This window comes from Nakamurella sp. UYEF19, from assembly GCF_040546275.1.
Lineage (GTDB): Bacteria > Actinomycetota > Actinomycetes > Mycobacteriales > Nakamurellaceae > Nakamurella.
In genome coordinates this window covers 1-57,671 of the sequence record NZ_JBEPNO010000004.1, presented here as the reverse complement: position 1 = coordinate 57,671, position 57,671 = coordinate 1, and the positions used below count along the sequence as shown (strand labels likewise).

Sequence of the window (57,671 nt, the reverse complement as noted above, 5' to 3'; positions counted from 1 at the left end):
TCTACTTCCGGATCAGTTCACCAATTCGTCCACCGAGGCCGACTCGTTGCGGGACAGGTTGATTCCGAGGTTGGCCGCAGCCCGCTCGAGATCGTCGTCGTCGGTGTCGCGCATCTCGATGGTCGCGCCGTCGCTGGACAGCACCTCCACGTTCAGGCACAGGGCCTGCAGTTCCTTGAGCAGCACCTTGAACGACTCGGGGATACCCGGCTCCGGGATGTTCTCGCCCTTGACGATGGCCTCGTAGACCTTGACGCGGCCCACGATGTCGTCCGACTTGATCGTCAGGAGCTCCTGCAGCGTGTACGCCGCGCCGTAGGCCTGCATGGCCCAGCACTCCATCTCACCGAAGCGCTGGCCACCGAACTGGGCCTTACCGCCGAGCGGCTGCTGGGTGATCATCGAGTACGGACCCGTCGACCGGGCGTGGATCTTGTCGTCCACCAGGTGGAGCAACTTGATGATGTACATGTAGCCGACGGCCACCGGGTACGGGAAGGGCTCGCCGGTCCGGCCGTCCATCAGGAGGGCCTTCCCGTCGGTCTTCACGAGACGCTCGCCATCGCGGGTGGGGGTCGTCGAGCCGAGCAGCCCGATGATCTCCTCCTCGGTGGCGCCGTCGAACACCGGCGTCGCGGTGCGGGTGAACGCACCGGCGGAGCGGGCGGAGTCCTCGAGGTACTGAGCCCACTGCGGGGTCCCCTCGATGTCCCAGCCCTGAGAAGCCACCCAGCCCAGATGTGTCTCCAGGATCTGGCCGACGTTCATGCGTCGCGGCACACCGTGCGGGTTGAGCACGATGTCGACGGGGGTGCCGTCGGCGAGGAACGGCATGTCCTCCTGCGGAAGGATCTTGCCGATGACGCCCTTGTTGCCGTGACGGCCGGCGAGCTTGTCGCCGTCCTGGATCTTGCGCTTCTGGGCCACGTAGACGCGGACCAGCTCGTTGACGCCCGGGGGCAGCTCGGCGCCGTCCTCTTCACGGTTGAAGACACGGATGCCGATGACCTTGCCGGTCTCGCCGTGGGGCACCTTGAGCGAGGTGTCGCGCACTTCGCGCGCCTTCTCGCCGAAGATGGCCCGCAGCAGACGCTCTTCCGGGGTCAGCTCGGTCTCGCCCTTGGGCGTGACCTTCCCGACCAGGACGTCGCCGTCCTGGACCTCGGCACCGATCCGGATGATGCCGCGCTCGTCGAGGTCGGCCAGCACGTCTTCGGAGACGTTCGGGATGTCCCGGGTGATCTCCTCCGGCCCGAGCTTCGTGTCGCGGGCGTCGATCTCGTGCTCCTCGATGTGGATCGAGGTGAGCACGTCGTCCTGGACGATGCGCTGGCTCAGGATGATCGCGTCTTCGTAGTTGTGACCCTCCCAGGGCATGAAGGCGACGAGCAGGTTCTTGCCCAACGCCATCTCGCCACCGTCGGTGCAGGGACCGTCGGCCAGGACCTGTCCGGCCTCGACCCGCTGTCCTTCGTCGACGATCGGCTTCTGGTTGAAGCTGGTGCCCTGGTTGGAGCGGCGGAACTTGTGCAGCCGGTAGGTGCGGTGGGTCCCGTCGTCGGCCATCACCGAGACGTAGTCGGCGGTCGCCTCTTCGACGACACCCGACTTCTCGGCGATGACGACGTCGCCGGCGTCAACCGCGGCGCGAGCTTCCATTCCCGTGCCGACCAGCGGTGATTCGCTGCGCAGCAGGGGGACGGACTGACGCTGCATGTTGGCGCCCATGAGCGCGCGGTTGGCCTCGTCGTGCTCGAGGAACGGGATCATCGCGGTGGCGACGGAGACCGTCTGCCGGGGGGACACGTCCATGTACTCGACCTGGTCGGGGGTGACCTGGTCGACCTCGCCGCCCTTGCGCCTGACAAGCACGCGAGGCTCCGAAAAGTGACCGGAGGCGTCCAGCTTGGCGTTGGCCTGCGCGATGACGTAGCGGTCCTCTTCGTCAGCGGTCAGGTAGTTGATCTCGTCGGTGACGGTGCCGGCCTCGACCTTGCGGTACGGGGTCTCGATGAAACCGAACGGGTTGACCCGGGCGAACGTGGCCAGCGAGCCGATCAGGCCGATGTTCGGGCCTTCCGGGGTCTCGATGGGGCACATGCGGCCGTAGTGGCTGGAGTGCACGTCGCGGACCTCGAGGGAGGCGCGGTCGCGGGACAGACCGCCCGGCCCGAGGGCGGACAGGCGGCGCTTGTGGGTCAGACCGGCGAGCGGGTTGGTCTGGTCCATGAACTGCGACAGCTGCGACGTACCGAAGAACTCCTTGATGGAGGCGACCACGGGACGGATGTTGATCAGGGTCTGCGGCGTGATGGCCTCGACGTCCTGGGTCGTCATCCGCTCGCGAACCACGCGCTCCATCCGCGACAACCCGACCCGGATCTGGTTCTGGATCAGCTCGCCCACGGTGCGGAGGCGACGGTTGCCGAAGTGGTCGATGTCGTCGGTCTCGACGGGCAGGTTCTGGCCACGGATGGTCCAGGACTCCTGGCCCTCGTGCAGGCGCAGCAGGTACTCGACCGTGGAGATCAGGTCGTCCTCGGTCAGCGTGCCGACCGAGATCGGCGAGTTCAGGCCGAGCTTCTTGTTGAGCTTGTAACGACCGACCTTGGCGAGGTCGTAGCGCTTGTCCTTGAAGAACAGGTTCTCCAGGAGGGCCTGCGCGGATTCCTTTGTCGGCGGCTCGCCCGGGCGCAGCTTGCGGTAGATGTCGAGCAGGGCCTCGTCGGTACCGGCGATGTGGTCCTTCTCGAGGGTGGCCAGCAGGACCGGCGACCAGGCGAACTTCTCGCGGATGCGCTCGGTGTCCCAGCCCAGCGCCTTCAGCAGCACGGTGACCGGCTGGCGACGCTTGCGGTCGATGCGGACACCGATGGTGTCGCGCTTGTCGATGTCGAACTCGAGCCAGGCACCGCGGGAGGGGATCACCTTGACGGCGAACACCTCCTTGCCGGCCGTCTTGTCCAGCGTCCGGTCGAAGTACACGCCCGGGGAGCGGACCAGCTGCGAGACGACGACCCGCTCGGTGCCGTTGATGATGAAGGTGCCCTTGCTCGTCATCATCGGGAAGTCACCCATGAAGACGGTCTGGGACTTGATCTCACCGGTCTCGGCGTTCATGAACTCGGCGGTGACGAACAGGGGTGCCGAGTAGGTCATGTCCTTGTCGCGGCACTCCTCCTCGTTCGCCTTGACATCGTCGAACCGGGGATCCATGAAGGAGAGGGAGAGGTTCCCGGAAAAATCCTCGATCGGGGAGATCTCTTCGAGGATCTCGTCGAGGCCACTGGGGGTCGGCTCCGCTTGCCGATCCTTCCAGGCCTTCGCGCCCACGAGCCATTCGAATGACTCGGTCTGCAGGGCGAGAAGATTCGGTACCTCGAGGGGCTCGCGAAGCTTCGCGAAAGAAACCCGTTTGATGGGTCCCCCTGAGGTCGAAGTGGTGGTCTTGGGCGAACTCGTGACTGCCAAGATGCGTCCTTCCAAGGACAAGCGCCGTCGGTCTACTGTCTGTACTTCTGGTCTTGCTGAGTTGCTGTTGCTGGTCGCGCAGTGTTGGCCCTGCTGGTGGTTGGTCCTGCTGGTGTTTCGGATAGTGCGGTGCTGCCGGGTCGATCGGTGATTCGTACTGCTGTACCAACCCGTCAGGTGCTACAACTTGTCCTGACGGATCCGGTGGTGTCCCGGACACCACCCGCAGACACCAAGAGACGCCACTGGTCCGGCTCCGACGGATTGATCATCGGAACCCCCTGGTGACGTTGTGGATCTGCTGTGTGGTGAGACATGTACTCCGGTGTCGCCATTGCTGCGGTGTTGATGTGAGCGGGTGGATCGGCTGCGCGGATTTCGGCTGCTCAGGCATCTGTTCGCCCGGCACGGAGAACCGAATGATCAAGAGCAGCGGAAAGAAGGCAGCGCAAACACGCAGCCTAGCAGCAATGGACAGGACTGTCCAGACGTGCCCGATCGGGCAGTTGCCGGGGGACCTCTCGGTCCAGCCGCTCAGCTACTGCTACCGCGGGGTCCGACCGCCGGTGGAACCCGTTCGGATTCAGGCCGGTCGACGTCGCTGGACCAAGCGTGGCCCGGTTCCGTCGATCCGTCAAGAAGGCTGGCCCAAAGAATTTGCCCGGATGTCCGGCAGGTCCACGTTGGACGCCCACCCCGCGGGACGGACCGGGAATGCGGCCCCATCAGGGCCGATGCCAGGCCGATGTGCATGCGTCGAGACACCTGGCACGGTAGCTGGCAGGGTGGGCGGCATCCTGGCAACGACAGCAGGATCCCGGCACGGTCCGCGGACGCTGCCGGGACGGAGCGGACCCTGCCAAGTGGCAACAGACATCGCCCGATCGAGGGGACAACCGACCGATGAAGTCCTGGCGTGACCTACCCGGCCCGGCGCGGGCGATCGGCATCACCGTCGTCGCCGTCGTGGACGCGGCACTGGATCGCGACCCTGCGGCGTTCGCAGCAGCGACGGGGTTGCTGACCGCCCTCCCGGCGGAGCAGTCCGGCCTCCTGCTCGGCGCAGTGGTGCGTCAGCTGCTGGAGGGCGGGCACGTGGATGGACTCGACGAGGACGGCATCCGTCAGGTGCTGTCGCGGTGCTACCAGGCCGCCGCCAGCTGGCTGCCGCCGGCGGAGATCGATGTGGCGGTCCTGGTAGCGGTGCTCTCCGGAGCCCTGGGCATCCACGAGCCGGGGGTGACCTACCGGGAGATCATCGGACCGGCCACTCACGGATCCGCCGGTGGCCGGGCAGGCGTCGATGACTGGATCGATCCCGAGCTGCCGGGCGGCGCGGTGGGTAGCGGCCGACCCAGCGGAACCGGCGGGGCTGCGCTCGTGCCTGACACGGTGCCGACGACAGCGCAGTACTGCTGGCACGCCGCGCTGCTGATCGCGGATCTGCTCCCGGCCGGGAGACGGTCGCTCTCGGTCCAGCTGGACCGCGCTTTCCGGGAGATCGCCGGCGCGGAGACCATGGAAATGCCCTAGATTCGTTGCACCACAGTAGTTCTCAACCACCACATTGTAGGCGACGGTCTCAGTGGTGGCAGACCGCCTCCACATTGTTGCCGTCGAGGTCACGGAGGAAAACGGCGTAGTAGCCGGGGTGGTACTCGGGCCATTCACGCGGTGCGTGCAAGACCTCGATGCCGTCCGCAACGGCGAGGTCGTGCACGGCCTCGACCTGCGTCCGGTCGGTCGCGGTGAAGGCGATGTGCAGACCACGGCTGGGCTGGGTCTCCGGCTCCGTCGGTGAGATCCAGAACTGCAGTTCGGCCTCCGGCCAGCTGAAGCCGATGACGAAGCTGTCCCCCACCGGGATCCGCATTGCCTCCCGGATGCCCAACGGCCCGAACACCTTCAGAAAGAAAGCTGCCGACGCCGGGACGTCGCGGACCTGCGCTCCGAAGTGATCCATCATGCGCAGCACGCTATCGGGAGTCACTCACCCCGGCTCGCTGACCGGCACCGGACCCGCAAAGCCCAGGAGACGCACCGCGCAGAAGGAGCCGGAAGCCGTCTGGCGATTCCCCGAGACGAAAAACAACCGGGGCGGGTCCACGGTGAGTGGACCCGCCCCGGCGAGTTGGTGCTGATGCCCCGTCAGGGGCGGTGATCTTGCGACCACCTGCGCAAGTGCAATTACTTGACGGTGGCCTTGGCGCCGGCCTCTTCGAGCTTGGCCTTGGCAGCCTCGGCGGCTTCCTTGGTGGCCTTCTCGAGGATGGCCTTCGGTGCAGCGTCGACCAGGTCCTTGGCTTCCTTCAGGCCGAGGCCCGACACGAGCTCGCGAACAGCCTTGATGACCTGGACCTTCTTCTCGCCGGCGGACTCGAGGATGACGTCGAACTCGTCCTGCTCCTCGGCAACCTCGGCAGCGGCGGCCGGACCGGCCGGGCCGGCCTGGACGGCCGGGGCAGCGGCGGTGACGCCGAAGGTGTCCTCGAACTGCTTCACGAACTCGGAGAGCTCGATGAGGGTGAGCTCCTTGAAGGCCTCGAGCAATTCGTCGGTGCTGAGCTTCGCCATGATGGGCGTCCTTTCATTGGTGCGGTTCCCTGGCGCGCAACTGGGCGCCGATCGGAACTCGCATGGGTTCTGGTGAGGGTTGGGATACTGCGTACCGGCCGATCCGACCGGGTGATGCGGTCGGATCAGGCCTCCGCTGAGGCCGTCTCCTCGGTTGCCGCCTCGGCGACCGGTGCCGCCTCGGCGACCGGTGCCGCCTCGGCGACCGGTGCCGCCTCGGCGACCGGTGCCTCGTCGGCAACGGCTTCCGGAGCAACTTCGGTGGAGGCCGCTTCGGTGGAACCGTCTCCTTCCGAAACATCGGCTGCAGCAACATCGGCAGCAGCAACATCGGCAGCGGGAGCCTCGGCGACCGGGGCACCCTCCTCTTCGGTCCGCTTCTCGACCAGGGCCGCAGCGAGGCGCGCCACCTGGGACGGGAGGGCGTTGAGGACGATTGCGGCCTTGGTGAGGGTCGCCAGCATCGCGCCGGCCATCTTCGCCAACAGCACGTCGCGGGATTCCAGATCGGCCAGCTTGGTGACCTCGGAGGCATCCAGCGCCTTGCCGTCGAGCAGGCCGCCCTTGATGATCAGCAGCGGGTTCGCCTTGGCGAAATCGCGCAGCACCTTCGCGGCGTCGACGGGCTCGCCGCTGATGAACGCGACGGCTGTCGGACCGGTGAAGAGCTCGTCCAGCCCCTCGATCCCGGCATCCGCGGCTGCCCGCTTGACCAGGGTGTTCTTGGCGACGGTGTAGGCGGTGTCGCCGCCAAGGTTCTTACGGAGCGTCGTGAGCTGCGACATCGTCAGACCGCGGTACTCGGTGACGACTGCAGCCGAAGAGTTGCGGAACTGATCCGCGATCTCTGCGACGGTTGCCACCTTCGTGGGCTTTGCCATCCTCGCCTCCTTCCTCTTTCGTAGTTCTCGGATGCTGGAAAGCGTTCTGCCAGCAGAGTTCTCGTCTTCCGCAGGGCAGAAGCGTCACGCACGATCTTGGGAAGACGACGGGAAACCGGCTCGTGGAACGACAAACGCCCCGGCCGCATGGGCACGGGGCGTGGACACAGGCGCACGGCCTCGGTCGATACCTCGTCCTCCTGCGTGGGCCGCTCGCGGAGTTCACGAACCTTCACCCACTCACCCAGATGTTGGGCAGGAAGGAGCCGACGGTCTTCGGTGGAACTCCTCCACGGTACGTGACAGGGTCCGGATCGGCCAAATCGCGGCGGTCGCTCAGCCGGTGTAGACGTCCGACGCGGCCGGTGCGGTGATGGTGACCGGGGTGTCGTAGTCGGTGACCTTGAAGCTCGTGGTGCTCTTGACCCCGCGCAGCGCCACGGTGGAGTCGGCTTCGACGAGGCGGTCCTGGCCGTCGAGCCAGAGCGTCGTCGGAACCTCCCTGACTCCGGCGTCCACCGCGGCCTGCATGGACGTCTTGCTCGCACCCGTCATCAGGGCGGCGGCCTTGGCGGTATCGACCGTGACGTCGTACCGATGGGCGGTGATCGAGCCGAGCGGCTGCTCGCCGGCGTCCTTCACCGAACTCGCCGCCCGGGCGAAAAGCGTGTACTGGTCGGCACTTGCGGTGTCGAGGTAGCCGTCGAGCTGCCCCGCCAAGGTCCGCAGCTGGGTGTTCGAGGACGTCTTGGACGCCAGCGCCCACTTCTTGTCCCCGGCACCCAAGGCAGTCATCATCGTGGTGCCGCCGATGTAGACCCTGTTGTCCTTGATCAGCATGTTGAACGCCACGCTCTGGCCGCTGAGCCCAACGGTCATCTTCATGTCGATCGCCGTCACCTGGCCGGCAGACAGGCTCTCCTCGAACGTGCCCTTGACCGTCGCACCCGTGGAATCGACACCGATCGATCCGGTGATGCTGGTGTTCTTCACATTCGCGCTCTGCAATTTCGCAGCCAGAGCGGCCGGGTCGAGGGCGCTGCCGGTGGTGTCCGTCGAATCCGAGCTCGACGGGCTGCTCGAATCCGAGCTCGACGGGCTGCTCGAATCCGAGCTCGACGGGCTGCTCGATTCGGTGCTCGGCTCGCTGCTCGACGCGGAGGTGGGCGATTCTGTGCCGGCCGTGCTGGGCGCGTCAGACGTCGGCTGCGTGGAACTGCCCTGCCCGGTGCCCTCCGGCAGGCTCCGCGGGGTCGACTCGCCGGACGAGGCAATGGCCCCCACGGCCGGGCTCGCAGTGCCGGCAATGGAGGTGGCACAGCCGGCCAGAACTGCGGCGACCAGGACCACTCCGGCGGCCAGACGTCGCGTCTGCCCGGACCGCCTCGCTGCACCGGACAGTCTTGTACGGCCGATGATTTTCGTCATGATTGGTCAACCCCTTCGCCGGTGCGTCCCTCCCGGCACACACGCCCGTCCATCGCGAGCCCGGCCTGTGACCCGGACCCACTCTCCACCATGCCATGCGGGCTGCCGCAATGTTCCGGGCCCTTGAAAACACAACGATCCCCGACCGTTCCGGCGGGGCCGGTCGGGTGGGGGATCGTCGAGTGGATCAGGTCAAACGGAAGATCAGACCTCTTCGGTCTCTAGCAGGTTCCTGGTCTTCGCCGGGTCGACCGGGATGCCCGGGCCCATCGTCGTGGAGAAGAAGACCTTCTTGACGTACTTGCCCTTGGCCGCGGACGGCTTGGAACGGAGCACCTCATCGAGCGCTGCCGCGTAGTTCTCGACCAGCTTCTCGGTCGGGAACGACACCTTGCCGATGACGAGGTGCAGGTTGGCCGCCTTGTCCACGCGGAAGTTGATCTTTCCGCCCTTGATCTCGGAGACAGCCTTGGCCACATCGGCCGTGACGGTTCCGGTCTTCGGGTTGGGCATCAGACCACGCGGCCCCAGCACACGTGCGATGCGACCGACCTTGGCCATCTGGTCGGGGGTGGCGATGGCCGCGTCGAAATCGGTCCACCCGCCCTGGATCCGGGCGATCAGGTCATCGCTGCCGACGACATCTGCGCCGGCGGCCTCGGCCTCGGCGGCCTTGTCACCGACGGCGAACACGACGACGCGAGCCGTCTTGCCGGTGCCGTGCGGCAGGTTGACGGTGCCACGGACCATCTGGTCAGCCTTGCGGGGGTCGACACCCAGCAGGAGAGCTACCTCCACAGTGCTGTCCATCTTGGTCGCGGACGTCTTCTGAGCCAGTGCAGCCGCCTCGAGCGGGCTGTACAGGTTGTCGCGGTCGACCAGTTCTGCTGCGGTCTTGTAAGCCTTGGAGCGCTTCATTTCCTTCTCCTCGAATCATGTCTGTCGGTACGGAGTTCGTGGTCGACGAGCCGGCGCTTGCTCTCCCACTGGTGGTGCTGATCTGTGGCTGTGTCAGCCGGAGATCGTGATGCCCATCGATCGCGCGGTGCCCGAGATGATCTTGGCCGCGGCGTCGATGTCGTTCGCGTTCAGGTCGACCTGCTTGAGCGTGGCGATCTCGCGCACCTGAGCGGCCGTGATGCTGGCGACCTTGGTGGTGTGCGGGGTGCCCGAACCCTTCTCGACGCCGGCGGCCTTGAGCAGCAGGCGGGCGGCGGGCGGGGTCTTCAGCTTGAACTCGAACGAGCGATCTTCGTACACGGAGATCTCGACCGGGACGACGTCACCGCGCTGCGATTCGGTCGCGGCGTTGTAGGCCTTGCAGAACTCCATGATGTTCACGCCGTGCTGGCCGAGGGCAGGACCGACCGGCGGCGCCGGGTTGGCCATTCCGGCCTTGATCTGCAGCTTGATGATCGCTGCGAGTTTCTTCTTCTTCGGAGGCATTTCTCTTCCTAGTTTCTGCTGGGTGTGTGGCGCGGGGTGTGGTGCGGGCCTGCGGGCGACCGCAGGTGATCGCGACCGGCTGCTGGGAGCACCGGGCACGAAACTCGGGTCAGATCTTGGCGACCTGGGAGAACGACAGCTCGACCGGGGTCTCGCGGCCGAAGATCGACACCAGGACCTTGAGCTTCTGACCGTCGGCGTTGACCTCGTTGATGGTGGCGGGCAACGTGGCGAAGGGTCCGTCCATGACGGTGACCGACTCGCCCACCGCGAAGTCGACTTCGGTACGAACGCTGACTCCCCCGCCGCTTGTTCCATCGGCTCCCGGTGCAGCTTTCTTCGGCGCAGCCGGGACCAGGATCTTGACCACGTCGTCCAAGGACAACGGCGACGGGCGCTGGGCGGTCGCACCGACGAAGCCGGTGACACCCGGGGTGTTGCGGACCGCGCTCCAGGAGCCGTCGGTGAGGTCCATCCGGACGAGGATGTAGCCCGGGTAGACCTTGCGCTGGACCAGTTTGCGCTGGCCGTTCTTGATCTCGGTGACCTCTTCGGTCGGTACCTCGATCTGGAAGATGAACTCCTCCATGTCGAGCGACTTGATGCGGGTCTCGAGGTTGGTCTTGACCTTGTTCTCGTAGCCGGCGTAGGAGTGCACGACGTACCACTCGCCTGCCGCCCGCTTCAGGGAAGCCTTCAGCTCGGCGATCGGGTCGACCGGCTCTTCCTCGACGTCCTCGGGAGGAGCAGCAGCCTCCGGCTCGGCGCCGTCGGCGACCTCGTCGGTGACGACGGGGTCCGACTCGACCACGGCGGACTCGGCGGTCTCGTCGACGGTCAGGTCGTCGGTCGACTGATCATCGGCGATCGTGTGGACGTCGCCGGTGGAATCGACTGGGCTCGACACGGTACTGGTCACTTCCTCATCTGTTTTCACTGCTCAGGTTGTCGTGCTGGGTACTGATTCGTCGTCTGACGACTGCTTGCACTGCTCACCACCGATCGCAGCGCCGGTGGTCTCGCGGCTCCGGTGCGCGGCTCGGCGTCCGTTTCCGACGCAGACCGTAGGCCCGACGCTCACCCGAAGATGGCCAGTACGCCCTTCGCGAACAGGACGTCGAGGCCGGCGGTCAACGCCACCATGAAGACGACGAACACGATCACGACGATCGTGTAGGTGACCATCTGGTTCCGGGCCGGCCAGATGACCTTGCGGAGCTCGGCCACGACCTCCCGCAGGAAGCGGCGCAGCCGGGCGAAGATGTTGACCCGGGTTTCCTTGGTCGAATCCCGAGGCTTGGTCGCGACGCCCTTGGCCACCGTGGTGCCGGCCCGCACACCGGACCGTCGGGCAGCGGCCCTTGCGGAACCTGCCGCTGACGCTCCGACCAGCGCGGACTCGCGGTCACCGCTGCCGGGCTCGACGTCGGAATCCTCGGCGGCAAGTGAAGCGGCAGACTCCTCATCGCTGACATCGGGCTTGACCAGGCTGACCTCGTCGTCGGCCGACGTCTCCGAAACTGCCTCGTCGGCGGTCGCGTCGACTGCATCTTCGGGGTTGTCGGCTGGACCGGTCCGGCCCTTGCCCTCGGATTCGTCGCTCACTGGTGTTCCTCGTCTCATGCTCTCGTCAGTGCTCGCCGCCACGACCGGGCAGGGGCCCGACGGTGACAACTACTGGATGACTCTGTTGTTCGTGTTCTGCAGGGGCGACAGGACTTGAACCTGCAACCTGCGGTTTTGGAGACCGCTGCTCTACCAATTGAGCCACGCCCCTCTGTCCGGCTTCACTGCCTGTCCGGCTTCACTGCCTGTCCTTGTATCGCTCCGGAACCCACCGATAGTGCGCACGCCAACTGACCGGCCGTCGAACACAGGCAAGCAGCAGCTCACCCCGGAACGTCAAGTGTAGGGCACGGCGGGTGTGCCGGACGAACCGAGAGATCGACAGAAGGCATCGGCGATCACCCGAGGGCGCCGACGGACCTGACGGCCCCGACCGACCCCCGGCGCCGTGGCTGGGCCACCAGAACGCGCCGACGGCTCCTGCTCCCACTGTCGGTTGCCTCGATGGCGTCCAACGTCAGTCGGACAACCGTGGCGACCAGCTCCTCGACCGGCCAGCGATAGCTGGACAGCGGCGGCGTCAGGAGCGCCGACAGCGGATGATCGTCGAACCCCATGATCGAGAGGTCGTCTGGGATCCGCAGGCCGAGCTCGCGGGCCGCGGCATAGACGCCGTACGCGAGCGAGTCGGACAGGCACAGCACCCCGGTGGGTCGATCAGGACCGGTGAGCATCCGCAGGGCGGCCGAGGTCGCACCCGCCAGGTCGTACGGTGCGGTGAGGAGGCCGGCGGTGATGCCGAGCGCGGGACCGACCCGATGAACCACGGCCTCGGCCGGCCGGTCGGGCGTGCTGGCCGCCACCGACGTCAGGACGGTGATCCGGCGGTGACCGGCGTTGGCGAGTTCCCGCAAGGCGTCGGCGACGGCCGCCTCGTTGTCGAAGACCACTTCCGCGGCTGCTGCGGCCCCCGGGAGGCCGTCACCGATGGACACCAGGACCACGCGTTCGGCGACGGCTGCCCAGTGCGCGGCCTTCGGATCGACCGGCATCGCGATCAGGGCATCCACGCGCTGGTCGACCAGCTGCATTGCGAGCTTCCGCTCCTGGTCCGGGTTGTTGGTGGCGTCCACGATCAGTGCCTGTCGGCCGACCCCCAGAAGGCCTCGTCCCAGCGCAGCGGCCAGGCTCTGCTGCCAGATGTCCTCGAGCGAACCGCACAGCAGTCCCACGTTGCCGGTGCGCCCGGAGGCGAGTGCCCTGGCGATCGGATCGCCCGTGTAGCCGAGGCGGTCCGCGGCCTCGCGTACCCGTTCCTGTGTCTGGACCGGCACCTGCAGCCCGCGAAGTGCGTAGGACACGGCCGCGGAGGACAGGCCGGTTTCCTCGGCGATGTCCTTCAGGGTCGGCCGGCGACGGCGCTCGGGCATGGGCACAAGGTAGCCGCTCTCAACAACGATCTCCTTGTCACAGTCAGATTTCCTGACCGGCGCCCTTGACACTCACCCGGTGAACCGCTTCACTGAAGCGCATCAGTGAAGCGGTTCACCACCTGTCGGCCGAACGCTTCGCACCTGTCCCGATTTCCAGGAGGCCGAGAATGAGCGCTCCCGTCCGGACCACCACCGACGACGTGGCGACGATCGTCACGCTGCCGTCAACGCAGGGCCGACCCGTCAACGGCGCGCTGCCGATCGGCGACGTCCTCGCGGCCTCCGGCGGGATCAGCCTGGACGACCTGCCCGGACGCGACCTCGGGACACGCGAACTCCAGGAGCTCGCCGCGACCGTGGCCGCCGATCCGAGCCGCTGGGCCGAGCACGTGGCCTACTCCGACGACGAGCGTCACTACGTCTGCCTCCACCGCGACACCCACGTGGACATCTGGGTGCTCTGCTGGACGCCCCGGAACGACACCGGCTGGCACGATCACGACATCTCGTCGGGGGCCGTCGCAGTGACCCGCGGTTGCCTGACCGAGCACAACCTCGCCGTCGGCGCTCCGAGCATGTCGACCGACGTCCACGCGGGTCAGGTATTCAGCTTCGGGCCGGATCACATCCACCGCCTGACCGGTCGCGATGCCGGGAGCGTCTCGATCCATGCCTACTCACCGCCACTCTGGCGGATGGGGCAGTACACCGTCAGCAGCATCGGCATGCTGCGGCGCCGGTCGGTGTCGTACGCCGACGAGCTCCGCCCGCTCGACGACATGGCCTGACCGCCTGACCCGGACCAGTCAGCTCACCAACCCCGCCAGAGCCGGGAGGAGCTCAACGGCTGCCGCCAGATCGTTGGTCAGATCCCGGTCGGCAACATCACTCGGCAGCTCGGCGCACAGCGCCAGCACCTGCCCGATCCGTCCGGCTGCGGCCCGCCGCTGCTCTCCCTGACCAGTTCCGTTCTGCATGCGGACGGCCCGAACGGCTGCCACCAGCTCGCAGGCGAGCAAGGTGCGATAGCGCTCGGCGATCAACAGGCACTGGGTCGCCGCGAGCGACGCGAAGCTGGCGTCCTCCTCCACGCCCCGGGACAGGGTGACCGTTTGCAGTCCGGCCGGCGCTGCCGCGCCGCGAATCGAACCAAGGGCCGACGCGGCGACGTACTCGCACACCATCACTCCGGACGCACCCGGGGTCCCGTCCCCGAGGAACGGCGCGAGTCCGGTGAAGTTGGGCTCGACGAGAGTGGCCACCCGGGCCATCACCAACTGCCCGCTCTGCGCCACGGCCAGCCCCAGCGTATCCAGCGCCATCTGCAGGTACGCCTGGTGGAACCCGGCGTGGTGCGCCACGGTGCCGCTGTCCCCGTTGCCGCCGTCCGCCCGGACGAGGGGGTTCTCCGTCGGAGCGTTGACGAGGGCCTCGATCACGGCCACCGCAGCGGTGATCTGATCGAGGACCGGCCCGTGCACCTGCGGCAGCGCACGCAACCCGAACGGATCCTGGATCCGCGCCGGCGGAATCGGATTGCCGCTGGCGTCGGTGCGGTCGCCGGTCGGGTCGGCCCCGAGGAGATCGCGGAGCACGTCGCAGACGGCCCGCGCGCCCGGAAACGGCGTGGTCAGCATGGCACCGCCGGAGTAGGCCTCGGCGTTGCCACCGACTGCGTGGAAGGTCAGGGCGGCGATGACGAGCGCGGCCCGTGCGGATTCCCGTAGCGAGGCCACAGCAAGGGCCGCGTCGGCCAGGGTGGCGGCGTTGCTGGAGATGAAGGCCAGTCCGTCCGCGGCACCGAAGGACGACGCGGCGCCGAGGGGCGCACCGGTCGCGCCCTCCCCCATCAACGCCAGCGCCGTCGTCGCCAGAGCGGACAGGTCGCCGGTGCCGATGCTGCCCAATTCACGGACGTCGGGAAGGGCGTCGGCGCGGATCATCCCGAGCAGACCCGAGAGCACCGACGGATCGACACCGCTCCCCCCGGTGGCCAACTGGTTGAGGCGGACGACGAGCATCGCCCGCACGCGTTCGGCCGATCTCGCCTCGCCCGCCGAGGTGGCGTGGCTGCGCAGCAGCATCAGCGCATGGGTCGACGGGGCGACGGTGATCAGCACCGACCGGTTCGCCCCGACACCGGTCGATCGGCCGTAGAGCGGCCGCCGTTGCGCTGCTCGGTCGGCGAACAGCTGGGACGCCGCCGCCTGCCGGAGGCCGACCTCGCCCAGTTCCACCGTCACTTCGCGGCGCCCCGCAGCAGCGATGGCCCCCACAGTCAGGCCGGCACCGTCCAGATCGAGGACCTCTCGATCACCCATGCTGTCCGTCCTCGTCACGTTGCCGATCCGTTTCCTCGTCATCTCACCTGCATCGCAGGTCGACCGGGCGAGATGAAGGACTTGTAACGCCATCATCACGAACCCCGGCAGACCTTGACGGCACGGAGCCACGGAGTCAAGGTTTCACCGGTTGGCAGCATTCTTCCGCTGGACGGCACGAAAGGGCGCGGTGAGCGAAATTCTCCCGGATCATGACGTGCGCCCGATCTCGTCGACCCGTGCCGTCGAGCGGGCGATGGACCTGCTCGCACAGGTCTGCGACCAGGGTGAGATCGGGCTGGCCGAGTGCGCACGTCGAGCCGGCCTCGCGCCCAGCACCGCATTGCGACTGCTCCGCACACTGGAGACCTCCCATCTCGTCAGCCGGGACGAACGTGGTCTGTTCCGGGCCGGGCCCCGCCTGATCCAACTCGGTGCTGCGGCGCTCGGCCGGCAATCACTGGTGCGCGCGGCCGAACCGGCGCTGCGCCGGATCGTCCAAGGATGCGGCGAGTCGACCTACCTCTGTCTACCCGGCCCCACCGACAGCGCCGTCTACGCGGGCATGGTCGAAGGCCTGCACTCGGTCCGCCACACCAGCTGGGTCGGGCGGAGCATCCCATTGCGCGGTTCGGCGGCGGGCGCAGCCTTCCGGGGCGAGGTGCCGCCATCCGGGTACGTGCTGATGCGATCGGCCGTCGAGCCGGACATCACCGCGATCGCCGCCCCGGTGCTTCGACCCGGATCCTCCGGAGGCGGCGTCGAGGGTCCGACCACCATCGCGGTGCTCTCTGTCGTGGGTCCCACCTACCGTATGGACGACGAGCAGGCTGCCACGATCGGCAGTTTGGTGAGCAGGGAGGCGCGGGCACTGAGCCGCCAGTTCGCCGTCGCCGGTCTGCACCCGCAGCAAGTGGCCGAGACAGGATGAACCAGATCAGGACCCCGCCGACCGGAGCAGCAGAACGAGTCACCCGACGAACAGGAGCGAGCATGGCGTGTGTTGAAGCGGTGGCGATGCCCGGATGATCAAGTTCGACGACGTGACCAAGAAGTACCCGGACGGCACGGTCGCCGTCGACACGCTGAGCCTGGTGGCGCCCTCCGGTCAGATCACCGTGTTCGTCGGACCGTCGGGGTGCGGCAAGACCACCTCGCTCCGGATGATCAACCGGATGATCGAGCCGAGCTCCGGCACCATCTGGATGGACGACCAGGACACCGGCAAGGTCGCGCCGGCCACCTTGCGGCGCGGGATCGGGTACGTCATCCAGCACGCGGGCCTGTTCCCGCACCGGACGATCCTGGACAACATCATCACCGTGCCGAGCCTGCTGGGTCAGGACAAGAAGAAGGCCAGGACCAGGGCCATGGAACTGATGGAACGGGTCGGCCTGGAAGCGCGCTTCGCCGGCCGCTATCCCGCCCAGCTCTCGGGCGGCCAGCAGCAACGCGTCGGGGTGGCGCGGGCGCTGGCCGCCGACCCGCCGGTGATGCTGATGGACGAGCCGTTCTCGGCGGTCGATCCGGTCGTGCGGGAACAACTGCAGCAGGAATTCCTCCGACTGCAGTCCGAACTCGGCAAGACGATCGTCTTCGTCACCCACGACATCGACGAGGCCATCAAGCTGGGCGACCAGGTGGCCGTGCTCAACGTCGGCGGCATCCTGGCCCAGCTGGCCTCTCCGGCGGAGCTGCTCTCCCGCCCGGCCAACGCTTTCGTCGCCGGTTTCGTCGGGCGGGATCGCGGATACCGCGCGCTCGGCTTCGAGACCGACACCGTCCCGCTGCGCACCGAGCCCACCGTCGCCCTCGGTGGCACCGTCGCAGACGCCGTGCGGGTAGCCGAGGATGGATGGGTGCTGGTGGTCGATACGGGAAATTCGCCACAGGGCTGGCTCAACGTGAATCACGGCTCGTACGACGGCACCACCCTGATCGCACCGGCCCTGCTCAATCTCGGCGGCACCCTGGCCACCGAGGGTGGGACCCTGCGCAACACCCTCGATGCCGCGCTGTCCTCGCCGTCAGGCCGCGGGGTCGTCGTCGATGACGCGTCCAAGCTGCTGGGTACGGTGACCACCGCCGACGTGGTCGCCCGGATCGAGGCCAAGGCCGCGGCCGCGAGGGCCGTGGAGCCGGCGGTGCGCGGCTGATGCTCAGCTACTTCTCCGACCACCAGAGCGAGATCTGGCAGTTGCTCTGGTCCCACGCGAAGCTGTCCGTGATTCCGGTGATCATCGGATTGGCGATAGCCCTCCCGCTCGGCTGGATCGCCGCGCGTTACAAGTGGGTCTACCCGCCCCTCATCAGCATCGCCGGACTGCTCTACACCATCCCGTCCCTGGTCCTGTTCGTGACGATGCCCGGGATTCTGGGGACCAGGATCCTTGACGTCGTCAACGTGGTGGTCGCACTGACCGTGTACGCCATCGCCCTGCTGGTACGGGTCGTGGCGGACGGGCTGGCCTCGGTGCCGTTCGAGGCCAAGCAGGCGGCAACGGCAATGGGATACAAGCCCCTCGGGCGCTTCTTCGCCGTCGAACTACCACTCGCCGTCCCGGTGATCGCCGCCGGCGTGCGGGTGGCCACCGTCTCGAACGTCAGCCTGGTGGCCGTGGCAACGTTCATCGGCACGCAGCAGCTGGGCACCCTGTTCGACGAAGGACTCAACGCCGCCCCCGGTCAGCAGACGAGCATCCTGCTGATCGGCATCATCCTGGCGGTCCTGCTGGCGCTCGTCCTCGACTTCGCCATCCAGTTCGGCACTAGAGCATTGACTCCCTGGCGACGGGCTGTGGCGAAGCCATGATCAATGACCTCTGGCACTACCTCGGCGACGGCGCGAACTGGTCGGGCAACTCCGGCCTGTGGGCGAACATCAGCGATCACCTGATCTATTCGTTCAGCGCCATCATCATCGCGGCCGTCCTGGCGGTGCCGCTCGGATTGTGGATCGGGCACACCGGCAAGGGTTCGACCCTGGTCGTCGGCTCGGTGAATGCGAGTCGTGCGCTACCGACGTTCGGGCTGATGGTACTGCTGTTCATCCTGATCTCGCCGCACATCCAGGGCCGCAGCAACATCGTCTACATCCTGCCGGTGGAGATCGTGCTGGTGCTGCTGGCCATCCCGCCGATCCTGTCCAACACCTACGCCGGCGTGCAGTCGGTCGACCCGGCCATCCGGGATGCGGCCAAGGGCATGGGCATGACCGACGGCCAGGTGCTGGCCAGGGTCGAGATCCCCAATGCGCTGCCGTTGATGATGTCCGGCCTGCGCAGCGCGACGCTGCAGGTCATCGCCACTGCGACGGTCGGTGCCTACATCGGCCTCGGCGGGCTGGGTCGGCCGATCTACGACGGTCAGCAGCAAGGTCCGTTCCAGGACACCGACAGCGGCCACCTGGCCACCGGACAGCTCCTGACGGGAGCCCTGCTGGTCGCGGCCGTCGCCTTGCTGATCGATCTCGTTCTGGCCACGATCCAGCGGTATTCGACGTCACGGGGAATAACCGGCAGGTATCGGAAGTCGCACCTGCCTGGACCCGCGAACGCCGTCGTCGAGCTGTCCGAGCCGGATGGCGGCAACCATGAACCGACCAGAATGGCCGCAACCGAGGCAACTGCCTCCTGACCAAGAGTCATCCCCCGATGGGTCCGGCAACCTGCCGGCACCGTACAAGGAGAAGGAAACATGAATCGCACCCGAGTCATCTCGATGATCGCTGCAGTCGCGGCCGGAGCACTCGCTCTGACCGCCTGCGGTAGTTCCAGCACCACCGCCACCACCACGAGCGCCGCCGGGGCCGGCTCGTCGACCGCCGGTTCGTCCGCGGCGCCGGGCTCGTCCACCGCCCCGACCGCCGGTGGATCGATCACCATCGGTTCGGCCAACTTCGCCGAGAACGTGCTGCTGATGAACATCTACGCCGACGCACTGAAGGCCAAGGGCATCACGGTCAATCTGAAGCCGAAGATCGGCAGCCGCGAGGTCTACATGCCCGCCCTCCAGGACGGCTCCATCGATCTGATCCCGGAGTACAGCGGCTCGGTCCTGGCCTACTTCGACAAGACAAGCACGGCGGCCACCTCCGACGCGATCTACGCGGCCCTGCCCAAGGCCATCGGTGACAAGTTCAAGGTCCTCGAGCAGTCCAAGGCCGAGGACAAGGACGCGGTGGTGGTCTCCGCCTCCGTCGCCGCCAAGTACAGCCTCAAGACGATCGGCGACCTGAAGGCCCACTCCGCCGACCTGATCTTCGGTGCCAGCCCCGAGTACAAGACCCGCGCCAACGGGATCCCCGGTCTCAAGGCCAAGTACGGCGTCGTGTTCGGCACCTACAAGACGCTCGACGCCGGTGGACCGCTGAGCGTCGCCGCCCTGAAGAACGGTCAGATCGACGCGTCGAACATCTTCTCCACCGACCCCGCGGTGTCGGCCGACAAGTTCGTCGTGCTGGAGGATCCGCTCGGCCTCTACACGGCTCAGAACATCGTGCCGTTGATCAATGCCGCCAAGGTGACACCCACCATCACCACCACGCTCAACGCGATCTCGGCCAAGCTCGACACCGCGTCGTTGACGGAACTCAACAACCAGGTGGCCGGCGGCAAGGACTCGGACGCCGTCGCCCAGGAGTGGCTCAAGGCGCAGGGCCTGATCTGACCCTGAACAGCCTCCGTCTGGATGCCGGAGGAGTTCACCGGAAGCCGGTACCCGAGCGGGTGCCGGCTTCCGGCGTCTCCGGGGGCCGCAGGGACAGCACCCGCGACGGAATTGAGCTGGCCGGATGTGGAAGGATCTCCAGATGTGAGCGAGCGCGCAGCATCCCGTGTTTCTGCCCGGATTTCCGCCATCGCCGAGTCGGCCACGCTGGCCGTCGACGCCAAGGCCAAGGCCCTCAAGGCGGCCGGACGGCCGGTGATCGGATTCGGCGCCGGCGAGCCCGACTTCCCGACACCGGAACCGATCGTGAAGGTGGCCGCCGACGCCGCGTCGAACCCGGCGAACCACAAGTACACGCCGGCGGCGGGATTGCCGGAGCTGCGTCAGGCCATCGCCGACAAGACTGCCCGCGACTCGAACTTCCACGTCAAGGCCTCCCAGGTACTGGTGACCAACGGCGGCAAGCAGGCGGTCTACCAGACCTTCGCGACGCTGCTGGATCCGGGCGACGAGGTCCTCCTGCCGGCGCCGTACTGGACCACCTACCCGGAGGCGATCTCGTTGGCCGGCGGGGTCCCGGTGCCCATCGTCACCGACGAACACGCCGATTACCTGGTGTCCATCGAGCAGCTCGAGGCTGCGCTGACGGACCGGACCAAGTTGCTGCTGTTCTGCTCGCCGTCCAACCCCACCGGCTCGGTGTACCCACCGGAGCAGGTCGCGGCGATCGGCCGCTGGGCCGCGGAGAAGGGTATCTGGGTCGTCACCGACGAGATCTACGAGCACCTCACGTACGGCGACGCCGTGCATGTGTCGATGCCGGTGGTCGCCCCGGAGATCGCCGACCGTTGCGTGGTGCTCAACGGCGTGGCCAAGACCTACGCGATGACCGGCTGGCGGGTGGGCTGGATGATCGGGCCGCAGGACGTCATCAACGCCGCGACGAACCTGCAGTCACACCTGTCGTCCAACGTCGCCAACGTCTCGCAGCGGGCGGCGCTGGAAGCTGTCAGCGGGCCGCTGGATGCCGTGGAGATGATGCGCGAGGCCTTCGACCGCCGGCGCAAGCTGATGGTCCGCCTGCTCTCGGACATCCCGGGCGTGACCTGCCCGGAGCCGAAGGGCGCCTTCTACTGCTATCCGTCGGTCAGCGGCCTGATCGGCAAGGACTTCGGCGGGGTCCGGCCGTCGTCCTCCGCGGAGCTGGCGGCGCTGGTGCTGGAGCACGCCGAGGTGGCGGTGGTGCCAGGCGAGGCCTTCGGCACACCCGGTTACTTCCGTCTCTCCTACGCCCTGGGCGATGAGGACCTGGAGGCCGGTGTGCTCCGCATGGGCGAATATCTCCGCACCGCCAAGGACTGACCGGGTACCAGGGCTCACGCGGCGCCTCGCGGCGTTGGGCTCGTCACCGATACAACACCGGTATCGGCTTCCTCGCCCGCCTTGCGATGCATCCACGTGTTTCCCGGCTACCGCCGAAAAGCTTCACCACTTAGAGCTGTACTACCACGCGGGCTTTGCCCAGCACCGTGACGCCGGCGGCCTTGACCGTCAGGTCCACACGGGCGGTGCGGGCATCGGGGTCGAGTGCGCCGATCACGCCGGTCACCTCGAGCAGGGCGCCGACGCCGTCGTCGGGCACGGCCACGGTCCTGGTGAACCGGACGGAGTACTCGAGGACGGCGGCGGGGTCGCCGACCCAGTCGGTCACGGCCCGCGAGGCGGTGGCCATGGTCAGCATCCCGTGCGCAATGACGTCGGGTAGGCCGACATCCGTGGCGACGCGGGGGTTCCAGTGGATCGGATTGAAGTCGCCCGACGCGCCGGCGTAGCGGACCAGCCGGTCACGGGTGAGCTGATACGACGCGGCCGGGATCGCTTCCCCGACGGCGAGCGCGTCGAAGTGGATCGTCACGCCGTGCCCCTGGCGACCAGCGAGGACACCGCGGTCGTCACCGGGGTTCCGTCGGCGAGGGTGAGCTCGGCGCGGAGCGTCAGCACATCGTTGGAACCGAGGGCTCTGATGGAATCCACGGTCACGCTGCAGGTCAGCACGTCACCGGCGATGATCGGCCGGTGGTGGACGAAGCGCTGGTCCCCGTGGACGACGCGGGAGAAGTCCAGCCCGAGCGCGGGGTCGAAAACGACGGCGTCCTGGGCGCGTGCCACCGCCGCGATGGCGAAGGTGGGCGACGCGACCAGGCCGCCGTGTCCGGCGGAAGCGGCCGCCTCGGTGCTGTGGCTGATCGGGTTGTCGTCACCGATTGCCGAAGCGAACTCCCGGATCTTCTCGATCCCGACGACGTACGGCTCCACGGGGGAGAACGTGCGGCCGACGAACGACTGATCCAGGGCCACGGAAGTTAGCGCGTTTCCTTGTGGTTGCGGTGGACGCCGCAGTTCGGGCAGAACTTCTTGATCTCGAGACGATCGGGATCGTTGCGTCGGTTCTTGCGCGTGATGTAGTTGCGGTGCTTGCACTGCTCGCAGGCGAGCGTGATCTTCGGGCGTACGTCGGTGGCGGCCACGTCAGCTGCCTCTTTCTTCTACTTGCGGTGCGATTGCGAGCACGTGGGTCGGACGGCCTACGAGCTCTCGGGCATTTGGCCACACGGAGGCGGCCAGGTGGAGATCACCGCAACCCTCGAGGTCTGGAAAGACTCGCGGGCTGGTGACCGTGGTAGCGATGGCCGGACTCGAACCGGCGACCTAGCGATTATGAGTCGCTCGCTCTAACCAGCTGAGCTACACCGCCACGTGGCAACACCGAGATGACCTCACCTGTTCCGTGAGCTGTCCCGCCGGAGCGGGCCTCGTGTTCCCGTGCGACGCCCACCGGGGTGACCGCTGAGCATCTCCGAGCCCCTTTACGGAATCGAACCGTAGACCTTCTCCTTACCATGGAGACGCTCTACCGACTGAGCTAAAGGGGCCTGCACTACATCCTGCCGGTAATTTGGCTCTGCACAAGATCTGTCACTGCACAAGGTGCTGCTCCCAGGTGGACAACCGCCCGCCTGAGAGCCTCGGCAACTATAGCTCACCCTCCCCCGGAGGCGAAAACCGCAGTTCACCGCAGCCGGACGGATCAGCCGACCAGCCGGAGGACCTGTGCGTTCGCGCCGAGGGACGGCGTCTTGACGGTCCGGGTGGTCAGCCAGGCCTCGAGCTTCTCGATCGGCATCGGACGGGCCAACAGGAAGCCTTGCAGTTCGTCGCAGTTCAGCGAGCGCAGGGCGTCGCGGGCGGCCTCCTCCTCCACGCCCTCGGCGATCACGCGCAGACCCAGCGAATGGCCCAGGTCGATGATGGCCCGGACGATGGCGTGGTCGGAAAGGTCGGTCACCATGCCCTGGACGAAGGACTTGTCGATCTTGATCTCGTCGATCGGAAGTCGCCGCAGGTAGGCCAGCGAGGAGTAGCCGGTACCGAAGTCGTCGACGGAGAGCCGGATGCCCATCGAGTGCAGCTCGCGCAGGATCGGCAACGACCGCTCCGGATCCGCCATGACACTCGACTCGGTGATCTCGAAGGTCAACAGTTCGGGGGGCACCCCGTGCCGCTCCAGCGCGTTCTGGATGGTCTGCGGGAAGTTCGGCCCCGACAGGTTGCGCACGGAGAGATTCACGGCGGCGCTGATCTTCATGTTGCGCGCACGCCAGGCGGCCACCTGCGTCAGGACGATCTCCAGCACGTGACCCAGGAGCGTGTCGATGGAGCCGGTGGCCTCGATGGCCTCGACGAACTCCGCCGGCGAGACCGGCCCGAACTCAGGGTGCGTCCACCGGACGAGGGCCTCGACACCCACCAGCTCGCGGTCCTTCAGGTCCAGTTTCGGCTGGTAGTGGACGGTGACGAGGCCGTCCTCGACGGCCTTGCGGAACTGCGTCACGAGCTGGAACCGACGTCGAAACACCTGGCCCATGCTGGCCCCGTACGTCCTGATCGGCTCGTCGGACGACTGGGCCGCCATCAGCGCCATCTCGGCCCGCTGCAGCAGGGTGGTGACGTCCTCCGGGCCGGGGCTGACCTCCAAGCCGGTGTGCGGGTTCCCGGCCCCCGGTTGGGTCAGGGTGACGTGGGCGATCCCGACGTGGGCGTGCGGGTCGACCTCGATGCCGTCCAGCGAATAGGGCCGGCCGACGATCTCGAGCAGTTCAGCGGCCTTGTCGAGCAGGCCGACCCCCGGGGTGTTGCGGAGCAGCACCGCAAACCGGTCGGATTCGATGTGGCCGACCATCCGGTCCTCGCCGACGGCCGTCACCAGTCGGAGACCGGCCGCCGACAGCAGCTGCTCCCCGCGGTCGTGCCCGATCGCATTGTTGACCTCGGGCAGGATGTCCAGCTGCACGAGCATGACGGCGCTGATCGACCCGGTGGCCAGCGACGACTCGATCTCCACGGTCAGGCCACGCCAGTTGAGCAGGCCGGTGATGGCGTCGTGGTAGGCCTCGTGCCGCAGGGTCTCCAGCAGCCGCAGGTTGTCCAGCGCGGTGGCGACATGGCTGGACAGGGTCTCCAGCAGAGTCAGGTCGTTCTCCCGGAAACGGCCCCAGCGACTCAGCCGGTCGCGGACCTCGATGTATCCCCGGTCCCGGTCGCCCGAGCGCAGCGGGACTGTCAACACGTCCCAGGCCTGACGATCGGCCAGCGCCCGGAGGATCACCGGGTCGGTCGTCTGATCGGTCGATGCCTGCGCCCGCCCGGACGACTCGGCCAGCTGGAGCAACGGGTCGTCGGCCTGCGGAGCGGCCAGATCGAGGGGGCCGTCGGGACCGACTGCCAAGGTCTGGAATCCACTGGCGGGTTCGTTCAGGTGGATCAGGGCGACCTTGGCGTTGAGCTGGTCGCGGATCTGCTCGATCAACTCCTGCCAGTCGGAGGCCTCCGAGTTGACCACCGTCAGGCGTCGGCCGAAGGAGTACATCCGGGAGAGATCGGTGTGCTGGCGCAGGAACCGCGAGTAGGTCTGGTACAGGACCGCGGCGACGACGGCCAGGCCAACGCAGAGCAGAAATCCGGTGGGCTGCGATTTCGACGTCAGCAAGGAGAAGGCGACGAGGGCCAGCAGGGCGCAGGTGCCGGCCGCGACCACGCACCTCGACACCATGCTCAGCAGCGGCTCCGCGGTGCCGATCAACCAGTACGTGAAACGAACGACCAGCGTCGACGCCAGCGCCGCGACCACCCCGCCGATGGCCGCTCCGAGCAGCGGGTGCCCGCCCTGGGTGCCGACCTTCACCGTCGCGGTGATCAGCGCGGCAAGACCCGACTCTGCCGCGACGATCGCCAGGTTGGCCCGGATCGAGCTCCATTTGTCGCGGCGGACCAGGTAGACGATCAACCCGGCCACGAGGTGCGAGATCCCCACCACGTAGCCCGGCAGGATGATCAGCCCGTAGACGGACGGAAGCTCTGACAGGCTGATCAGGAAGGTTTCTTTTTTCCACTCCACCCGTAACGAGAGCGTCTCGCTACCGATGAACGCGATCACCAGGCCGGCGCCGCCGACCCAGAGGGCCGTGTGCGACACATGCACGTTGTTGGCGTTGACCGCGAAGTACCAGAGGATGACGGCTGCGCCAGCACTGGCAGCGGCGATCGCAGCATGCACCCGACGGCTCGGGTACGTACGATGCGCTCGATCCGGCACGACAGCGCCTTTCGCGTTCACAGCACGACGGCGGCTGGATGCCGCCGAATGGTGGGCGTGACCCGGCTAAGCGTCGGGCGGTGCGCTCCAGAGCGACCCACCATGAGCAGAGCGTAACTTCACGGTGGCTCATTGGCGATTATCGGCCGCTAAATACCCCGTTGATCCAGGCTTTTTCACTCTGCTGTTCTCGACGGGCCCCTGAAGGGGTGTACGGAACCGTCCCGACCGGGGAAATGTCACCGTCCTGACCAAGAGCATCAGACCTGAGAAAGACAGAACCCGCAGAAGAACGGCCCCGCGTCTACGGGGACGCGGGGCCGGCGGTGGTGGTGGCAGGTGAGAGATTCGAACTCCCGTAGCTTGCGCGGCTGATTTACAGTCAGCTCCCTTTGGCCACTCGGGCAACCTGCCGTACCTCGGACGAACCTTCGCAACTACCCGTCTTCGCCGTCCGTACTGCGGCGTGAACATTACTAGGCAGCTGCCCAGGATCCCAATCGGCTCGTGAGGGCACCGATCCAGTCGCGGAACGGCTCGGTGGTTGGCGGTAGCGTCGACCGTGGTCGCAGTGGCCAGGCAGTGGCGGTCGATGGACTGCAGTGGGTCGATGGACTGCAGTGGGTCGATGGACTGCAGTGGGTCGATGGACTGCACTTGACAGCAGTGGGCGCAGGAACAAGAGGAAGGAACCGGAGATGGCTGATCCGTCGTTCGACATCGTGAGCAAGGTCGACCGTCAGGAGGCGGACAACGCCCTGAACCAGGCGGCCAAGGAGCTGAGCCAGCGTTTCGACTTCCGCGGTACCGAGTCGTCCATCGTCTGGGCCGGCGAGGAAGGGGTCACCATCACCTCCTCCACCGAGGAGCGTTGCCTGGCCGCGATCGACGTCTTCAAGGAGAAGCTGATCAAGCGGGGCATCTCGATGCGCGCGCTCGACATGGACGAGCCTGCGCAGTCCGGAAAGATCTACAGGGCGGCCGGCAAGCTGGTCCAGGGCATCGCGTCGGACCAGGCGAAGCTGATCTCCAAGAAGATCCGCGACGAGGGGCCCAAGGGTGTGCAGGCCCAGATCCAAGGCGACCAGCTGCGGGTGTCGGGCAAGAAGCGGGATGATCTGCAGGCCGTCATCGCGCTGCTGAAGGCGGCCGACCTCGAAGTGGCCCTGCAATTCACCAACTACCGATGACTCCGGGCCTGTCCGAGGTCACCGGGCCGCCGGTGTCTGCCGGGCCGCCGGTGATCATCTACGACGGTGACTGCGGCTTCTGCCAGTGGTCGTTGGTCCAGGGGCGCCGTTTCCTGACGGTGATGCCGAGCGCCGAGGCTCTGCAGAATGCAGACCTGGCCGGCTACGGCCTCACCATGGCGCAGGCGATGGCGGCGGTGCAGTTCGTCGCTGCCGACCGCACCGTCACCGCCGGTCACGAGGCGGCGGCATCCGTGCTGATGTGGCAGCCACGGTTCGGTTGGCGGCTGCTCGGTTCCTTGATGACCGTGCCGCCGGTGTCCTGGTTGGCGGCTCTGGCCTACCGGTGGGTGGCGGGGCACCGATACCTGCTGCCAGGCCATTCCGACGCCTGCGCCGTACCGGTCGGTCCCTGAACCGACCGTAGGATCGCACCGTCGGACATTGCTGAAGGAGCGATTCGTTGCAACTCGACTCGATCGATCACCACATCATTTCGTGTCTGGTCGAAGACGCCCGCTCATCGTTTCGCGAGGTCGGTGAGTCGGTCGGGCTCTCCGCACCGGCGGTGAAACGGCGGGTGGACCGACTGCGCGCGGAGGGTGTGATCACCGGGTTCACCGCCCGCGTCGACCCCGGATCCGTTGGCTGGCACACCGAGGCGTTCGTCGCCGTCACCTATGGGGGCAACATCACGCCAACGCGGATCCGGGCGATCCTGTCCCCTATTGCCGAAGTTGTTGCGGCTTACACGGTTTCCGGCGATGCCGACGTGCTGGTGCATGTGCGAGCCGCCGACATGGCCCACTTCGAGCAGGCACTCGAGCGCTTGCGTGCCGCCGACGGCGTCTCGCGCACCGAGTCCCGGATCGTCCTGTCCACCCTGCTCGATCGACCCACCGTGCTCGATCGACCCAACGTCCTCGACAGCCGGGCCTGATCATGCGCCGGGGCATCCTGTTCGGTATTGCGGCCTACGGATTCTGGGGTCTGTTCCCGCTCTTCTGGCCACTGCTGGAGCCGGCCGACGCCGGCGAGATCCTGGCCCATCGGGTCGTCTGGTCCCTGCTCGTGATGGGTGTGGTGGTGACCGCCCTGCGCCAGTGGCGGATGATCATCTCGATGACCGGTCGGACCTGGGGCCTGGTGATCGCAGCGTCGATGGCGATCTCGGTCAACTGGGGCGTCTACATCTACGCGGTCAACTCCGGACACGTGGTCGAGGCAGCGCTGGGCTACTTCATCAATCCACTGTTCAGCGTCCTGCTAGGCGTCGTGGTGTTCCACGAGCGGTTGCGAGCCCTGCAGTGGGCCGCAGTAGTGGTCGGCACGTGCGCGGTACTGGTGATCTCGATCGCCGGCGGACGTTTCCCGTGGATCGCAGTGATCCTGGCGGGGAGCTTCGGGCTGTACGGCCTGATCAAGAAGGTGGTCAGGCTTCCACCGACGGCATCGCTGACGGCCGAGGGCATGGTGCTCCTCCTACCGGCGCTGGGCTTCCTGCTATTCCTCTCGATCCACGGCGGCTCGACCCTGACCGGGCATGGTGTCGGCCACGTGTTGTTGCTCGCGGCGTCGGGCGTCATCACCGTCGGTCCGCTGCTGGCGTTCGCTGCCGCGGCCAGGGCGCTGCCGCTATCCATCCTTGGCCTGCTGCAGTATCTGACGCCCGTGGTGCAGTTCCTCATCGGAGTCGTACTGCTGCACGAGCAGATGAGCGGGGCCCGCTGGATCGGATTCGTCCTGGTCTGGGCGGCGCTGCTCCTGCTGTCCGTCGGCGGGATCCGCGAAGCGCGCCGCACCGGTCGCCGGGAGAAGTCGCTGCAACCCCTCCCGAGCTGACGCATCCCAGATCGCCCTGGCACGGCCGGGGAGCAGCCGCGCCAGCGATCGCCTCCAGCGCCGATGCCCCGCACGAGCCGAACGTCTCGTGCAACCACTGCGGGTCGATGTTCACGACGCCACTCTCGCTCGCCGCTCCCACATCGGTCGAACCCACCCGCGTCAACCGCGTTACCTGCTGTCGGTCATGCGGGCGAACTGCCGTCGCCGGCTCCGCTGCTGCTCAGCGGGTGCGGGCGACCACGAAGTGGGTGAGCGAGACGAGCGCGTCGCGGGAGGCGGACGGCTGCAGGTTGTCGAGTTCGGCCAGCGCCGTCGTCGCGTAGTTGTCCAGGGTCGTCCTGGCCTGCGCGAGACCGGCGGAGGCGCGGAGCAACCGCACCGCTTCGGCCAGTTCGTCCTCGGAATGGATAGGCCCGGACACCAGTTCGCGCAACCGCGGGTCGGACGACGGGTCGGCCAGCGTGTAGAAGACCGGCAGGGTCGGGACGCCTTCCCGAAGATCGGTGCCGGGAGTCTTGCCGGACTCGTCGGAGGCGACGTCGATGATGTCGTCGGAGAGCTGGAAGGCCACGCCGACGGCCCGCCCGAAGCGACGCAGGGCGGCAGTCTCCGCAGCCGTCGCCCCGGAGAACATCCCGGCGTAGCGGGCGCACGTGTCGATCAGGGCGGCGGTCTTCTCGTCGAGGACGGTCAGGTGATGGGCGATGGCGTCCGCACCGGGCTTCGGTCCGACGGTTTCCCTCGTCTGCCCCGTCACCAGTTCGGCGAAGGTGTCGGCGATGATCCGCACGGCATCCGGACCGAGGTCGGCGACCAGCCGCGAGGCGTGGGCGAAGAGGAAGTCGCCGGTGAGGATGGCGATCGAGTTGTCCCAGCGGGCGTTGGCCGACTTGGCGCCCCGGCGGAGGTCGGCCTCGTCCATGACGTCGTCGTGGTAGAGCGTGGCCAGGTGGATGAGCTCGACCACGGCCGAGGCAATCACCACCTGCTCGGCTTCAGGGTGCGGCCCGACGCCGGCGGCCACCAGGGTGAACAGCGGGCGGAATCGCTTCCCGCCGGCGTGCATCAGGTGGGATGCGGCCTCGGTCACGAAGTCGAACTCGCTGGCCATCTCCCGTTCGAGAACTTCTTCGACGCGGGCAAGACCGGTCGTCACACGAGCGGCCAGAGCCGGGTCGGCAAGCTCGATACCGGCGAGGATGGTCGGTGCGTTCACCCCTACGACCCTACGGCAGCGTCGGCCCGGCCCCTGGTCACGACAGCAGCGGCCAGGGGACGTGCAGCACGTCCAGGAAGGGCTGCGGAACGATACCGATGACCAACGTCACCAGTGCACTCACGCCGATGACGATTCCGGTGAGCACGCCGGGCACGACCACGAAGGCCTCCGACGTGGGTTCGCCGGCGGCGTCCACCCCGGAGCGCGGGGCCGCGAAGTACATCAGCACCACGATCCGGAGGTAGAAGAACGCGGTGATCGCGGTGGCGATCATGGCGACCACGACCAGCGGTGCCATGCCCGCGTCCACCGCGGCGGTGAACACGCTGAGCTTCCCGATGAAGCCGCTGGTCAGCGGGATCCCGGCGAACGACAGGAGGAACAGGCTCATGATGGCGGCAAGGATCGGCGAACGCCGCGCCAACCCGGCCCAGTCGGAGAGGTTCGACGCCTCGCCGTTGCCCTTGCGGACGACGGTGAACACGGCGAACGAGCCGACGGTGGCGAACCCGTACGTGAGCAGGTAGAACATGGTGCCGGACGCGCCGCGCTGGCTCAGCGACATGACGCCAAGGATGATGAATCCGGCGTGGGCGACCGAGGAGTACGCCAGGATCCGCTTCATGTCGGTCTGGGTGATGCCGATGATCGCGCCGATCAGCATGGAGGCGATCGCCACCACCCACATCACCGGGCGCCACGACCAGGACATCGGTCCGATGGCGACCTGGAAGACGCGCAGCATGGCGGCGAAGGCAGCCACCTTGGTGCACGCGGCCATGAAAGCGGTGACCGGCGTCGGCGCGCCCTGGTAGACGTCAGGCGTCCAGAGGTGGAACGGCCCGACCGAGCCCTTGAAGAGCAGACCGACGACGAGCAGCCCGATGCCGACCATCAACAGGACGTCGCTCGATCCGCCGGCGGTGGCCTTGGCCGCGATCTCGGAGAACTTGATCGAACCGGCGTAGCCGTAGATCAGCGTGATCCCGTAGAGCAGGATCGCCGAGGTGAAGGCGCCCAGCAGGAAGTACTTGACGGCCGCCTCCTGGGAGATCAGCCGGCGCCGGCGGGCCAGCCCGCAGAGCAGGTAGAGCGGGAGCGAGAGCACCTCGAGCGCGACGAACAGGGTCAGCAGATCAGAGGATGCCGGGAACACGAGCATCCCGCCGATCGCGAACAGGGTCAGCGGGAAGACCTCGGTCTGCATCGGGACGGCGACGGCCGTCTGCGTCCGGTCGCGGGTGGAGCCCACCCGGACCGAGGCCTGCGCCGCGAAGGCACCGCCGGGTTCCGAGACTCTGTCGGCCATCAGCAGTACCGAGACCAGGGCGAGCGCGAGCAGCACCCCCCACATCACGTAGGTGCCGCCGTCGACGGCGATGGCGCCGGAGAAGGTCACCGCGTACCGCTGCTTGATGCCCTCGGTGATGGTCCAGGCGCCGGCGGCGACGATCGCCACCACCGCCAGCGTCAGCTGGGTCGCGTACCGCTGTGCGCGGGGCAGAGTCGCCTCGACCACCACGGCGAGGCAGGCGGCCCCGAGGACGATCATCACCGGCATGACGGCGTTCAGGTCGATGGACGGCGCCGCGATCGGATCGCTGGGCGCGGCCGTCATCAGGATGTTCAGCACGATCCCTCCGTGATGGTCAACGTGCTGTTGGCTGCTGCACCGGCGAGCGGAACGGTCGGCGTCGGGTCGACGTGGCACGAATCCGCCACCGTCTGCGCAGCAGTCGGGTTGATGACGTCGAGCACCGGACGCGGGTAGAGCCCGAGGAAGACCACCAGGACGACAAGAGGTGTGAGCACGGCGATCTCGCGCCTGCTCAGGTCCCCGAAGCGGACCTTGACCTTCACCGGCGCATGGGTGGCGACGGCGCCGCCATGGGCGACGGATCCGCCTCCCGTGCTGATATCTGTGGCGCGACCGTCGAATCCGGTGCTGTCGAATCCCGGGCCGTCAGGTCCGCTGCCATCTGGTCCGGCGCCGTCGGCCAGCACCGCCGATCCGCGCACCGGGCCCGTCATGGTGCGCTGGAAGATCCAGAGCATGTAGAGGGCGGCGAAGACGATGCCGGTGGTGGCGATGCTCGCCCAGACCGGATGCCGGCTGAACGTACCGATCAACACCATGAACTCGGAGATGAAGGAGTTGGTCCCTGGCATCGCAATGGTGGCCAGCGCGCCGATCAGGAAGAACCCACCGAGGACCGGCGCCACCTTCCAGACCCCGCCGTAGTCGGCGATGTTCCGGGAGCCACCGCGGGCGGTGAGCATGCCCACCACCAGGAACAGCAGCGCGGTGGCCAGGCCGTGGTTGACCATGTAGAGCACGGCGCCGCTGATCGAGGAGGTGGTGAACGCGAAGACGCCCAGCGCGATGAAGCCGAAGTGCGCGATCGACGTGTAGGTGACGAACCGTTTGAGATCCGTCTGCCCGGCCGCGACGATCGCCCCGTAGATGATGCCGATCACCGACAGCGTGATGATCAGCCAGGCCAGTTTGCTCGACGCGGCCGGCAGCAGCGGCAGGCAGATCCGCAGGAATCCGAAGGTGCCGACCTTGTCCAGCACGCCGACGAGCAGCGTGCCCGCACCGACCGGGGCCTCGGAACCGGCGTCGGGCAGCCAGGTGTGCAGCGGCACCAGTGGCGCCTTGATCGCGAAGGCAATACCGAATCCGGCGAAGATCCAGAGTTGGGTCGACGTCGGGATCTCGTGGGCGATACCGCGCAGCGTCGCCCAGTCCAGCGTGCCGCCGAGCCCGGCCGCGACGCGGGACGCCACCCGTCCGGAGGCGATGAACAGCCCGATGATCGACGCCAGCATCAGCAGGCCGCCGATGAGCGAGTACAGGAAGAACTTGGTCGCCGCGTAAGTGCCGCGCAGGCCGCCGAACGCGCCGATGAGGAAGTACATCGGGATCAGCATGACCTCGAACATCACGTAGAACACGAACACGTCGGTCGCGGCGAAGACGCCCGTCATCGCCGCCTGCATCACCAGGATCAGCGCGAAGTACCCGCCGATGGTGCGACCCGCCGGCAACTTCTCCTCCCACGACGCCCCGAGCACGATCGGCACCAGGAAGGCGATCAGCGCGATCATCACCAGCGAGATGCCGTCAACGCCAAGGGAGAAGTGGATGCCGAAGGTGGGAATCCAGTCGGCCGAGAAGGTCTCGCGAAAGGGCGGGGCGCCGGCCAACTGCTTCTGTTCGCTGTAGGCGGTGAGGTCATGTCGGTAGGCGACCCACAGGGCGCCGGCGATCACCAGCTCGACCAGCGAGAAGCCGAGCGCCGTGACCTTGACGGTGCGCGCGGGCGCTCCGCCCATCGCCGCGACGACGCCCGCCCCGATGAGCGGGAGTGCGACGAGAATGAGGAGGTAGGGGAAGCCATTCATGCGAAAACCCCACCGTTCGCAGTCGGCCGCGCGTCATCCGCACTGGAGCGCGCGTCATCCGCACTGGACCGCGCATATGAATCAGCCCAAAAAGAGCCGAAAACCGCCAGTTTCGGGCAGTTCCGTATGCGCGGGGCACTTCTGTATGCGCGGATCATGCGAACCTCACCAGCAGCAGGGCGGCGACGACCAGGAAGGTGCCGGACAGCATGGACAGGGCGTACGCGCGGACGAAACCACTCTGCCAGCGGCGCCATCGGGTCGACAGGGCGCTGAGTCCGGTCGCCAGACCGTTCACCGCGCCGTCGACACCGCGGGTGTCGGCGAACAGCAGTGCCTCCCCGAGCACGAGGCCCGGGCGGGCCACCAGAGCCTCGTTGATCGCGTTGCCACCGGCGTCGGCGCGGGCGAAACGCACCAGTACACCGACCTTCTCGGGCCGGGCCACCGGAACGGGCTGACGTCCGACCACCAGGTAGGCGATGCCGGCGCCGAGCGCGACGACCACCAGCGTGCCGATGGTGATGACGATCTTCGCGACCGGCGGATGCGGCTCCACGAACTCCCCGACCGCGGGCGCCAGCCAGTTCATCAGCCGGTCCCCGCCGGCGAGAAACGCGCCGGCGCCTACGGAACCGATGGCCAGGATGATCATCGGAACGGTCATGACCAGGGGCGACTCGTGGGGGTGATAAGCCCTGCCGTCAGGGGACTCGAGTTTCTTCCAGCGCTCCTCGCCGAAGAAGGTCATGATCATCAGTCGGGTCATGTAGAAGGCGGTCAGTCCGGCACCCAGCAGTGCGGCCCCGCCGAGCAGCGCGCCCTTGGCTCCGCCGGCCGAGAACGCGGCCTCGATGATCGGGTCCTTGGAGAAGTAGCCGGACAGGAACGGGAACCCGATCAGCGCAAGGTATCCCAACGCGATGGTGCCGAAGGTGATCGGCATCCTCCGCCACAGACCGCCGTAGTGACGCATGTCGACGTCGTCGTTCATACCGTGCATCACGCTGCCGGCCCCGAGGAACAGCCCGGCCTTGAAGAAGCCGTGGGTCAGCAGGTGCAGGATGCCGAGGGCGTACACCCCGGAGCCGAGCCCGACGGCCAGGAACATGTAACCGATCTGCGAGACCGTCGAGTAGGCAAGGACTTTCTTGATGTCGTCCTTCGCGCAGCCGGCGATGCAGCCGACCAGCAGGGTGACGGCGCCGATGATGGTGACCACCAACCGGCCGTCGGAGGTGAGGTTGTAGATCGGCGACGAGCGGGCGATCAGGTAGACGCCGGCGGTGACCATGGTCGCGGCGTGGATCAGGGCCGAGACCGGCGTCGGGCCCTCCATGGCGTCGGGAAGCCAGGCCTGCAACGGCACCTGGCCCGATTTGCCACACGCGCCGAGCAGCAGCAGCAGGGCGATTGCCGTGACGGTGCCCGACGACACGTTCGGGATGGCCGCGAAAACCCCGTCGTACGAGGTGGTTCCCATCTCCTTGTACATCAGGAAGATGGCCAGGGCCAGACCGACGTCACCGACGCGGTTCATCAGGAAGGCCTTCTTCGCCGCGGTGGCGGCGGCGGGGCGGTCGGACCAGAAACCGATCAGCAGGTAGGAGGCGAGACCCACTCCCTCCCACCCGAAGTACAGCGACACGAACCCACCACCGAGCACCAGCAGCAGCATCGCGGCGACGAACAGGTTGAGGTAGGCGAAGAACTTGCGCCGTTCCGGGTCGTGCGACATGTAGCCGATGGAGTAGATGTGGATCAGCGATCCGACGCCGGTGATCAGCAGCACGAACGTCAGGGAGAGCGGATCCAGGCGCAGATCGAGGTTGACGTCGAGAGTCCCGGCCGAGAACCAGGAGAACAGCTGCACCGAGTGGATCCGGTCCACAGCGGCCGATCCGGTGGTGGAGAAGAAGATCGCCACCCCGAGGACGAAGGCGAGAATCACCGTGGCGCAACCGATCCAGTGGCCCACCCGATCGAGCCGACGGCCGCCGACGAGCAGCACCACCGCCCCGAGGATCGGCAGCAGCAGGAGCAGCCAGGCGATGCTGCCCACCCCGGAGGCCGGAACCGCGGGAGCCTCGGCGGCCGCACTGTGCAGCAGCGCGGCGCCGTTCACGAGCTCGGCGCCGAGCAGATGAGGTGTCACAGGTTGATTCCCCGCCCCGTCAGAACTTCAGCAGGTTCGCGTCGTCGACGGAGGCACTCCGCCGGCTCCGGAAGATGGACATGATGATCGCCAGGCCGACGACGACCTCCGCCGCGGCGACGACCATCACGAAGAAGGCCATCAGCACCCCGTCGAGGTTGCCGTGCATCCGCGCGAAGGTGACCAGCGAGAGGTTGACCGCGTTGAGCATCAGCTCGATGCACATGAACACGACGATGGCGTTGCGCCGCACCAGCACTCCGACAGCGCCGATGCCGAACAGCAGCGCGGAGAGGATGAGGTAGTTCTGGGCGATCATCGGTGGTGGCCGTTCTCGGTGGAGACAGGGTGGTCCCGGTCTGCCGGGTCAACCTGATCGGCTGGATCCACCACGTCGACTCGGTGGGGATGCTCCGCGGTCTCGAGTGCGGCCAGCGAACGACCGGCCGAGTTGCGGGCCGTGACGCGCACACTCTCGCTGCGCTCCACCAGGTTCGAGACCGATCCCGGTGCGATGCTGCCGTCCGGCAGCAGGGCCGGCGTGGCGTTGGACGACGAGGTGGCGAAGACACCCGGGCCGGGCAGCGGTGACATCCGGTCGGACCGCATGCGCTCGTTGACCCGCTGACGCTGGGTCTTCTTCTCACCCGGAGCGCGTTCGACATGGGCCAGCACCATGGCGCCGACGGCCGCCGTGATCAGCAGTGCGCTGGTCAGTTCGAACGGGAACAGGTAGTCGGTGAACAGCGCGGCCGCGAGCGAACCGATCGGGCCGCGCTCGGCCATCACCGGTCCGAGGCCCACCGACGTGGTGCCCCGGAGCGCCCGGACGAACGCCGCGACAAGCAGTGCCACGAATCCGATCCCGACGACGGTGGCCTTGATCCGCTGGCCCTTGAGCACCTCGATGACGGAGTCACCGGCCTCGCGACCGGTGAGCATCAGGACGAACAGGAACAGCATCATGATCGCGCCGGTGTAGACGATGATCTGCGCGAATCCGAGGAACTCCGCGCCCTGCGCCATGTAGAGGCAACCGAGGCAGAGCATGGTCAGCACCAGCCAGAGGGCCGAGTGCACCGCGCCTTTGGCGAACACCATGCCCAATGCGCCGAGCAGCGCGAGCGGAGCCAGGATCCAGAACGCGATCTGCTCGCCGCCGCCGGACTGGACCGTGGTGGCCGCATCGCCCACTGCCTTCAGGACCGATGCCGCCAGCTGGAGAGCCGCCGTCATCTGGCACCGCCGTCCGGTACGGGGTGCTCGGCAGAGCGGCGGAACGTTGGATCCCGCAACAACTCCGGACCCTTGACGTAGTAGTCCTGCTCGTCGCCGAGGCGCATCGGGTGCGGAGGCTGCTCCATGCCAGGGAGCAGCGGCGCCAGCAGCCGGTCCTTGGTGAAGATGAGCCGCTGCCGGTCGTCATCGGCAAGCTCGTACTCGTTCGTCATGGTCAGGGACCGGGTCGGGCAGGCCTCGATGCAGAGCCCGCATCCGATGCAGCGCAGGTAGTTGATCTGGTAGTTCTTCCCGTACCGCTCACCCGGCGAGTAGCGCTCCTCCTCGGTGTTGTCACCGCCCTCGACGAAGATCGCGTCCGCCGGGCAGGCCCAGGCGCAGAGCTCGCAGCCCACGCACTTCTCCAGCCCGTCGGGATGACGGTTGAGCTGGTGGCGTCCGTGGTAGCGGGGCGCTGTGGGCAACGGGTTGCGCGGGTAGTCCTCGGTGACCACCGGCTTGAACATAGTGGCGAAGGTGACGCCGAAACCCTTGACGGGATCAAGAAACGACACTGCTGGCTCCTTCGCTGGTGTCGGCGCTGTTCGTGGCCGAACTGCTACCCGGAGATCCGGCCGCCGGCAGCGCCGGTCTGGCCCGGACCGGCGGGACCGGGACGACGAGATCCATCGGCGGGATCGGGTAGGCACCCAGCCGCGGGTTGACCACCTGTCCATCGACGGAGCCGGCCCGTTCGCGCTCCTCCTGCTCGATCGCGAGGAGGTCGTCCTGGTCGTCGTCGAGGTCCGGCGGACTCTTCTGCGGCCAGAAAGCGGCCGCGAGGAGGATGACCACCAGCGGGATGCCCATGTACAGCAGCACCTGCCGGGTGGACAGGCTGGTCGCCGAGTTGAGGACGCGCGCGGTCGAGACGAGCACGATCCAGACCAGCGACACCGGCACCAGGATCTTCCAGCCGAGCGTCATGAACTGGTCGTAGCGGATGCGGGGCAGGGTGCCGCGCAGCCAGACGAACACGAACATGAAGAGCAGGATCTTGATGAAGAACCAGACCAGCGTGATCCAACCCTCGTTGGCCCCCGGGATCAGCGAGACCGGCCACGGCGCCCGCCAGCCGCCGAGGAACAACGTGGTGGCGATCGCCGAGACGTTGATCATGTTGATGTACTCGGCCAGGAAGAAGAGGCCGAACCGCATCGAGGTGTACTCGGTGTTGAAACCGCCGACCAGTTCGCCCTCGGCCTCGGCCATGTCGAACGGTGCACGGTTGGTCTCGCCGACCATCGAGACGCAGTAGACGATGAACGACACCGGCAGCAGCCAGACGTACCAGCCGCCCGCCTGCTGGTTGACGATGGCCGACGTGGAGAGCGTGCCCGAGTACAGGAACACCGCGACGAAGGACAGACCCATCGCGACCTCGTAGGAGATCAGCTGCGCTGCCGACCGCAGGCCGCCGAGCAGTGGGTAGGTCGAACCGGAGGCCCAGCCGCCGAGCACGATCCCGTAGACGCCGATGGAGGAGAAGGCAAGCGCGGCAAGGACTCCGACGGGAAGATCCGTCATCTGCAGTGCGGTCTGGTGGCCGAACATCGACACCTGGCCGCCGAGCGGGATGATCGAGAATATCAGGAACGCCGGGATGGCGGACATCACCGGCGCCGCGATGAACACGATCTTGTCGGCGCGCGACGGGATCATGCCCTCCTTGAAGATCAGCTTCAGGGCGTCGGCCAGTGACTGCAGCAGGCCGAACGGGCCGTTCCAGTTGGGCCCCGGGCGGTGCTGCATCCGGCCGACGATCTTGCGTTCGAACCAGATGGCGAACAGCGTCAGCAGGAGCAGCAGCACGAAGACGATGACGGCCTTGATCAGCATCAGCCACCACGGATCACCGGCCAGCAGCGCCTGGGTGGAACCGTCGTTGCTGATACCGGGGCTGATGTCGGCTCGCAGCGGTGTGCCGCTGGACAGCATCGCCGTCGAGATGGCGGACAGTGCGGTCGCCATCAGGCGCCGGTCCTTTCTGCTGCTGCGACGCGCACGCCGATTCCGGCGGTGGCTCCGAGCAGCGCGATCAACGGAGTCTCCCGGATCCGGCCCGGCAGCCAGATGACGCCGTCGACCATCTCGGTGACGGCCAGCGGCAGGGTGACGACCCCGCCTGACGGACCGGTCACCCGGACCGCGGCCCCCTCGACCAGGCGCAGCCGGGCTGCGTCCGCGGCGGACAGCCGGCAGACCTCGGTCTTGGCGGTCCCGGCCAGGTGCGGCTCGCCGTCCAGCCCCCGCGACCCGTCCAGCGCCATCCGCCAGCTCGCCACCGCAAACCTGCCCCCGCGCTTATCAACTTCGCCGGCGCTCACGAACGAGGCCGTTTTGGGACGGGTGGGGCTGGAATCGACGACTTCATGAGCGCGGACCGCGCTCACCCCGAGGCGGCCCATGTCGGCGCGGGCGGCGACCGGGGTCTGGGTGTAGAGGTCGACGTCCATCTCGACACCGAGGGTGTCCAGGATCCGGCCCTCGTCGAGGGTGCCGAACTCCGCGAGCGCCGCGCCGAACGGACGGTGACGGCCCTCCCAGTTGACGAACGCCCCGGCCTTCTCGGCCACGGCAGCCACCGGGAAGACCACGTCCGCGAGCTCCGTGACGGCGCTGCGGCGAAGCTCCAGACTGACGACGAACCCGGCGGCCGCGACGGCGGCCAGCGCGGCGGCCGGGTCGGGCAGGTCGGCGATCTCGAGCCCGCCGATCAGCAGACCGGCGAGGCCGCCCTCCCCCACTGCATCCAGGATTCCTGACGTATCACGACCCGGCCGCACGGGAACCGGTGCACCCCAGGCTGTCTCGACCTCGAGGCGGGCCGAGGCGTCAGCCACCGCGCGACCGCCCGGCAGCAGGTTGCCGATCGCTCCGGCATCGAGCGCACCACGTTCGCCCGCACGACGCGGCACCCAGGCCAACTTCGCGCCGGTGGCGTCGACGAACGCGGCCACCGCGGTGAGCAGGCCGGGGATCTCGGCGGCACGCTCACCGACCAGCACCACGGCTCCGGCACTGCGCAGCGCTGACCCGGCCCGGTTGCGGACGGCAGCGTCGGACACTCCCGCGTCCGCCGACCCCTCGGCCGACAACGCTTGCAGCACCGACGCTTCCGTGCCGGGCGCCGACGGCAGCAGGGTGCCGGCCATCTTGTGCAGGCCCCGAGAGGCGACCGCCCCGAGAGAGAACACCGGGACATTCTTCCGAGAAGCCTTGCGCAGTCGCAGGAACAGGATCGGCGACTCCTCCTCGGGCTCCAGCCCGACCAGCAGCACACCGGGCGCCTTCTCCAGCGAGGAGAAGGTCACGCCGCCGGTGTCCGGCGTCACCCCGGTCACCCTGGCCGCCAGAAACTCGGCCTCCTCCGGGGTGTGCACCCGCGCGCGGAAGTCGATGTCGTTGGTGCGCAGCGCAAGTCGGGTGAACTTGGCGTAGGCGTAGGCGTCCGTGACGGTCAGCCGGCCGCCGGTCAGCACCCCGACGCCACCGGTGTCCCGGGCGGTGGCAAGTCCGTCCGCGGCCGCGGCCATGGCCTCGGTCCACGACACCGGGGCCAACTGCCCGTCACTGCCACGGACCAGCGGCCGGGTGATGCGGTCGCCGACATTCGTGTAGGTGAAGGCGAAACGGCCCTTGTCACAGTTCCATTCGTCGTTGACCTCGGGGTCGTTGGCAGCCAGGCGGCGGGTGACGCCGACCGACCGGTGGTCGGTGCGCTGGGCGCAGCCGTCCGCGCAGTGCTCGCAGATCGTCGGTGTCGAGACCAGGTCGAACGGCCGCGAGCGGAACCGGTAGGCCGCCGATGTCAACGCGCCGACCGGGCAGATCTGGATGGTGTTGCCCGAGAAGTACGACTGAAAAGGCTCTGCCGAGTTGATGCCGATCTGCTGGGCCGAGCCGCGCTCGAGCAGATCGATGAACTGATCGCCGGCGATCTGGTCGGAGAAGCGGGTGCAGCGCTGGCACAGCACGCACCGCTCGCGGTCCAGCAGGATCTCGGTGGAGATGTTGATCGGCTTGGTGAAAACCCGCTTGGCTTCGTGCATCCGGGAATCGGCCGCGCCGTTGGCCAGCGTCTGGTTCTGCAGCGGGCACTCGCCGCCCTTGTCGCAGATCGGGCAGTCCAGCGGGTGGTTGAGGAGCAGGAACTCCAGGTTGGAGCGCTGGGCCTTCTCGGCCACCGGCGACGTGACCTGCGTCCGCACCACCATGCCGTCGGCCACCGTCTGGGTGCACGAGGCCTGCGGCTTGGGCATCGGCCGGCCGCCCATCTCCACTTCCACCAGGCACTGGCGGCACGCGCCGACCGGTTCCAGAAGCGGGTGGTCGCAGAAGCGCGGGATGGCCGTACCGATCCGCTCAGCGGCCCGGATGATGAGCTCACCCTTGGGTGCGTCGACGACCACACCGTCGATGGTGAGGCGGACATGCCCCGCGGGGACGGGCTTCTCGTCAGCCCCCCCAATGGCGGGAGGGTTCACTGTCTGGGTCATCAGTGGGCCCCGACCAGCAGGCGCGACTCGACGACCGGTGGGGTCCGGCCCGACACCAGGTCCTCGAACTCCTGACGGAAGTACTTGAAGCCGGACAGGATCGGCGTGGCCGCGGCATCACCGAGGGCGCAGAACGACCGTCCGGCGATGTTGCCGGCCGCATCCACCAGCGTGTCGAGGTCCTCCAGAGTCCCGGACCCGGACACCACACGGCGCAGGATCTGCACCAACCAGCCGGTGCCCTCGCGGCACGGCGTGCACTTTCCGCACGACTCGTGCTTGTAGAACTCGAGCCACTTCCACACCGCCCACGGGACGGAGACCGTCTCGTTGAAGCACATGAGCGCCGTGGTGCCGAGCATCGACCCCGCCGCCGCGACGTCGTCGAAGGAGAGCGGGACGTCCAGGTGCTGCGGCGTGAAGATCGGCGTCGAGGACCCGCCGGGGGTGAAGAACTTGAGCGGGATGTCACCCAGCATGCCGCCGGCGGACTCCAGCAACTGCCGCAGCGTGGTGCCCATCGGCGCTTCGTACTGCCCCGGGCGGGTCACGTGCCCGGACAACGAGTAGATCTTCGGGCCGGGCGACTTGTCGGTGCCCATCGAGCGATACCAGTCACTGCCGCCCATGACGATGGCGGGCACGGACATGATCGTCTCGACGTTGTTGACGACCGTCGGGCTGGCGTAAAGACCAGCGACGGCCGGGAACGGCGGCTTGAGCCGCGGCTGCCCGCGACGGCCTTCCAGCGAATCCAGCAGTGCCGTCTCCTCACCGCAGATGTAGGCGCCGGCACCGGCGTGGATGACGATCTCCAGGTTGAAGCCGGTGCCCAGGATGTTGCGGCCCAGGAACCCGGCCGCCTTGGCCTCGTTGACGGCATGGGTGAGCCTCCGCAGCGAGTGGATCGCCTCACCGCGGACGTAGATCGCGCAGAACTCGCTCCGGATGGCGAAACAGGTGATGATGCAGCCCTCGATCAGCGCGTGCGGATCGGCCATCATGGACGGGATGTCCTTGCAGGTGCCAGGTTCCCCCTCGTCGGCGTTCACCACCAGGTAGTGCGGTTTGCCGTCGCCCTGCGGCAGGAACGACCACTTCAGCCCGGTCGGGAACCCGGCACCGCCGCGGCCACGCAGACCGGAGTTCTTCATCAGCTCGACCACCCGGCCGGGCTCGACGGCCAAGGCCAGTGGCAGCGCCTGGTAGCCCTCCAGACGCCGGTAGGTCTTGATCGTCCACGACTCCGGCGAGGCCCAGCGACGGGTCAGCACCGGGGTCAGGGTGGCCGGGCCGGCCGGCGGCGTCGGTGCTTCAGGGGCCTTGTCAGAGGCTGTTTTGTCAGAGGTTGCTTTATCAGGCGAAGTCATGACGTCACTTCTTCTCCGGGAGCGGCGGGAACTCGACGTGTTCGGGCATCACTGGTGCGGTCTGGTTGGTCTGCTCGGCCAGGACGGATCCGCGCAGGGTCATCTCCGAGACCGACGGCCCGGCCACCTCGGCGACGAGATCCGGCATGATGCCGGCGATCTCGAGTTCGATGGTGCGGAAGTCGGTCAACGGCGCCCCTCTGGTGGGGGCCGGTTTGTCCCCGGCCTGCAGGGCCATCACCAGATCCAGTGCGCCGTCAGGGGTCTGGTTGTCGTAGTACTCGTAGTTGACCTGCAGCACCGGTCCGTGGTCGCAGGCGGCCAGGCACTCGGCGGTCTCGAGCGTGATCGACCCGACCGATCCGGGTTCGCCCGCGGTCTCCTCGTGCCCGACCCCGAGGTGGTCGGACAGCGTGCGGTAGATCGCATCTCCGCCCAGCACGGCACACAGGGCGTTGGTGCAGACGCTGATCAGGTGCTGGCCGCAGGGCCGGCGCTTGTACATGGTGTAGAACGTGGCCACTGCGGAGACCTCGGCCGCACTCAGCGCCAACTTCTCGGCACAGAATTCGATCCCGGGCTGGCTGATGAAGCCCTCGACCGACTGCACCAGGTGCAGCAGTGGCAGCAACGCCGACCGGGAGTACGGGTACCGGTTGATCAGCTCGACCGCCCGGTCGTGCGTCAGCTGGTCGAAAACGACGTCGGTGGCGAGGAACTCGGGAACGCCGATGCGCGAGGAGGTGCTCAACGGTCCACCCCACCCATCACCGGGTCGATGGACGCGACGGCAGCCACCACGTCGGCGATCAGGCTGCCCTCGCTCATCGCCGGCATCGCCTGCAGGTTCACGAACCCGGGGTCCCGCAGATGCACCCGGAACGGCTTGGTGCCACCGTCGGACACCACGTGGCAACCCAGTTCCCCGCGCGGGTTCTCGATCGCGACGTAGGCCTGACCGGCCGGTACGTGGAAACCCTCGGTGACCAGCTTGAAGTGGTGGATCAACGACTCCATCGAGCTGCCCATGATCTTCTTGATGTACTCGAGCGAGTTACCCATACCGTCAGAGCCGATGGACAATTGGGCGGGCCAGCCGATCTTCTTGTCCTGCACCATCACCGGGCCTGGTTCGGCCAGTTTCTGCACGGCCTGCTCCATGATCTTCAGCGACTCGTGCATCTCGGCCACCCGCAACAGATAGCGCGAGTAGCAGTCGGCCTCGGTCGCGGTCGGCACCTCGAAGTCGTACTCCTCGTAGCCGCTGTAGGGCATCGTCTTGCGCAGGTCCCACGGCAGGCCGGCCGATCGCAACACCGGCCCGGTAATGCCCAGCTGCATGCAGGCTTCCAGCGGGAGGATCCCGACGCCCTTGGTCCGGAGCTTCCAGACCGGTTGCCCCGTCAGCAGTTTGTCGTACTCCGGCAGCCGCGACTTCATCTTCTTGATGAAGGCGTTGATGTGCTCGATCGAGTCGGCCGGCAGCTCCTGCGCCACCCCGCCCGGCCGGATGAACGCCATGTTCATCCGCAGGCCGGTGAGGAACTCCATCAGGTGCAGCGCTTCCTCGCGCTCGCGGAAACCCATCGTCATACCGGTGAGCGCGCCGAGTTCCATGCCACCGGTGGCCACCGCCACCAGGTGCGAGGAGATGCGCGTCAGCTCCATCAGCAGCACCCGGATCACCTGGGCACGGCGTGGAACCTCGATCTGCAGCAACTTCTCGATCGCCATGCAGTAGGCGGCCTCGTTGAACGCGGGCGACAGGTAATCGGCCCGCGTGACGAAGGTGACGCCCTGGGTCCAGGTCCGGAACTCGCACGACTTCTCGATGCCGGTGTGCAGATATCCGATGACAGACCTGGCCTGGACGACGGTTTCGCCCTCGATCTCCAGGATCAGCCGGAGCACGCCGTGGGTGGACGGGTGCTGCGGTCCCATGTTGACGATGATGCGTTCGTCGGAGTCGCCGCCATCGCCGCCGAGCCCGCCGAAGTTACCCTCGGCCAGCATGTCGTCCCAGTCGCCACCGGTCACGGTGAAGACGCGGCCTTCGGTGGTCGACGTTCCCCGCGCGGCGCGCGGTTCCCCGCCCCGCACGTCGTCCGGCAGGAAGTCCTCCGCGAAGATTGGATCTTGGAAATCCGTCACGAGACTGTCACATTTCTCTTCGCGCAGGCGCTCATCGTTACTCGCTCCCCTCCTCGTTCGTCCCTCACTACGATGCTCACGAGTAAGACCTCCGCTGGTCCGGGGCCGGGATCTCCGCGCCCTTGTATTCCACCGGGATGCCGCCCAGCGGGTAGTCCTTGCGTTGCGGATGACCGTCCCAGTCGTCGGGCATCAGGATCCGGGTGAGGCCCGGGTGTCCGTCGAAGATGATGCCGAACATGTCCCAGGTCTCGCGCTCGTGCCAGTCGGCCGTCGGGTATGTCGCGACCGCGCTCGGAACGTGCGGATCGTCGATGCCGACGGCCACCTCGAGACGGATGCGGCGGCGGTAGGTCATCGAGGTCAGTTCGTAGACCACGTGCAGACGGCGGGGAACGGCCGGCCCGTAGTCGACACCGGAGATGGACGAGGCCAGCTCGAAGCGCAACGCCGGATCGTCGCGCAACGCCCAGAACATCGCCGAGAGATGTTCCCGCGCAAGGTAGAAGGTGATCTCGCTGTTCGCAACGGTGGTCTGCAGCAGCGCGGTCGCCGGGATGTTCCGCTCGACCATCGCCGCAGCCAGCGCGTCCGCGACCTGATCGAACACCCCTCGACCTTGGTCGGAGCCACTGCTCCGCTCGTCCCTCGCTCCGAGTACTCCTCCCGGCCCTCCATACGGCCGCTCGGCCGGGGCCGGTGCGTAAGGAGCGCTGACGAGCAGCCCGAACCCGGAGGTATCGCCGGACCCGTTGACGCCGAACATGCCGGTGCGCTCGACACCGACCGGCGCCAGGGCCGGGGTCGGGTCGTGCAGCGCCGCGGTGGCCAGATCGGTTCCAGGAGCAGGGCTCTGGTGCGAAGCGTCGGTGGTACCGCCGCTCGCCGGGGTGGCAGGTGAGTCGACCGAGGACGCCGCGCCCGGCGCCAGATTCCCGGGCTGCTTGGGCGGGTTCGCCGCACCGTCGGGGGCCGTCATGGGCGCACCGCCTTCCACTGCTCGCTCTCCACGGCCAGGGCCGAGACCTCGAGCTGTTCGTCGGACGGTGACCGCTGCCCGTGGGTGACGCCGTTGCGGCCGTAGCGGACCGAGGACGGCACGAGATCCGTTCGCTTGCCGACCCTCTCGGCGGCGCGCGAGGTCCCCATCGGCTCGTCCATGATCTTGGCGTGCAGCTTGAGGATCGCGTCGATCAGCATCTCCGGGCGCGGCGGGCAGCCCGGGAGGTACATGTCGACCGGCACGATGTGGTCGACGCCCTGGACCACCGCGTAGTTGTTGAACATCCCGCCCGACGAGGCACAGACCCCCATCGCGATGACCCACTTCGGTTCGGCCATCTGGTCGTAGATCTGCCGAAGGACGGGCGCCATCTTCTGGGTGACCCGGCCGGCGACGATCATCAGGTCCGCCTGACGCGGTGAGGCCCGGAACACCTCCATGCCGAAGCGCCCCAGGTCGTACCGAGGCGCCCCGGTCGTCATCATCTCGATCGCACAGCAGGCCAGACCGAAGGTCGCCGGGAACAGGGAGGCCTTCCGCGTCCAGTTGACCAGCTTCTCGACGCCGGTCAGCAGGATGCCGTTCGGGAGCTTTTCTTCAAGACCCATGGGGCGGTTTCCCTTTCCGATGCTCGGCAACGTTGCCAACTGCTGGATGAAGCGGGGACCTACGAATGCGACAGCTCGGGCCTGGGTCCCGATCGAGACGTCAGTCCCAGTCGAGACCGCCGCGGCGCCAGACGTAGGCGTAGGCGGCGAAGACGGTGATGATGAACAGGCCCATCTCGATCAGACCGAAAACCCCGAGCTGGACGGCACTCTGGGCCCACGGGTAGAGAAAGATGATCTCGATGTCGAACACGATGAAGAGCATGGCGGTCAGGTAGAACTTGATCGGGAAGCGGCCGGCCGTCCCTGCCGGGAGCGGGGTCGGCTCGATCCCGCACTCGTAGGCGTCGAGCTTGGCACGGTTGAACCGCTTGGGGCCCAACAGGTCCGTCACCACGGTGGCATTGGTGACGGCAAACCCACCCGCCACCACCAACAAGATGAGAATCGGCAGATAGGCGCTCATCCTTGAACTCCCCGTCCCACTAGACGCTTGAACTCCGGCCGGAATTTCGGTATTGCTCAGCAACGCTCAGAGACTCGCTACCACTCAGACACTCGGCACCACCTTGGTCAGCGAGCGGACGACCTTGTCCGCCCAGTCGCCGTCCCGGCTGTCGTAGAGGCCGGCCAGGAGCTTGAGAACCAGGTACATCAACCGCTTTCGCGGCAGCCCGAGCTTCGTGGCCGTCTTCATGATCGACGGCTTGCCGATCAGCGTGGAGAACATACCCCCCAGCCGGTAGTACGCGCCCAGATGTTCCTTCATGGCGGTCGCGTAACCCTGCAGAGCGGCTTCCCGGCCGGGCCCCTCGGGCCGGGCGAGCGCCTGCAGGACCGACTCCGCCGCCAGCGCGGCCGATTCCATCGCGTAGGCGATGCCCTCGCCGTTGAACGGGTTCACCAAGCCACCGGCATCACCCAGCAGCACCAGACCGTCGACGTAGTGGGGAGTGCGGTTGAAGCCCATCGGCAGTCCGGCGCCGCCGATGCCGCCGATCGCGTTCTCCTCGCGCAGGCCCCACTCCTCCGGGGTGCCGTCGAGCCAGGTCTTGAGAAGCTTGCGGTAGTCGGTCTTCCCGAACGCTTTCGACGAGTTGAGCATGCCCAGCCCGACGTTCACGGTGCCGTCGCCAAGGCCGAAGATCCAGCCGTAACCGGGCAGCAGTTTCGGGTCGGAGGGGTTGGAGCGGTCCCACAGTTCCAGGTAGGACTCGAGGTAGTCGTCGTGGGTCTTGAGCGGCGCGTGGTAGTACCGGCGGACCGCAACCCCCAGCGGACGGTCGTCACGCTTGTTGATGCCCATGCCGAGCGCCATTCGGGCGGAGACCCCGTCGGCGGCGATCACCAGCGGGGCGTGGAAGGCGACCGGGCCGTCCTCGGTCTTGGCCTGCACGCCGATGATGCGACCGGTGCGTTCGTCACGGATCGGCGCGCTGACGTTGGTGCCGACGCGCAGGCGGGCGCCCGCCTTGACGGCGAGATCGGCCAACATCTGGTCGAAGTCGCGACGGGGACGGACAAGACCGAAGTCGGGGTAATCCTGCAAGGTCGGCCACGGCATCTCCAGCGAGATGCCGCCGCCGACCACCCGCAGGCCCTTGTTGCGCAGCCAGTCGTCGCCCGTGACGTCGATCCCGAGGGCGATCACCTGCTTGGCACCGCGGGGGGTCAGTCCGTCGCCGCAGACCTTGTCGCGGGGGAAAACGGACTTCTCCAGCAGGAGCACGTCGACGCCGGAGCGCGCCAGATAGGTCGCGGCCGTCGAACCGGCCGGACCGGCGCCGACGATGATCACGTCGGCACTCGTGTCCGGGTGCCGTACTGCCGAGCCCAGTCCTGACGCACTCTGCCCGCTTGCAGAGTGGACCGGCAGGACGTGTGGGGTACCGCTGTCCGAGGTGTTGCTCGATGAGGTCATGATCGCTAATTCCCTTCACGCCGATAGAACAGTCACCCTCGAGGATGTGCGGCGGCAGGCCCCGGGGTGGCGTCGTGGACGAGATTGTGAATCTGTTCACGAAGTGGCGCGTGCTCAGTGTAAGACGGCTCACAAGCCTGCGGGAACGGCGGGGTGCATCGACGCGCCGAGCCGTAGTTGATCTTGGTCGGTTGCGTCTCCGGCTCAGTTGCCGGGTCCAGCCGGCCTGACCGCGTGGTGCAGGGCGACGACACCGAAAGTCATGTTCTTCCAGGCCACCTCGGCCCAGCCGGCGCGGGTGATCATCCGCGCCAATGACGGCTGGTCGGGCCAGGAATTGATGGTCTCGCCGAGGTAGGTGTACGCCTCCGGATTCGACGAGAACCGGCGGGCGAGCCGGGGCAGCACGTTGGCCAGGTACCAGCGGTAGACCCAACCGATGGGAGCGGGACGGGGGCGCGAGAACTCGCAGACGAGGAGTTCGCCGCCGGCCTTGGTGACCCGGGCGAACTCGGCGAGCGCCCGCTCCGGCTCCTGCACGTTCCGAAGGCCGAAGGAGATGGTGACGGCGTCGAAGGTGGCATCGGCGAACGGCAGGTTCATCGCGTCGGCACCGACCTTCGGCACCCCCCGTGACGCTCCGGCGACCAGCATCCCGATGGAGAAGTCGGCGGCCACGCTCCAGGCGCCCGTCTGGGCCAATTCCTCGGTGGACACGGCGGTCCCGGCAGCGACGTCGAGGACCTTGCGGCCAGGCATCAGGTCGAGCGCCCGGACGCTGTGCCGGCGCCACCGGCGGTCCTGGGCGAAGGACAGGAGGGTGTTGGTGCGGTCGTACCGGTCGGCCACCCCGTCGAACATCGCCGCTACCTGCTGCGGATTCTTCTCCAGCCCGGCGCGTCCCATGCTCTCGAGAGTACCGAGCGCGCCGGCCGCATCGGGGCAGTTCAGGGCCGAGCGGAGCGACGGGGGGAGGTTTTCCGGGCCGAGCGGAGCGACGGGGGATGTGTTTGGTCATCGAATGAGCACTGCAGGTTCATCGCAAGGTGACCATCACGACACACCGGGTAGGCATGCTGGACTCATGGCATACCCCGCGATCAACGCCGTGACCCCGGACAACCGCTACCCGGCCGGGCTCATCTCTCGTGCGCTCGATCTTGCCGGGCGGCTGGCCAACGACGCCGCGGAGGTGATCACGGCCACCGCCGGCGCGCTGGCCTCGCCGGGCGCGAAGGCGCATCCGTTCGACTGGGTCACCGAGACTGATCGCACGTTGGAGCGGCACACCCGACGGGTGATCGCCGCCGAATTTCCCGGCAGCGCCGTCCTCGGCGAGGAGTACGGGGCGTCCTCCGGTGCCGATGGCGGAGCCGATCCGGGACCGGACCGCGGTGTCTCCCTGGGACTTCCGGGCGGTCCGGGCTCGCCCGAACTGCTGTGGATCGTCGATCCCGTCGACGGGACCGCCAACTACGTCGCCGGAATTCCATGGTGCTGCTACTCACTAGCGCTGGTCGATGCCGACGGCCCTCTCGTCGGGGTGATCGCCGACCCGTACCAGGGCCAGATCTACGCCGCGGCGCGCGGTCGGGGTCTTCGCGCCAACGGGCGTCGGGTGCCGGCGAGCAAGCTGACGTCGTTGGCGGGCGCGCTGGTCTTCGCCGAGCCGAGCAAGCCCGGCCAGCGGCCGGAGATGGCCGAGCTGATCGATCGGGCGCGGGCCGCCCACGCCGGGCTGCGCATGGTCGGCTCCTCGGCGTTGGCCGTCACGCAGGTCGCGCTCGGACGGGCCGCCGCTGCGGTGCTGCCCTCCGCCGGCTACCACGTCTGGGACGTGGCCGCCGCGCTGAGCCTGGCGTCCGAGGCCGGCATGGTGGTGACCGACCTCGACGGCGACCCGAACGTCCTTCCGCTCGACGGCCTGATCGTCGCTACGCCGGCGGTGCTGGCCGAAGTGGTGGAGATGGTCGGCGTCGCCACCGGCTGACGACCGGCCCTGCTCCCGCGCGACGGGTCGGGCCTTCCGGTTCCCGGCGACGGGCGGCCCTGCCCGCACGGCGACGCAGCCACCAGTGCACACCGAACCCGATCACCCAGCTGATCACCGACGTCAGCGCGAGCACCAGGTTGCCGACGGCGGCCGTCCGGCCCGACACGCGCACGACGGTCGGGTCGACTGTCGAGTACTCGACCTGGAACCGTTGCCCCATGTTCAGCAGGCCCGGGTAGAGGACTCCGTTCGGCGGGCGGATGGTGACGCCACCGCCGTCGACGAATTCGATCCCGGTTCGAAGCGCCGAGATGGACAGCACGGTGGCGGTCGCAGTACCCAGATGGCCGTCGATCTGGCGGTCGTCGAGTCTCATCCCGACAGCGAGCGCGAGCACCATCAAAGTCACCGCCCCGATGACGCCCAGCACGATCCGTGAGGCCAGTAGCCACCCGCCGCCGGGGCCGAGGCGACGACGGCGCAGCGGCAGATGCACGCCTCTTCGGCGCATGGCCCGCCCCATCAAAGGAGAGACGTCGGCGGGCACGCGCCGAGTGTAGATCCCAGGATTTCCAACCGGTCGAGAATACTGTCCCACCGACACCGCCCCTCAGAACGACGGACGCCTGACCACGTCAGACCGGCTGCCCGCCGGACGTTCCGACTCAGCGGCGTTGCCGGGCGTGCTTCGTGGACCGATCGCGCCGAATTCGCGGTGTTGGTCGACGCGGAGGTCCCCGATCGTCAACAACGTGCGGATGGGTCCCCCGTAGTCGGTGGGAAGACCCGCACGTACTGGCCAGTAGCGCCATCGCAGCCGGCACCAACGGACCTTGGCGGTCCGATCGGCCTGGCGTGAGCGGTTCGATGCCGCTGCGTCGATCTGAGCGCCTCGGCATCTCCAGCGGTTCGACCGATCAGTGTGTCCATTCGGCTGCTGGGCAGTGCGTCTGGTCGGCTGCGCCATCGTGACCCGGATCTCGTCCCCCCGGCCATGCGCCGTCGGCGTCTACCCTGGAGCATCGTGTCCGCCTCCCCCGCCGCCCCCGCTCAGCCCCGGGCCATCACCCGTGTGCTGCCGGCCTCCGTCGACCTCATCGCGACGATCCCGGCGGCCACCGGCACGCTCTCGTTCCTGCGTGACGGCGAGGGTCTGGTGAGCTGGGGCGAGCACGCGCGGATGACGACGTCGGGGCCATCGGCCGCCGCCGAGATCAGCTCCTGGTTCCGCGCTCTGGTGTCCGATCTCGCCATCTCGGACGAACTCGGCCTTCCCGGAACCGGACCCATCGCCTTTGTGTCCCTCGGCTTCGACGACACCGACGAGTCCGTCGCGGTGATCCCGGCCGTCGTGGTGGGGGTTCGTGGCGGTGTGTGCTTCAGCACAGTGATCGGCAATCCCGGCTTGTTCGAGCCCACCGCGATCACGGCCCCAGGCCGGGTGAGCTATTCGGACGCCGGCCTGTCGGTGGCCGGATTCACGTCGGCGGTGGCTGCCGCCACCGAGCGCATCAGAGCCAGCACCGGGCCGCGGCGCCTGCAGAAGGTGGTGCTGGCCCACGATCTCGAGGCCACCACCGAGAATCCCGTCGACGAACGCCATCTGCTGCGCGAACTGGCGACCGCCTATCCCAGCTGCTGGACCTACTCGGTCGACGGCCTGGTCGGAGCGAGCCCGGAGACCCTGATCCGACGGGTCGACGGCGAGGTGACCTCCAGGGTGCTGGCCGGCACGGCCTGGGCAGAGCATGTCGGCGACACGGTCGCTGCCGACCTGATGCTCAGCCGGAAAGACTTGTCAGAACACGCTTTTGCCGTCGCCTCGGTGGCGCGGGTACTGCGAGCCGAGATCGCGGATCTGGCGGTGCCCGACGGGCCGCACCCCCTCCAGCTGGCCAACCTGACGCACCTGGCCACGGACATCACCGGGCACCTGCCGGCGGACGGCCCGACCGCACTGGAGCTGGCCGCGCTGCTGCATCCCACCGCGGCCGTCGGCGGCACGCCGACGGATCTGGCCCGGGAGGTCATCCGCGAGTTGGAGCCATCGCCCCGCGGTCGTTATGCCGCCCCGGTCGGCTGGATGAACGCCGCCGGCGACGGCGAGTTCGCCATCGCACTACGGTGCGCCGCCGTCTCCGGCCATTCGGTCCGGATGACGGCGGGCTGCGGCATCGTCGCCGACTCCGATCCCGACACCGAGGCCCGCGAGGCGCAGGTCAAGATGATCCCGATCCGCGACGCGCTCGAGACCCAGCACTGAGCGCTGGTCGTCAACCCGTGGGCGGGCCGCCGTTCCCCCACAACCATTCCCCAACAGCAACGAGCCGCACAGCGCGGCGGCAAGCCAGGCGCTGAATCGTTGGGGGGCCCAACCCCTGTCGTGCACCAGCAGATGGTGCAGCTCCGGACTGTTCAGCGACCAGATGAGGTCGCGGGCCTCGTCCGGGGACACCGTCAACACGGCCTTCCCTGCGATGTCCGCGGCCACTGCCGCCGCGCCGCCCAGCCGCTGCAGGCGTGACACCTCCCAGATCTGCGCAAGCCTCGCATCGACGGGCGCGGCGGCGGCCAGCGCCAGCAGTAGAGCGCCGGCACGTTGGCTCACGTGGGTGGCCAGTTCGGCGTACAGGACGATGCGCTCCAAGTGGCAGGCCTTCTTCCGGATCCGGGCTCTCGCGAACCTGGTCGCGCTGGCAGCTCTCGTCGCGACGGTCTTCGTGACGAGCTGAGGCCGGGCGAGCTGAGGCCGGGCGAGCTGACGACCGGCGGCTGACGTGCAGAGCGCAAAGATCTTGCCGCACTCACCCGCGCACGGCCCTCGACACCGCCGCCCGGATCCGGCCGTGTATCTCGCGCAGATCCGTGCGTGAGGTGGGCACCTCGACGACACGGATCCCGCCAGGGTCGACCAGGGCGTCGTGCAGTTCGTCGTGCGAGGAGACGAAGACGTGCTCCCAACCGGCCGCCTCGACCAAGCCGGCCAGCTCGACGTCATGAGGCGTGCCGAAGACCCGTTCGAAAGCTCTGGCGTGCAACGGCTCGCCCGGCTCCAGCGTGTGGAAAATCCCGCCGCCGCCGTTGTTGGACACCACGATCGTCAGCTCGGGACGCGGTTCGTGCGGACCGATCACCAGGCCGGTCATGTCGTGCAGGAAGGTGAGGTCGCCCATCAGCGCGACGGTCGCCTGCTGGTCGGCGCCCAGTGCCACTCCGATCGCGGTGGAGATCGTGCCGTCGATGCCCGCCACCCCGCGATTGGCCACCAGCCGCAGACCGTCGCGGGGTGCGCTCGACAAACCGACATCCCGCGGCGGCTGCGACGAGCCGAGCACCAGCGTGGCGCCGTCGGGTAGCTGGCTCACCAGCTCGGCGGCCAGTCGGGGCGAGCAGCCGATGTCCATGTCCCCGACCAGGGCCGCCACCTGCTCGGCGGCGATCGCCTGGGCAGCCCTCCAGACCTGGACGAATTCGGTGTCACCCGGGCCGGACAACGGCGCCAGGACCGGCGCCACCCGGCGCGCCTTGCCGGTCGGGTCGCCGTAGCCGGCCGGCGAAGCCAGTACGTCGACGGAAATCATCGAGTCGGCCAGGAGCGCGGAGATCTGCCGGTAGAGAGTTGGGCGGCCGAGGACCACGACGCGATCCGGCAGCGCGGGTTCGAGGAATCCGGGTACGGCCAACAGGTGCAGACCCGCCGAGATGACGGCCGAACCGGCCGCGCCTCCGGCCTCGGAGATCACCACGTGCCCGAGCGCGGCCAGCGGTCCGGCAGCCGGATGGGTCAGGTCACCGAGGAACAGCACCCGCTCTCCCTCCGCGGGGGCTGGGATCATCGGGACGCCGCCGTCGGGAATCTCGACACCGGCCAGCACCTCGTCCGGGGCTGCGGTGTCGATGACCGTCCACGGGCCCAACCGGCCGTCACGGTCGAGCCGGCCATCCAGTGGCTCGGGCCAGCCGGAGGGGGTGCCGTCAGGCAGAAGTGGCTCGACAAGCGGCAGATTGAGTTGCACCGGGCCGGCGAACCCGGTGCCGGCGCCGAGGCTGTGAGCCAGTGCCCGGCAGACCATGGACCGCCACACCGCGTTCTGGCCGGGCCGGTTGGCCGCGACCCCGAACTCGTGCCAGAACCGCAGCGCCGCCCCGAAGACGCTGCGCTGGTCGATCACCTGATTCGCTCCGACGTCCCGCAGCTCCGGAGGTCGGTCGGCGGAGATCACCACCAGGGGCACCCCACCGTGGTGAGCCTCGAGTACGGCCGGGTGCAGGTTCGCCACCGCGGTGCCGGAAGTGGTCACCACGACGGCCGGGCGGCCCGAGCTGCGAGCCAGACCGACCGCGAGGAATCCGGCGGTCCGCTCGTCGATCCGAACATGCAACCTCAGCCGTCCAGCAGCGTCGGCTTCGAACAACGCAATGGACAGCGGGGCGTTGCGGGAGCCGGGCGATAGCACCGCTTCGGTGACCCCCCCGGCGATCAGTTCGTCGACCAGTACGGCGGCACACGCGGTCGATGGGTTCACCGGTCCAGTCTTCCAGGCTGGTCAGTGTTCCAGCCTGGTCAGCGTTCCAGGTCGGTCAGCGTTCCAGGTTGGCCCAGCCAGGTTGGCCCAGCCAGGTTGGCCCAGAGTTCTGAGCTGGTCAGTGTGAAGGGTTCAGAGTTCCAGGCTGGTCGGGCCATCTCAGCGGGGCAGTATCTGCCTGCAGATCAGAGCAGGGCGGCCACCCTCGCGAGCCGTGCCAGCCAGTAGGCGGTGATGTCGTCGTCCGCGGCGAAGTCCGCCCAGCGGTCCGGCTCCGGCGGGGTGGTCGGGACCGGGAGTCGTCCTTCGAGCGGCAACTGGCTCTGCGAGCTGACGTCGCCCACTAGCAGGCTGGCGGTACCCAGCCCGCAGGCGTAGTCCAGTTCCGGGAGGGCGCCGGCCAGCGCCAGCCCGGCGGCCAGCCCGACGGCACTGTCGACGGCGGAGGACACGACGATCGGCAGACCGGTGACCTCCGCGATCTGCAACGCACTACGCACCCCTCCGAGCGGTGCCACCTTCACCACCGCCAGATCCGCGGCGCCGGCCAGCTTCACCCGCATCGGGTCCTGTGCGCGTCGGATTGATTCGTCGGCGGCGATCCGGACGCCGACCTTTCTGCGCACCTCGGCCAACTCCTCGATCGACCGGCATGGCTGCTCGACGTACTCGAGCCCACCCGCTGCCCTGTCCAGGACCGGGATCGCCTGCAGCGCCTGGTCGACGGTCCAGCCAGCATTCGCATCGATCCTGATCCGGCCCTCGGGGCCGAGGACCGCTCGGACTGCTGCCAGCCGGTCGGCGTCGGCCGTCAGGGAGTTCAAAACTCCTACTCCCGCAACACCACCGTCCAGACCGCCGACCTTGACCTTCGCCGTCCGGCACCCGGATCCGGCGACCAGTTCGGCGGCCCGTTCCGGACCGACCACCGGCACCGTCGTGTTGATCTCGATGCTGGCTCGCACGGGTGTCGGCCAGGCGTTCTCGGCCGTGTCGATCGCTGCCCGCAGCCAAGGCAGGGCCGATGCGTCGTCGTAGTCCCTGAACGGCGCGAACTCCGCCCAGCCGGCAGGGCCTTCGAACAGCACACCCTCGCGGACCGAGATACCCCGGAACCGGTCGTGCAGCGGGATCGCGAAAATGTGGGCCGTGGCGAGGACGTCATCGAGTGGCACGAGTTGATCCTGCCTCGAACCGGATGTCGTGGGACTTCCCTCGGACGGCGAACCGCAGCAGCGCTCGCCCCTCCTTCTCGACCGCTCCCCACTCCCGCGGCCTGATGACCTCTCGGCCGTCCGGCGGAAGCGGCCGGACCACCAGCGTCGCGGTGTCCTTGGTGCTCTCGATCTTCCACAGCGCCCGGGCGAACCCGTCGATCAGCACGAACGCACGAATGATGCCATTGTTGCTGAAGATCAAGTTCTTGAGCTCCGGGCGGAAGATCCTCGACCGGTCGGCGTGGGCGAGCAGGATCTGGTCGAAGTCCGGCAGGAACCTGACCGGCACGCTGAGATCCACCGAAGGCCTTGGCGCATTGGGTATGTCGAACAGCAGCACGCCGGCTTCGTCCTGGAACGTCAGCAGTTCCGGCTCCAGTTCGGTGATGATGCGGCCTAGGCCTGTCAGCCCGGACCAGGCCTGGATGTCGCGGACGCTCGCCGGTCCGTAAGCGGCGAGGTAGCGGCGAATGACCTGCGCCACATCAGGTTCGGCGAGTGGCCGGCCGATCCACGACTCGGCTGTCGTTGATCGGGACTGGCCGATACCGCCCCAGGTCCCACGCGGTGGCACCTGCACCAGCGGTAGCGCAGCGCGGGCCGCGATCGACAGCGCAGTGACATCGACTCCGGGCCACCGATCCTGAAGGGCAACGCCGACCTCGTTGCCGGTCAGCGGCCGGGCCTCCACCAGCTCGCGGGCGAGGACCGCGAGCTCGGCGAGATCCACTGTCGCCAAGGCCTTTCCGAATGGGCTGCCGGGCGTCAGACCGCGCGCCACCGCCGACTGCATGACGGGTCGGAGCGCCAGCGCATCGTCAGCCGTCACCAGATGGACGGTCGACCGCATCAGGGCGATCCGGGCGACCTGTCGATCCAGGAACAGCTGCGACAGTTCCTGCGGGTTGAAATTGGCGAGGCGGGACCAGAGTCCGTAGTACGGCGGAGTTGGCAGCTGGGCCTGCATGCCGACCAGGTGCTCGATGGCGCGGTGAACCGAGATCGCGCTGCGTTCCAACAGCATCTGCCTCGCCAGGAGCGCGCGGTTGAGCGCCCGGACACTCAGCACCGGGATCGTCATCGCGCTCCGTGCCGGATTGCTGCCCTCAGGCTCATCCGCCAGATCCTGCCATCGGTTCAGGTTCCGCCACTGGTTCCGAACCCGACCCCGAACCCGAACCCGAACCCGGCCGCGGCCCCGACTCGGTTTCAGAATCTGATTCCGGTTCTGGTGCCGGTCGTGGTTCCGTCCGCGTAAACGAATCGGTTGCCGAGCCGGAGGTCGATCTTCCTGCCGGGTCCGGCGCTGCGTCCGGTCCACGTGCTAATCCAGGTGCTGGTTCGGGTGTCGGGTCGGGCCAGTTTTCTGCCGGCAGGGGTGGGTCGGGGGTGGTGTAGGTGTGGCCGGTGGGGGTGGTCTGAGCCGCCCGTTTTTTCCCGGACTTGGGTCCCCAAGTAGAATACTGGGGAAGGGACGGAGAAATTGTGAGCAAGTTTCGAGGAAAGTATACCCCGGAGTTTAGGGATACAGCGGTCCGGGCGGTGGTGGACGGTTCCCGCCCGATCGCCGATGTTGCCCGCGAGCTAGGCCTGGTGGAGCAGACACTCAGAAACTGGGTGGCGGCCCATCGGGAGAGGCACGGCGGCGGCGAGAAGTCCGACGAGTTGACCGTCTCCGAGCGTGCCCGGCTCAAGCAGCTCGAGAAAGAGGTACGGGAACTCCGTATGGAGAACGAGTTCCTGGGAAAAGCAACGGCCTTCTTCGCGAAGAAATCCCAGTGACCATGAAGTATGGGTTCATTGGCAGTGAAGAAGGCAACTATCCGACGAATCTGATGTGCCGGTGG

Annotated in this window: 50 protein-coding genes, 4 tRNA genes and 1 pseudogene; 15 read left to right on the top strand and 40 right to left on the bottom strand. The window is 67.7% G+C overall.

The annotated features are described in order from the left end of the window. Window positions 1-12: 12 nt before the first annotated feature. On the bottom strand, window positions 13-3,471 hold the full coding sequence (gene rpoB, locus ABIB25_RS08625; RefSeq protein ID WP_354528035.1) for a DNA-directed RNA polymerase subunit beta: 3,459 nt from the start codon (window positions 3,469-3,471) through the stop codon (window positions 13-15). Between the two features lie 903 nt (window positions 3,472-4,374). Here rpoB and ABIB25_RS08620 point away from each other — a divergent pair. Beyond that, a complete protein-coding gene (locus tag ABIB25_RS08620; RefSeq protein ID WP_354528034.1) occupies window positions 4,375-5,004 on the top strand; it encodes a hypothetical protein in 630 nt (209 codons plus the stop codon). 49 nt (window positions 5,005-5,053) lie between these two features. Here the strand turns inward: ABIB25_RS08620 and ABIB25_RS08615 are convergent, their stop codons facing one another. The 10 genes and pseudogenes from ABIB25_RS08615 to ABIB25_RS08570 all read right to left on the bottom strand — a co-directional run bounded on the left by ABIB25_RS08615 (window position 5,054) and on the right by ABIB25_RS08570 (window position 12,796). Continuing rightward, a complete protein-coding gene (locus tag ABIB25_RS08615; protein ID WP_354528033.1) occupies window positions 5,054-5,437 on the bottom strand; it encodes a VOC family protein in 384 nt (127 codons plus the stop codon). A 221-nt stretch (window positions 5,438-5,658) separates the two neighbouring features. Then, on the bottom strand, window positions 5,659-6,045 hold the full coding sequence (gene rplL, locus ABIB25_RS08610) for a 50S ribosomal protein L7/L12 (RefSeq protein WP_354528032.1): 387 nt from the start codon (window positions 6,043-6,045) through the stop codon (window positions 5,659-5,661). 323 nt (window positions 6,046-6,368) lie between these two features. Continuing rightward, window positions 6,369-6,926: pseudogene (rplJ, locus tag ABIB25_RS08605) on the bottom strand (50S ribosomal protein L10); the annotation flags it as partial. Window positions 6,927-7,262: 336 nt separating this feature from the next. After that, window positions 7,263-8,354 (bottom strand): SCO4651 family lipoprotein, encoded by a 1,092-nt coding sequence (locus ABIB25_RS08600; RefSeq protein ID WP_354528031.1) that lies wholly within the window; start codon window positions 8,352-8,354, stop codon window positions 7,263-7,265. A gap of 204 nt (window positions 8,355-8,558) precedes the next feature. After that, window positions 8,559-9,272, bottom strand: a complete 714-nt coding sequence (gene rplA, locus ABIB25_RS08595; RefSeq protein WP_354528030.1) for a 50S ribosomal protein L1 — start codon at window positions 9,270-9,272, stop codon at window positions 8,559-8,561. A gap of 93 nt (window positions 9,273-9,365) precedes the next feature. After that, window positions 9,366-9,800 carry a 50S ribosomal protein L11 gene (rplK, locus tag ABIB25_RS08590; protein ID WP_354528029.1) on the bottom strand — a complete coding sequence of 145 codons (435 nt, stop codon included), beginning with the start codon at window positions 9,798-9,800 and terminating at the stop codon, window positions 9,366-9,368. 109 nt (window positions 9,801-9,909) lie between these two features. Further along, the gene (gene nusG, locus ABIB25_RS08585) at window positions 9,910-10,707 is read right to left on the bottom strand and encodes a transcription termination/antitermination protein NusG (protein ID WP_354528028.1); all 798 of its coding nucleotides are present in this window, start codon (window positions 10,705-10,707) and stop codon (window positions 9,910-9,912) included. 170 nt (window positions 10,708-10,877) lie between these two features. Beyond that, on the bottom strand, window positions 10,878-11,405 hold the full coding sequence (gene secE / locus ABIB25_RS08580; protein WP_354528027.1) for a preprotein translocase subunit SecE: 528 nt from the start codon (window positions 11,403-11,405) through the stop codon (window positions 10,878-10,880). A 99-nt stretch (window positions 11,406-11,504) separates the two neighbouring features. Next, window positions 11,505-11,577, bottom strand: a tRNA-Trp gene (locus ABIB25_RS08575). A gap of 187 nt (window positions 11,578-11,764) precedes the next feature. Then, on the bottom strand, window positions 11,765-12,796 hold the full coding sequence (locus ABIB25_RS08570; protein WP_354528026.1) for a LacI family DNA-binding transcriptional regulator: 1,032 nt from the start codon (window positions 12,794-12,796) through the stop codon (window positions 11,765-11,767). Between the two features lie 170 nt (window positions 12,797-12,966). Between ABIB25_RS08570 and ABIB25_RS08565 the strand changes: the two genes are divergently transcribed. Then, a complete protein-coding gene (locus ABIB25_RS08565) occupies window positions 12,967-13,587 on the top strand; it encodes a cysteine dioxygenase (RefSeq protein ID WP_354528025.1) in 621 nt (206 codons plus the stop codon). Window positions 13,588-13,605: 18 nt separating this feature from the next. Here the strand turns inward: ABIB25_RS08565 and ABIB25_RS08560 are convergent, their stop codons facing one another. Next, a complete protein-coding gene (locus ABIB25_RS08560) occupies window positions 13,606-15,162 on the bottom strand; it encodes an aromatic amino acid lyase (protein WP_354528024.1) in 1,557 nt (518 codons plus the stop codon). A gap of 148 nt (window positions 15,163-15,310) precedes the next feature. Here ABIB25_RS08560 and ABIB25_RS08555 point away from each other — a divergent pair, with 148 nt between their 5' ends. From ABIB25_RS08555 to ABIB25_RS08530, 6 genes are all read left to right on the top strand, one after another. Beyond that, complete coding sequence (locus ABIB25_RS08555) at window positions 15,311-16,051, top strand: IclR family transcriptional regulator (protein WP_354528023.1); 741 nt, start codon at window positions 15,311-15,313, stop codon at window positions 16,049-16,051. Between the two features lie 94 nt (window positions 16,052-16,145). After that, complete coding sequence (locus ABIB25_RS08550) at window positions 16,146-17,276, top strand: ABC transporter ATP-binding protein (RefSeq protein WP_354528022.1); 1,131 nt, start codon at window positions 16,146-16,148, stop codon at window positions 17,274-17,276. Then, complete coding sequence (locus ABIB25_RS08545) at window positions 17,276-17,932, top strand: ABC transporter permease (protein WP_354528021.1); 657 nt, start codon at window positions 17,276-17,278, stop codon at window positions 17,930-17,932. The genes ABIB25_RS08550 and ABIB25_RS08545 overlap by 1 nt, the downstream gene beginning before the upstream one ends. Further along, window positions 17,929-18,756, top strand: coding sequence for an ABC transporter permease (locus ABIB25_RS08540; protein WP_354528020.1), 828 nt, complete (start codon window positions 17,929-17,931; stop codon window positions 18,754-18,756). The genes ABIB25_RS08545 and ABIB25_RS08540 overlap by 4 nt, the downstream gene beginning before the upstream one ends. 60 nt (window positions 18,757-18,816) lie before the next feature. Beyond that, on the top strand, window positions 18,817-19,788 hold the full coding sequence (locus ABIB25_RS08535; RefSeq protein ID WP_354528019.1) for an ABC transporter substrate-binding protein: 972 nt from the start codon (window positions 18,817-18,819) through the stop codon (window positions 19,786-19,788). Window positions 19,789-19,932: 144 nt separating this feature from the next. Further along, window positions 19,933-21,150 (top strand): pyridoxal phosphate-dependent aminotransferase, encoded by a 1,218-nt coding sequence (locus ABIB25_RS08530; protein WP_354528018.1) that lies wholly within the window; start codon window positions 19,933-19,935, stop codon window positions 21,148-21,150. A gap of 130 nt (window positions 21,151-21,280) precedes the next feature. Here the strand turns inward: ABIB25_RS08530 and ABIB25_RS08525 are convergent, their stop codons facing one another. The 7 genes from ABIB25_RS08525 to ABIB25_RS08495 all read right to left on the bottom strand — a co-directional run bounded on the left by ABIB25_RS08525 (window position 21,281) and on the right by ABIB25_RS08495 (window position 25,855). Continuing rightward, window positions 21,281-21,703, bottom strand: coding sequence for a MaoC/PaaZ C-terminal domain-containing protein (locus ABIB25_RS08525; protein ID WP_354528017.1), 423 nt, complete (start codon window positions 21,701-21,703; stop codon window positions 21,281-21,283). Beyond that, window positions 21,700-22,146: an FAS1-like dehydratase domain-containing protein gene (locus ABIB25_RS08520; RefSeq protein WP_354528016.1), complete on the bottom strand. Its 447-nt coding sequence runs from the start codon at window positions 22,144-22,146 to the stop codon at window positions 21,700-21,702. The genes ABIB25_RS08525 and ABIB25_RS08520 overlap by 4 nt, the downstream gene beginning before the upstream one ends. A gap of 5 nt (window positions 22,147-22,151) precedes the next feature. After that, window positions 22,152-22,316 carry a 50S ribosomal protein L33 gene (rpmG, locus tag ABIB25_RS08515; RefSeq protein ID WP_354528015.1) on the bottom strand — a complete coding sequence of 55 codons (165 nt, stop codon included), beginning with the start codon at window positions 22,314-22,316 and terminating at the stop codon, window positions 22,152-22,154. Between the two features lie 150 nt (window positions 22,317-22,466). Continuing rightward, window positions 22,467-22,543, bottom strand: a tRNA-Met gene (locus tag ABIB25_RS08510). A 105-nt stretch (window positions 22,544-22,648) separates the two neighbouring features. Then, window positions 22,649-22,721: transfer RNA gene (locus ABIB25_RS08505), tRNA-Thr, on the bottom strand. 155 nt (window positions 22,722-22,876) lie between these two features. Next, the gene (locus tag ABIB25_RS08500; RefSeq protein WP_354528014.1) at window positions 22,877-25,441 is read right to left on the bottom strand and encodes a putative bifunctional diguanylate cyclase/phosphodiesterase; all 2,565 of its coding nucleotides are present in this window, start codon (window positions 25,439-25,441) and stop codon (window positions 22,877-22,879) included. A 330-nt stretch (window positions 25,442-25,771) separates the two neighbouring features. Continuing rightward, window positions 25,772-25,855, bottom strand: a tRNA-Tyr gene (locus ABIB25_RS08495). 284 nt (window positions 25,856-26,139) lie between these two features. On the opposite strand from ABIB25_RS08495, the gene ABIB25_RS08490 reads away from it, so the two are divergent. Genes ABIB25_RS08490 through rarD form a run of 4 tightly spaced genes read left to right on the top strand, consistent with a single transcriptional unit; the run spans window position 26,140 to window position 28,473 of the window. Next, window positions 26,140-26,631, top strand: coding sequence for a YajQ family cyclic di-GMP-binding protein (locus ABIB25_RS08490; RefSeq protein ID WP_354528013.1), 492 nt, complete (start codon window positions 26,140-26,142; stop codon window positions 26,629-26,631). Beyond that, window positions 26,628-27,047: a thiol-disulfide oxidoreductase DCC family protein gene (locus ABIB25_RS08485; RefSeq protein WP_354528012.1), complete on the top strand. Its 420-nt coding sequence runs from the start codon at window positions 26,628-26,630 to the stop codon at window positions 27,045-27,047. Before ABIB25_RS08490 ends, ABIB25_RS08485 begins: the two co-directional genes overlap by 4 nt. A 47-nt stretch (window positions 27,048-27,094) precedes the next feature. Beyond that, complete coding sequence (locus tag ABIB25_RS08480; protein WP_354528011.1) at window positions 27,095-27,571, top strand: Lrp/AsnC family transcriptional regulator; 477 nt, start codon at window positions 27,095-27,097, stop codon at window positions 27,569-27,571. Between the two features lie 2 nt (window positions 27,572-27,573). Beyond that, on the top strand, window positions 27,574-28,473 hold the full coding sequence (gene rarD, locus ABIB25_RS08475) for an EamA family transporter RarD (RefSeq protein WP_354528010.1): 900 nt from the start codon (window positions 27,574-27,576) through the stop codon (window positions 28,471-28,473). 223 nt (window positions 28,474-28,696) lie between these two features. Here the strand turns inward: rarD and ABIB25_RS08470 are convergent, their stop codons facing one another. From ABIB25_RS08470 to ABIB25_RS08390, 17 genes are all read right to left on the bottom strand, one after another. Further along, the gene (locus ABIB25_RS08470) at window positions 28,697-29,692 is read right to left on the bottom strand and encodes a polyprenyl synthetase family protein (RefSeq protein WP_354528009.1); all 996 of its coding nucleotides are present in this window, start codon (window positions 29,690-29,692) and stop codon (window positions 28,697-28,699) included. A 37-nt stretch (window positions 29,693-29,729) separates the two neighbouring features. Further along, complete coding sequence (gene nuoN / locus ABIB25_RS08465) at window positions 29,730-31,328, bottom strand: NADH-quinone oxidoreductase subunit NuoN (protein WP_502919770.1); 1,599 nt, start codon at window positions 31,326-31,328, stop codon at window positions 29,730-29,732. Next, a complete protein-coding gene (locus ABIB25_RS08460) occupies window positions 31,322-33,103 on the bottom strand; it encodes an NADH-quinone oxidoreductase subunit M (protein ID WP_354528008.1) in 1,782 nt (593 codons plus the stop codon). Before ABIB25_RS08460 ends, nuoN begins: the two co-directional genes overlap by 7 nt. A 154-nt stretch (window positions 33,104-33,257) precedes the next feature. Continuing rightward, window positions 33,258-35,210, bottom strand: a complete 1,953-nt coding sequence (gene nuoL, locus ABIB25_RS08455) for an NADH-quinone oxidoreductase subunit L (protein ID WP_502919777.1) — start codon at window positions 35,208-35,210, stop codon at window positions 33,258-33,260. 67 nt (window positions 35,211-35,277) lie between these two features. After that, window positions 35,278-35,577 carry an NADH-quinone oxidoreductase subunit NuoK gene (gene nuoK, locus ABIB25_RS08450; protein ID WP_354528007.1) on the bottom strand — a complete coding sequence of 100 codons (300 nt, stop codon included), beginning with the start codon at window positions 35,575-35,577 and terminating at the stop codon, window positions 35,278-35,280. Then, entirely contained in the window at window positions 35,574-36,494 is a 921-nt protein-coding gene (locus tag ABIB25_RS08445) for an NADH-quinone oxidoreductase subunit J (protein ID WP_354528006.1), read from the bottom strand. Before ABIB25_RS08445 ends, nuoK begins: the two co-directional genes overlap by 4 nt. Further along, window positions 36,491-37,051: an NADH-quinone oxidoreductase subunit NuoI gene (gene nuoI / locus ABIB25_RS08440; RefSeq protein WP_354528005.1), complete on the bottom strand. Its 561-nt coding sequence runs from the start codon at window positions 37,049-37,051 to the stop codon at window positions 36,491-36,493. Before nuoI ends, ABIB25_RS08445 begins: the two co-directional genes overlap by 4 nt. Next, window positions 37,038-38,474 (bottom strand): NADH-quinone oxidoreductase subunit NuoH, encoded by a 1,437-nt coding sequence (nuoH, locus tag ABIB25_RS08435; RefSeq protein ID WP_354528244.1) that lies wholly within the window; start codon window positions 38,472-38,474, stop codon window positions 37,038-37,040. Before nuoH ends, nuoI begins: the two co-directional genes overlap by 14 nt. Before the next feature lie 32 nt (window positions 38,475-38,506). Continuing rightward, window positions 38,507-41,035 (bottom strand): NADH-quinone oxidoreductase subunit G, encoded by a 2,529-nt coding sequence (locus ABIB25_RS08430; protein WP_354528004.1) that lies wholly within the window; start codon window positions 41,033-41,035, stop codon window positions 38,507-38,509. Beyond that, complete coding sequence (gene nuoF, locus ABIB25_RS08425; protein ID WP_354528003.1) at window positions 41,035-42,405, bottom strand: NADH-quinone oxidoreductase subunit NuoF; 1,371 nt, start codon at window positions 42,403-42,405, stop codon at window positions 41,035-41,037. Before nuoF ends, ABIB25_RS08430 begins: the two co-directional genes overlap by 1 nt. Window positions 42,406-42,409: 4 nt before the next feature. Further along, window positions 42,410-43,156 (bottom strand): NAD(P)H-dependent oxidoreductase subunit E, encoded by a 747-nt coding sequence (locus tag ABIB25_RS08420; RefSeq protein ID WP_502919769.1) that lies wholly within the window; start codon window positions 43,154-43,156, stop codon window positions 42,410-42,412. Beyond that, entirely contained in the window at window positions 43,153-44,517 is a 1,365-nt protein-coding gene (locus ABIB25_RS08415; RefSeq protein WP_354528242.1) for an NADH-quinone oxidoreductase subunit D, read from the bottom strand. Before ABIB25_RS08415 ends, ABIB25_RS08420 begins: the two co-directional genes overlap by 4 nt. Before the next feature lie 115 nt (window positions 44,518-44,632). Beyond that, on the bottom strand, window positions 44,633-45,535 hold the full coding sequence (locus ABIB25_RS08410; protein WP_354528002.1) for an NADH-quinone oxidoreductase subunit C: 903 nt from the start codon (window positions 45,533-45,535) through the stop codon (window positions 44,633-44,635). Beyond that, a complete protein-coding gene (locus tag ABIB25_RS08405) occupies window positions 45,532-46,167 on the bottom strand; it encodes a NuoB/complex I 20 kDa subunit family protein (RefSeq protein ID WP_354528001.1) in 636 nt (211 codons plus the stop codon). The genes ABIB25_RS08410 and ABIB25_RS08405 overlap by 4 nt, the downstream gene beginning before the upstream one ends. A gap of 100 nt (window positions 46,168-46,267) precedes the next feature. Then, window positions 46,268-46,633: an NADH-quinone oxidoreductase subunit A gene (locus tag ABIB25_RS08400; protein WP_354528000.1), complete on the bottom strand. Its 366-nt coding sequence runs from the start codon at window positions 46,631-46,633 to the stop codon at window positions 46,268-46,270. A gap of 84 nt (window positions 46,634-46,717) precedes the next feature. Next, window positions 46,718-48,088, bottom strand: a complete 1,371-nt coding sequence (locus ABIB25_RS08395) for a geranylgeranyl reductase family protein (protein ID WP_354527999.1) — start codon at window positions 48,086-48,088, stop codon at window positions 46,718-46,720. A 204-nt stretch (window positions 48,089-48,292) separates the two neighbouring features. Next, complete coding sequence (locus tag ABIB25_RS08390; RefSeq protein WP_354527998.1) at window positions 48,293-48,994, bottom strand: demethylmenaquinone methyltransferase; 702 nt, start codon at window positions 48,992-48,994, stop codon at window positions 48,293-48,295. 178 nt (window positions 48,995-49,172) lie between these two features. Here ABIB25_RS08390 and ABIB25_RS08385 point away from each other — a divergent pair, with 178 nt between their 5' ends. Continuing rightward, window positions 49,173-50,078, top strand: coding sequence for an inositol monophosphatase family protein (locus ABIB25_RS08385; RefSeq protein ID WP_354527997.1), 906 nt, complete (start codon window positions 49,173-49,175; stop codon window positions 50,076-50,078). Here the strand turns inward: ABIB25_RS08385 and ABIB25_RS08380 are convergent. After that, entirely contained in the window at window positions 50,023-50,628 is a 606-nt protein-coding gene (locus ABIB25_RS08380; protein WP_354527996.1) for a DUF3592 domain-containing protein, read from the bottom strand. The genes ABIB25_RS08385 and ABIB25_RS08380 overlap by 56 nt on opposite strands. Window positions 50,629-51,105: 477 nt before the next feature. On the opposite strand from ABIB25_RS08380, the gene ABIB25_RS08375 reads away from it, so the two are divergent. After that, on the top strand, window positions 51,106-52,344 hold the full coding sequence (locus ABIB25_RS08375; protein ID WP_354527995.1) for an isochorismate synthase: 1,239 nt from the start codon (window positions 51,106-51,108) through the stop codon (window positions 52,342-52,344). Window positions 52,345-52,885: 541 nt separating this feature from the next. Here ABIB25_RS08375 and menD read toward each other — a convergent pair. The 3 genes from menD to ABIB25_RS08360 form a co-directional block, all read right to left on the bottom strand. Further along, window positions 52,886-54,607, bottom strand: a complete 1,722-nt coding sequence (menD, locus tag ABIB25_RS08370; protein WP_354527994.1) for a 2-succinyl-5-enolpyruvyl-6-hydroxy-3-cyclohexene-1-carboxylic-acid synthase — start codon at window positions 54,605-54,607, stop codon at window positions 52,886-52,888. Between the two features lie 185 nt (window positions 54,608-54,792). Beyond that, a complete protein-coding gene (locus ABIB25_RS08365; RefSeq protein WP_354527993.1) occupies window positions 54,793-55,782 on the bottom strand; it encodes an o-succinylbenzoate synthase in 990 nt (329 codons plus the stop codon). Beyond that, entirely contained in the window at window positions 55,769-56,905 is a 1,137-nt protein-coding gene (locus ABIB25_RS08360; RefSeq protein ID WP_354527992.1) for a winged helix DNA-binding domain-containing protein, read from the bottom strand. The genes ABIB25_RS08365 and ABIB25_RS08360 overlap by 14 nt, the downstream gene beginning before the upstream one ends. A 404-nt stretch (window positions 56,906-57,309) precedes the next feature. Here ABIB25_RS08360 and ABIB25_RS08355 point away from each other — a divergent pair, with 404 nt between their 5' ends. Next, entirely contained in the window at window positions 57,310-57,606 is a 297-nt protein-coding gene (locus tag ABIB25_RS08355; RefSeq protein ID WP_354527991.1) for a transposase, read from the top strand. The last annotated feature ends 65 nt before the right edge of the window (window positions 57,607-57,671 follow it).

What these genes read in the sequence shown, in the direction of transcription:
- ABIB25_RS08490 (WP_354528013.1), top strand. Translation starts at nt 26,140, where the DNA reads ATGGCTGATCCGTCGTTCGACATCGTGAGCAAGGTCGACCGTCAGGAG.
- ABIB25_RS08410 (WP_354528002.1), bottom strand. Translation starts at nt 45,535, where the DNA reads ATGACGGCCCCCGACGGTGCGGCGAACCCGCCCAAGCAGCCCGGGAAT.
- ABIB25_RS08560 (WP_354528024.1), bottom strand. Translation starts at nt 15,162, where the DNA reads ATGACGAGGAAACGGATCGGCAACGTGACGAGGACGGACAGCATGGGT.
- ABIB25_RS08385 (WP_354527997.1), top strand. Translation starts at nt 49,173, where the DNA reads ATGGCATACCCCGCGATCAACGCCGTGACCCCGGACAACCGCTACCCG.
- ABIB25_RS08540 (WP_354528020.1), top strand. Translation starts at nt 17,929, where the DNA reads ATGATCAATGACCTCTGGCACTACCTCGGCGACGGCGCGAACTGGTCG.
- ABIB25_RS08615 (WP_354528033.1), bottom strand. Translation starts at nt 5,437, where the DNA reads ATGATGGATCACTTCGGAGCGCAGGTCCGCGACGTCCCGGCGTCGGCA.
- nuoF (WP_354528003.1), bottom strand. Translation starts at nt 42,405, where the DNA reads ATGACTTCGCCTGATAAAGCAACCTCTGACAAAACAGCCTCTGACAAG.
- ABIB25_RS08535 (WP_354528019.1), top strand. Translation starts at nt 18,817, where the DNA reads ATGAATCGCACCCGAGTCATCTCGATGATCGCTGCAGTCGCGGCCGGA.
- ABIB25_RS08460 (WP_354528008.1), bottom strand. Translation starts at nt 33,103, where the DNA reads ATGAATGGCTTCCCCTACCTCCTCATTCTCGTCGCACTCCCGCTCATC.
- ABIB25_RS08570 (WP_354528026.1), bottom strand. Translation starts at nt 12,796, where the DNA reads ATGCCCGAGCGCCGTCGCCGGCCGACCCTGAAGGACATCGCCGAGGAA.
- rplA (WP_354528030.1), bottom strand. Translation starts at nt 9,272, where the DNA reads ATGAAGCGCTCCAAGGCTTACAAGACCGCAGCAGAACTGGTCGACCGC.
- ABIB25_RS08395 (WP_354527999.1), bottom strand. Translation starts at nt 48,088, where the DNA reads ATGACCTCATCGAGCAACACCTCGGACAGCGGTACCCCACACGTCCTG.
- ABIB25_RS08485 (WP_354528012.1), top strand. Translation starts at nt 26,628, where the DNA reads ATGACTCCGGGCCTGTCCGAGGTCACCGGGCCGCCGGTGTCTGCCGGG.
- ABIB25_RS08620 (WP_354528034.1), top strand. Translation starts at nt 4,375, where the DNA reads ATGAAGTCCTGGCGTGACCTACCCGGCCCGGCGCGGGCGATCGGCATC.
- ABIB25_RS08545 (WP_354528021.1), top strand. Translation starts at nt 17,276, where the DNA reads ATGCTCAGCTACTTCTCCGACCACCAGAGCGAGATCTGGCAGTTGCTC.
- rarD (WP_354528010.1), top strand. Translation starts at nt 27,574, where the DNA reads ATGCGCCGGGGCATCCTGTTCGGTATTGCGGCCTACGGATTCTGGGGT.
- ABIB25_RS08550 (WP_354528022.1), top strand. Translation starts at nt 16,146, where the DNA reads ATGATCAAGTTCGACGACGTGACCAAGAAGTACCCGGACGGCACGGTC.
- nuoH (WP_354528244.1), bottom strand. Translation starts at nt 38,474, where the DNA reads ATGCTGTCCAGCGGCACACCGCTGCGAGCCGACATCAGCCCCGGTATC.
- rplL (WP_354528032.1), bottom strand. Translation starts at nt 6,045, where the DNA reads ATGGCGAAGCTCAGCACCGACGAATTGCTCGAGGCCTTCAAGGAGCTC.
- ABIB25_RS08390 (WP_354527998.1), bottom strand. Translation starts at nt 48,994, where the DNA reads ATGGGACGCGCCGGGCTGGAGAAGAATCCGCAGCAGGTAGCGGCGATG.
- rplK (WP_354528029.1), bottom strand. Translation starts at nt 9,800, where the DNA reads ATGCCTCCGAAGAAGAAGAAACTCGCAGCGATCATCAAGCTGCAGATC.
- ABIB25_RS08400 (WP_354528000.1), bottom strand. Translation starts at nt 46,633, where the DNA reads ATGAGCGCCTATCTGCCGATTCTCATCTTGTTGGTGGTGGCGGGTGGG.
- ABIB25_RS08600 (WP_354528031.1), bottom strand. Translation starts at nt 8,354, where the DNA reads ATGACGAAAATCATCGGCCGTACAAGACTGTCCGGTGCAGCGAGGCGG.
- ABIB25_RS08430 (WP_354528004.1), bottom strand. Translation starts at nt 41,035, where the DNA reads ATGACCCAGACAGTGAACCCTCCCGCCATTGGGGGGGCTGACGAGAAG.
- nuoK (WP_354528007.1), bottom strand. Translation starts at nt 35,577, where the DNA reads ATGATCGCCCAGAACTACCTCATCCTCTCCGCGCTGCTGTTCGGCATC.
- ABIB25_RS08360 (WP_354527992.1), bottom strand. Translation starts at nt 56,905, where the DNA reads ATGACGATCCCGGTGCTGAGTGTCCGGGCGCTCAACCGCGCGCTCCTG.
- ABIB25_RS08445 (WP_354528006.1), bottom strand. Translation starts at nt 36,494, where the DNA reads ATGACGGCGGCTCTCCAGCTGGCGGCATCGGTCCTGAAGGCAGTGGGC.
- ABIB25_RS08565 (WP_354528025.1), top strand. Translation starts at nt 12,967, where the DNA reads ATGAGCGCTCCCGTCCGGACCACCACCGACGACGTGGCGACGATCGTC.
- ABIB25_RS08405 (WP_354528001.1), bottom strand. Translation starts at nt 46,167, where the DNA reads ATGGGTCTTGAAGAAAAGCTCCCGAACGGCATCCTGCTGACCGGCGTC.